Origin of the sequence: Phenylobacterium sp., from assembly GCF_031360265.1 — a bacterium.
Classification (GTDB): domain Bacteria; phylum Pseudomonadota; class Alphaproteobacteria; order Caulobacterales; family Caulobacteraceae; genus Phenylobacterium.
This window is the reverse complement of the sequence record NZ_JANMBF010000116.1, coordinates 1-55,983: the sequence shown is the minus strand read 5'-3', so window position 1 is coordinate 55,983 and position 55,983 is coordinate 1. Positions and strand designations below refer to the sequence as shown.

At 69.7% G+C, this 55,983-nt stretch carries 52 protein-coding genes and 1 pseudogene (1 of these 53 only partly in view); 31 read left to right on the top strand and 22 right to left on the bottom strand.

Annotated elements, in window-relative coordinates:
* The 11 genes from RMN86_RS10730 to RMN86_RS10680 all read left to right on the top strand — a co-directional run.
* Window positions 1-579 carry the 3' portion of a response regulator transcription factor gene (locus tag RMN86_RS10730; RefSeq protein ID WP_309605839.1) on the top strand. The gene continues 114 nt to the left of window position 1, outside the view, so the window shows 579 of its 693 coding nt (coding positions 115-693); its start codon lies beyond the left edge, outside the window; the stop codon is at window positions 577-579.
* Window positions 580-607: 28 nt separating this feature from the next.
* Window positions 608-1,999, top strand: a complete 1,392-nt coding sequence (locus tag RMN86_RS10725; RefSeq protein ID WP_309605838.1) for an ATP-binding protein — start codon at window positions 608-610, stop codon at window positions 1,997-1,999.
* Between the two features lie 90 nt (window positions 2,000-2,089).
* Window positions 2,090-3,469, top strand: coding sequence for a hypothetical protein (locus RMN86_RS10720; RefSeq protein ID WP_309605837.1), 1,380 nt, complete (start codon window positions 2,090-2,092; stop codon window positions 3,467-3,469).
* 72 nt (window positions 3,470-3,541) lie between these two features.
* On the top strand, window positions 3,542-4,624 hold the full coding sequence (gene ccmI, locus RMN86_RS10715; RefSeq protein WP_309605836.1) for a c-type cytochrome biogenesis protein CcmI: 1,083 nt from the start codon (window positions 3,542-3,544) through the stop codon (window positions 4,622-4,624).
* Complete coding sequence (gene ccmE, locus RMN86_RS10710; protein WP_309605835.1) at window positions 4,621-5,133, top strand: cytochrome c maturation protein CcmE; 513 nt, start codon at window positions 4,621-4,623, stop codon at window positions 5,131-5,133. The genes ccmI and ccmE overlap by 4 nt, the downstream gene beginning before the upstream one ends.
* The gene (locus RMN86_RS10705; RefSeq protein WP_309605856.1) at window positions 5,133-7,124 is read left to right on the top strand and encodes a heme lyase CcmF/NrfE family subunit; all 1,992 of its coding nucleotides are present in this window, start codon (window positions 5,133-5,135) and stop codon (window positions 7,122-7,124) included. The genes ccmE and RMN86_RS10705 overlap by 1 nt, the downstream gene beginning before the upstream one ends.
* Complete coding sequence (locus RMN86_RS10700; RefSeq protein WP_309605834.1) at window positions 7,121-7,573, top strand: cytochrome c-type biogenesis protein; 453 nt, start codon at window positions 7,121-7,123, stop codon at window positions 7,571-7,573. The genes RMN86_RS10705 and RMN86_RS10700 overlap by 4 nt, the downstream gene beginning before the upstream one ends.
* A gap of 141 nt (window positions 7,574-7,714) precedes the next feature.
* Window positions 7,715-9,277, top strand: coding sequence for a Do family serine endopeptidase (locus RMN86_RS10695; protein ID WP_309605833.1), 1,563 nt, complete (start codon window positions 7,715-7,717; stop codon window positions 9,275-9,277).
* 28 nt (window positions 9,278-9,305) lie between these two features.
* Entirely contained in the window at window positions 9,306-9,977 is a 672-nt protein-coding gene (locus RMN86_RS10690) for a response regulator transcription factor (protein WP_309605832.1), read from the top strand.
* Between the two features lie 151 nt (window positions 9,978-10,128).
* On the top strand, window positions 10,129-11,532 hold the full coding sequence (locus RMN86_RS10685) for a HAMP domain-containing sensor histidine kinase (RefSeq protein WP_309605831.1): 1,404 nt from the start codon (window positions 10,129-10,131) through the stop codon (window positions 11,530-11,532).
* Window positions 11,533-11,579: 47 nt separating this feature from the next.
* On the top strand, window positions 11,580-14,480 hold the full coding sequence (locus tag RMN86_RS10680; protein WP_309605830.1) for a bifunctional [glutamine synthetase] adenylyltransferase/[glutamine synthetase]-adenylyl-L-tyrosine phosphorylase: 2,901 nt from the start codon (window positions 11,580-11,582) through the stop codon (window positions 14,478-14,480).
* A gap of 15 nt (window positions 14,481-14,495) precedes the next feature.
* On the opposite strand, the pseudogene RMN86_RS18160 reads toward RMN86_RS10680, so the two are convergent.
* The 3 genes and pseudogenes from RMN86_RS18160 to pepN all read right to left on the bottom strand — a co-directional run.
* Window positions 14,496-14,687, bottom strand: a pseudogene (locus RMN86_RS18160) (GrpB family protein); the annotation flags it as partial.
* Window positions 14,688-14,751: 64 nt separating this feature from the next.
* On the bottom strand, window positions 14,752-16,611 hold the full coding sequence (locus tag RMN86_RS10675; protein WP_309605829.1) for an ATP-binding protein: 1,860 nt from the start codon (window positions 16,609-16,611) through the stop codon (window positions 14,752-14,754).
* A gap of 110 nt (window positions 16,612-16,721) precedes the next feature.
* Window positions 16,722-19,352, bottom strand: coding sequence for an aminopeptidase N (gene pepN / locus RMN86_RS10670; protein WP_309605828.1), 2,631 nt, complete (start codon window positions 19,350-19,352; stop codon window positions 16,722-16,724).
* A 178-nt stretch (window positions 19,353-19,530) separates the two neighbouring features.
* Here pepN and RMN86_RS10665 point away from each other — a divergent pair, with 178 nt between their 5' ends.
* Both RMN86_RS10665 and RMN86_RS10660 read left to right on the top strand, forming a co-directional pair.
* Window positions 19,531-20,646, top strand: coding sequence for an acyl-CoA dehydrogenase family protein (locus tag RMN86_RS10665; RefSeq protein WP_309605827.1), 1,116 nt, complete (start codon window positions 19,531-19,533; stop codon window positions 20,644-20,646).
* A gap of 196 nt (window positions 20,647-20,842) precedes the next feature.
* Window positions 20,843-22,081 (top strand): acyl-CoA dehydrogenase family protein, encoded by a 1,239-nt coding sequence (locus tag RMN86_RS10660; protein WP_309605826.1) that lies wholly within the window; start codon window positions 20,843-20,845, stop codon window positions 22,079-22,081.
* Here RMN86_RS10660 and RMN86_RS10655 read toward each other — a convergent pair.
* The 5 genes from RMN86_RS10655 to RMN86_RS10635 form a co-directional block, all read right to left on the bottom strand.
* Window positions 22,056-24,101 (bottom strand): protein kinase domain-containing protein, encoded by a 2,046-nt coding sequence (locus RMN86_RS10655; protein WP_309605825.1) that lies wholly within the window; start codon window positions 24,099-24,101, stop codon window positions 22,056-22,058. The genes RMN86_RS10660 and RMN86_RS10655 overlap by 26 nt on opposite strands.
* The gene (locus RMN86_RS10650; protein WP_309605824.1) at window positions 24,101-24,844 is read right to left on the bottom strand and encodes a hypothetical protein; all 744 of its coding nucleotides are present in this window, start codon (window positions 24,842-24,844) and stop codon (window positions 24,101-24,103) included. Before RMN86_RS10650 ends, RMN86_RS10655 begins: the two co-directional genes overlap by 1 nt.
* A 32-nt stretch (window positions 24,845-24,876) precedes the next feature.
* On the bottom strand, window positions 24,877-25,284 hold the full coding sequence (locus RMN86_RS10645; RefSeq protein WP_309605823.1) for a hypothetical protein: 408 nt from the start codon (window positions 25,282-25,284) through the stop codon (window positions 24,877-24,879).
* A gap of 387 nt (window positions 25,285-25,671) precedes the next feature.
* A complete protein-coding gene (locus RMN86_RS10640) occupies window positions 25,672-26,880 on the bottom strand; it encodes a glycosyltransferase (RefSeq protein WP_309605822.1) in 1,209 nt (402 codons plus the stop codon).
* Between the two features lie 215 nt (window positions 26,881-27,095).
* Window positions 27,096-28,718 carry an amidase gene (locus tag RMN86_RS10635; RefSeq protein ID WP_309605821.1) on the bottom strand — a complete coding sequence of 541 codons (1,623 nt, stop codon included), beginning with the start codon at window positions 28,716-28,718 and terminating at the stop codon, window positions 27,096-27,098.
* Window positions 28,719-28,862: 144 nt separating this feature from the next.
* Here RMN86_RS10635 and RMN86_RS10630 point away from each other — a divergent pair, with 144 nt between their 5' ends.
* The gene (locus RMN86_RS10630) at window positions 28,863-29,612 is read left to right on the top strand and encodes a VOC family protein (RefSeq protein WP_309605819.1); all 750 of its coding nucleotides are present in this window, start codon (window positions 28,863-28,865) and stop codon (window positions 29,610-29,612) included.
* A 10-nt stretch (window positions 29,613-29,622) separates the two neighbouring features.
* Here the strand turns inward: RMN86_RS10630 and RMN86_RS10625 are convergent, their stop codons facing one another.
* The 3 genes from RMN86_RS10625 to RMN86_RS10615 all read right to left on the bottom strand — a co-directional run bounded on the left by RMN86_RS10625 (window position 29,623) and on the right by RMN86_RS10615 (window position 33,139).
* A complete protein-coding gene (locus RMN86_RS10625; protein ID WP_309605818.1) occupies window positions 29,623-29,778 on the bottom strand; it encodes a hypothetical protein in 156 nt (51 codons plus the stop codon).
* 52 nt (window positions 29,779-29,830) lie between these two features.
* Window positions 29,831-31,615: a TIR domain-containing protein gene (locus tag RMN86_RS10620; RefSeq protein WP_309605854.1), complete on the bottom strand. Its 1,785-nt coding sequence runs from the start codon at window positions 31,613-31,615 to the stop codon at window positions 29,831-29,833.
* A 105-nt stretch (window positions 31,616-31,720) separates the two neighbouring features.
* Complete coding sequence (locus RMN86_RS10615) at window positions 31,721-33,139, bottom strand: M20/M25/M40 family metallo-hydrolase (RefSeq protein ID WP_309605817.1); 1,419 nt, start codon at window positions 33,137-33,139, stop codon at window positions 31,721-31,723.
* Between the two features lie 133 nt (window positions 33,140-33,272).
* On the opposite strand from RMN86_RS10615, the gene RMN86_RS10610 reads away from it, so the two are divergent.
* From RMN86_RS10610 to RMN86_RS10590, 5 genes are all read left to right on the top strand, one after another.
* Window positions 33,273-34,343, top strand: coding sequence for an MBL fold metallo-hydrolase (locus tag RMN86_RS10610; RefSeq protein ID WP_309605816.1), 1,071 nt, complete (start codon window positions 33,273-33,275; stop codon window positions 34,341-34,343).
* A 36-nt stretch (window positions 34,344-34,379) separates the two neighbouring features.
* Window positions 34,380-35,342 (top strand): oxidoreductase, encoded by a 963-nt coding sequence (locus RMN86_RS10605; protein WP_309605815.1) that lies wholly within the window; start codon window positions 34,380-34,382, stop codon window positions 35,340-35,342.
* Entirely contained in the window at window positions 35,339-36,214 is an 876-nt protein-coding gene (locus RMN86_RS10600) for an NAD(P)-dependent oxidoreductase (RefSeq protein WP_309605814.1), read from the top strand. Before RMN86_RS10605 ends, RMN86_RS10600 begins: the two co-directional genes overlap by 4 nt.
* Window positions 36,211-36,690 (top strand): GNAT family N-acetyltransferase, encoded by a 480-nt coding sequence (locus RMN86_RS10595; protein WP_309605813.1) that lies wholly within the window; start codon window positions 36,211-36,213, stop codon window positions 36,688-36,690. The genes RMN86_RS10600 and RMN86_RS10595 overlap by 4 nt, the downstream gene beginning before the upstream one ends.
* Before the next feature lie 92 nt (window positions 36,691-36,782).
* A complete protein-coding gene (locus RMN86_RS10590; protein ID WP_309605812.1) occupies window positions 36,783-37,655 on the top strand; it encodes an SDR family NAD(P)-dependent oxidoreductase in 873 nt (290 codons plus the stop codon).
* An 11-nt stretch (window positions 37,656-37,666) separates the two neighbouring features.
* Here the strand turns inward: RMN86_RS10590 and RMN86_RS10585 are convergent, their stop codons facing one another.
* The 3 genes from RMN86_RS10585 to RMN86_RS10575 all read right to left on the bottom strand — a co-directional run bounded on the left by RMN86_RS10585 (window position 37,667) and on the right by RMN86_RS10575 (window position 40,812).
* Window positions 37,667-38,362 carry a PEPxxWA-CTERM sorting domain-containing protein gene (locus RMN86_RS10585; protein ID WP_309605811.1) on the bottom strand — a complete coding sequence of 232 codons (696 nt, stop codon included), beginning with the start codon at window positions 38,360-38,362 and terminating at the stop codon, window positions 37,667-37,669.
* 236 nt (window positions 38,363-38,598) lie between these two features.
* Window positions 38,599-39,525, bottom strand: a complete 927-nt coding sequence (locus tag RMN86_RS10580) for an SDR family NAD(P)-dependent oxidoreductase (RefSeq protein WP_309605810.1) — start codon at window positions 39,523-39,525, stop codon at window positions 38,599-38,601.
* 33 nt (window positions 39,526-39,558) lie between these two features.
* Window positions 39,559-40,812 (bottom strand): MFS transporter, encoded by a 1,254-nt coding sequence (locus RMN86_RS10575; RefSeq protein ID WP_309605809.1) that lies wholly within the window; start codon window positions 40,810-40,812, stop codon window positions 39,559-39,561.
* A 214-nt stretch (window positions 40,813-41,026) separates the two neighbouring features.
* Between RMN86_RS10575 and RMN86_RS10570 the strand changes: the two genes are divergently transcribed.
* From RMN86_RS10570 to RMN86_RS10535, 8 genes are all read left to right on the top strand, one after another.
* Window positions 41,027-41,539, top strand: a complete 513-nt coding sequence (locus RMN86_RS10570) for an N-acetyltransferase (RefSeq protein ID WP_309605808.1) — start codon at window positions 41,027-41,029, stop codon at window positions 41,537-41,539.
* A gap of 32 nt (window positions 41,540-41,571) precedes the next feature.
* Window positions 41,572-42,162 (top strand): DUF1285 domain-containing protein, encoded by a 591-nt coding sequence (locus RMN86_RS10565; RefSeq protein WP_309605807.1) that lies wholly within the window; start codon window positions 41,572-41,574, stop codon window positions 42,160-42,162.
* A gap of 81 nt (window positions 42,163-42,243) precedes the next feature.
* Complete coding sequence (locus RMN86_RS10560) at window positions 42,244-42,852, top strand: CoA pyrophosphatase (RefSeq protein ID WP_309605853.1); 609 nt, start codon at window positions 42,244-42,246, stop codon at window positions 42,850-42,852.
* Window positions 42,845-43,117 carry a hypothetical protein gene (locus RMN86_RS10555; RefSeq protein WP_309605806.1) on the top strand — a complete coding sequence of 91 codons (273 nt, stop codon included), beginning with the start codon at window positions 42,845-42,847 and terminating at the stop codon, window positions 43,115-43,117. The genes RMN86_RS10560 and RMN86_RS10555 overlap by 8 nt, the downstream gene beginning before the upstream one ends.
* A complete protein-coding gene (locus tag RMN86_RS10550) occupies window positions 43,114-44,364 on the top strand; it encodes a CCA tRNA nucleotidyltransferase (RefSeq protein WP_309605805.1) in 1,251 nt (416 codons plus the stop codon). The genes RMN86_RS10555 and RMN86_RS10550 overlap by 4 nt, the downstream gene beginning before the upstream one ends.
* A 5-nt stretch (window positions 44,365-44,369) precedes the next feature.
* Window positions 44,370-44,816, top strand: a complete 447-nt coding sequence (locus RMN86_RS10545; protein ID WP_309605804.1) for a hypothetical protein — start codon at window positions 44,370-44,372, stop codon at window positions 44,814-44,816.
* Window positions 44,813-45,514 (top strand): glutamine amidotransferase-related protein, encoded by a 702-nt coding sequence (locus RMN86_RS10540; protein WP_309605803.1) that lies wholly within the window; start codon window positions 44,813-44,815, stop codon window positions 45,512-45,514. The genes RMN86_RS10545 and RMN86_RS10540 overlap by 4 nt, the downstream gene beginning before the upstream one ends.
* 70 nt (window positions 45,515-45,584) lie before the next feature.
* Window positions 45,585-45,929 (top strand): hypothetical protein, encoded by a 345-nt coding sequence (locus RMN86_RS10535; protein WP_309605802.1) that lies wholly within the window; start codon window positions 45,585-45,587, stop codon window positions 45,927-45,929.
* Here RMN86_RS10535 and RMN86_RS10530 read toward each other — a convergent pair.
* From RMN86_RS10530 to RMN86_RS10515, 4 genes are read right to left on the bottom strand one after another with little or no spacing between them, the layout of a single operon-like run.
* Entirely contained in the window at window positions 45,926-46,330 is a 405-nt protein-coding gene (locus tag RMN86_RS10530; RefSeq protein WP_309605801.1) for a PIN domain-containing protein, read from the bottom strand. The two genes, RMN86_RS10535 and RMN86_RS10530, sit on opposite strands and share 4 nt — an antisense overlap.
* Complete coding sequence (locus tag RMN86_RS10525) at window positions 46,320-46,556, bottom strand: AbrB/MazE/SpoVT family DNA-binding domain-containing protein (protein WP_309605800.1); 237 nt, start codon at window positions 46,554-46,556, stop codon at window positions 46,320-46,322. Before RMN86_RS10525 ends, RMN86_RS10530 begins: the two co-directional genes overlap by 11 nt.
* A gap of 43 nt (window positions 46,557-46,599) precedes the next feature.
* Window positions 46,600-47,478: an oxygen-dependent coproporphyrinogen oxidase gene (gene hemF, locus RMN86_RS10520; RefSeq protein ID WP_309605799.1), complete on the bottom strand. Its 879-nt coding sequence runs from the start codon at window positions 47,476-47,478 to the stop codon at window positions 46,600-46,602.
* A 9-nt stretch (window positions 47,479-47,487) separates the two neighbouring features.
* Window positions 47,488-47,961: a tRNA (cytidine(34)-2'-O)-methyltransferase gene (locus tag RMN86_RS10515; RefSeq protein ID WP_309605798.1), complete on the bottom strand. Its 474-nt coding sequence runs from the start codon at window positions 47,959-47,961 to the stop codon at window positions 47,488-47,490.
* Window positions 47,962-48,164: 203 nt separating this feature from the next.
* Here RMN86_RS10515 and petA point away from each other — a divergent pair, with 203 nt between their 5' ends.
* From petA to RMN86_RS10500, 3 genes are read left to right on the top strand one after another with little or no spacing between them, the layout of a single operon-like run.
* Window positions 48,165-48,719, top strand: coding sequence for a ubiquinol-cytochrome c reductase iron-sulfur subunit (gene petA / locus RMN86_RS10510; protein WP_309605797.1), 555 nt, complete (start codon window positions 48,165-48,167; stop codon window positions 48,717-48,719).
* Window positions 48,720-48,723: 4 nt separating this feature from the next.
* Window positions 48,724-50,043 carry a cytochrome b N-terminal domain-containing protein gene (locus RMN86_RS10505; protein WP_309605796.1) on the top strand — a complete coding sequence of 440 codons (1,320 nt, stop codon included), beginning with the start codon at window positions 48,724-48,726 and terminating at the stop codon, window positions 50,041-50,043.
* 5 nt (window positions 50,044-50,048) lie between these two features.
* The gene (locus RMN86_RS10500) at window positions 50,049-50,909 is read left to right on the top strand and encodes a cytochrome c1 (RefSeq protein WP_309605795.1); all 861 of its coding nucleotides are present in this window, start codon (window positions 50,049-50,051) and stop codon (window positions 50,907-50,909) included.
* 23 nt (window positions 50,910-50,932) lie between these two features.
* On the opposite strand, the gene RMN86_RS10495 is transcribed toward RMN86_RS10500, so the two are convergent.
* From RMN86_RS10495 to ychF, 4 genes are all read right to left on the bottom strand, one after another.
* On the bottom strand, window positions 50,933-51,763 hold the full coding sequence (locus tag RMN86_RS10495; protein ID WP_309605794.1) for a hypothetical protein: 831 nt from the start codon (window positions 51,761-51,763) through the stop codon (window positions 50,933-50,935).
* 217 nt (window positions 51,764-51,980) lie between these two features.
* Window positions 51,981-52,661 carry a dienelactone hydrolase family protein gene (locus tag RMN86_RS10490; protein WP_309605793.1) on the bottom strand — a complete coding sequence of 227 codons (681 nt, stop codon included), beginning with the start codon at window positions 52,659-52,661 and terminating at the stop codon, window positions 51,981-51,983.
* A gap of 5 nt (window positions 52,662-52,666) precedes the next feature.
* Window positions 52,667-53,338 (bottom strand): dienelactone hydrolase family protein, encoded by a 672-nt coding sequence (locus RMN86_RS10485; protein ID WP_309605792.1) that lies wholly within the window; start codon window positions 53,336-53,338, stop codon window positions 52,667-52,669.
* A 185-nt stretch (window positions 53,339-53,523) separates the two neighbouring features.
* Entirely contained in the window at window positions 53,524-54,621 is a 1,098-nt protein-coding gene (gene ychF, locus RMN86_RS10480) for a redox-regulated ATPase YchF (protein ID WP_309605791.1), read from the bottom strand.
* 158 nt (window positions 54,622-54,779) lie between these two features.
* Between ychF and RMN86_RS10475 the strand changes: the two genes are divergently transcribed.
* A partial coding sequence (locus RMN86_RS10475) for an alpha/beta hydrolase domain-containing protein (RefSeq protein WP_309605790.1) occupies window positions 54,780-55,983 on the top strand: 1,204 nt, incomplete at its 3' end.

Genomic DNA, 55,983 nt, shown 5'->3' with positions numbered 1-55,983 from the left:
CTCGGCGAGACCGAACCCTATGACGCCGTCGTCCTCGATCTCGGACTGCCCAAGGTGGACGGGATCTCGGTGCTGGAACGCTGGCGGCGCGAGAACATGGCCACCCCCGTGCTGATCCTCACCGCCCGCGGCGCCTGGAGCGAGAAGGTCGCGGGCTTCGACGCCGGCGCGGACGATTACCTGACCAAGCCCTTCCATACCGAGGAGCTGCTGGCGCGCCTGCGGGCGCTGCTGCGGCGCACCGCTGGCCACGCAAGCCCCAATCTGGAATGCGGCGGCCTGCGCCTTGATCCCCGCGCCGCCCGCGCCAGCGTCAACGGCGAGCCCTTGCGGCTGACCTCACTGGAGTACCGCCTCCTGCACTATCTGATGATGCACCAGGGTCGGGTGATCAGCCGAACGGAACTGGTCGAGCACCTTTACGACCAGGATTTCGACCGCGATTCCAATACCATCGAAGTATTCATCGGCCGGGTGCGCAAGAAGATGGGCGCCGACCGCATCGAGACCGTGCGCGGGCTCGGCTATCGCCTGACGGCGCCCGACGCCGAGCTCGACGGTGCGGCGAGCGCGTCGTGATGGGTCGCGTACCGGGCCCCGTGACGGGGTGACGATCCTCGCGGCGGGGCTGCGCCGCCCCTCGCTGGCGCGTCGGCTGGTGCTGCTGGCGCTGGGCTGGAGTCTCGCGGCCCTGATCGTCTCGGCCGCGGTCCTGGCGCTGTTGTTCCAGCAGGCCGCGATCCGGCGCGTCGATCAGACGCTCAGCGATCTCACCGTCAACCTGGTCACCTATTCGACGGTCGAGGCCGGACAGGTGTTCGCCCCGCCGTTCACCGACGAACGCGCGCTGCGGGTCTTTTCCGGCCGCTACTGGGAGATCGCCGAGCCTACGGCGGACGGTCGGCTGCGGCCCCTGGCGCGGTCCCACTCTCTGTTCGATGCGGTGCTCGACGCTCCAGCGGATCTGGTGGCGCGGCTCAAATCCCGGCCGGGCCACCCCATCGCCTATGACGCTCGCGGTCCGCTCAGCGAGCCGCTGCGGGTGCGCGCGCAGCAGAACTGGCTGCCCGGCCGCAAGGCCCCGGTGATCTTCCTGGCCGCCGAGGATCGCAGCTCGATCGACCGCGACGTCCAGGGATTCGTCGCCGCCACAGCGGCGGCCTTCGTGCTGCTGGGGGCGGGCCTGATCGTGGCCATTGTCATCCAGGTCCGGGTCGGCCTGCGACCGCTGTTCGACCTCAGCCGCGAGGTCGCCGACGTGCGCCGGGGCAAGTCCGTGCGGTTGGCCGAAACCTATCCCAGCGAACTGAAGCCGCTGGCCCAGGAACTCAACGCCCTGGTAGCGCACAACCAGGAGGTGGTTGAGCGTCAGCGCACCCACGTGGGCAACCTGGCGCATGCGCTGAAGACTCCGATCTCCGTAATGATCGCCGAGGCCACCCAGCGACCCGGCCCGCTGGCGGACGTGGTGACCCGGCAGGCGGACGCCATGCGCCAACAGGTCGACCATCACCTGCGGCGCGCCCGGGCCGCGGCCCGCAGCCAGGGGCAGGGCGAGCGAACCGCCGTGGCCGCGGTGCTCGACGAGCTGTCGCGTACCCTGGAGCGCATTTTCCGCGACAAGGGGGTCAGCATCGACTGGGACGCGCCCGACGACCTCTATTTCCTCGGCGAGCGGCAGGACCTGCTCGAGATCGCCGGCAACGCCGTGGAGAATGCCTGCAAGTGGTGCAAGGGCCGCGTCCGGGTCCGCGCCGCCGCGCTCGGTGCGGAGCGGTTCGCTCTGGTGGTGGAAGACGACGGCCCCGGCCTGCCGCCCGACCGCCGCGACGAGGTGCTGCGCCGGGGCGCGCGGCTGGACGAGACCGCGCCGGGCTCGGGTCTTGGCCTGTCGATCGTCGATGAACTGGCCCGCGCCTACGGCGGCGGCGTGACCCTGGGAGATTCGACCCTCGGCGGACTCCGCCTGGACGCGGATCTGCCGCAGGCCGGGGCCTGACGCGGAGCGCGATCCACGCCTTCGCAGACCCTTAACTCGGGGCAGGCACTATACGCCGCGCGGAACCCTGTCCCGCATATGGAGCGTGCCATGGGCGCCCTCTCCGAGCGAAAGATCGAGATCGTCAGGACCCTGGTGGAAACCGCCCCGGACCGGATCGTCGGCAACCTGCAACTGGCGCTGGCGCAATCCGGCGACGACACTGTTCTGGCCGACGTCCGCCTGCTGGTCGAGGCCGAGGCGCGCGACCGGGCGTTGCGCAACGCCGTCTTCGCGCCGCTGGCGCCGCTCTGTGTCGGTGATGGGTCGGACGGCCACAGTCTGGTGTTCCCCGCCCGCGCCCTGGCGTTGGTCTGGCGCGGCCTGAAGCGCGAGGCGGCCGCCGAGGTCGCGGCCGCAGCGGTGATCGCCGAGTCCGTGGCCGCCGCGGTCGCTGACGAACGCCAACCCCCGGATCCGAGCCTTGCCTTCGACGCCCTGGTGCGGGCGGCGGCCGACGTTCTGCGCGCCGGCCAGGCGCGGGACTTCCGGACCGCGGCTGAGATCTGTGAGGCCGCCCGGGCCGGCGGTGCGGCCGCCCTCGCCAGCTGCCTGGCCATATCGCCCGTAGTGCGCTGCGCGATCGGCCGTCTGCCGGACTGGATCGGGCGCGTCGACGACGAGACGGCCGCCGCCGCCCGGCTGGCCTACAAGGACGCGGTCGCCATCGCCGAGGACGCCGGGCCGCGTTTCTTCGAGATGCTGGCCGCCCAGCTCACACCGCGGTGGATGGTGCTGCGGATCATCTCGGCGATCATGGACCGGCCCACCGAGCGCTATCTTGCGGAGTCGGAGCTGGGCGCCTTCCCGGAGCGGGTGATGAGCGACATTGACGCCGCCCTGACGGCGATCGCCACCCTCGATCCCGATGCCGGTCCGTCGGTCGCGACTCAAGTCGCCGCCCGCATAGGTGTTGTCACGGCCCAGACCTACGAACTCGAGGGCGCCATCGAACTGACCCGCGACCAGGGTTGGGGACGGCGTATCGTCGATCAGAAGCAGGCGCTGGCCAAGGTTGTGGAGGCCCGGCTGAGGGAGGCCGAGGCCTTTGCGACCGCCGCGCTTCCCAGTGAGGTGGCGGGCCTTGCGCGCCTGCGCAAGAAGGGACCCAAGCTTGACACCGCCCCTGACCCGAGGGCTGTCGCCCGGGCGATGACCCTGCTCGCCTTCAGCGAAACGGCGCGCCCCTTCGCCAACTATGGCGGCTTTTCCGCGGCTCACACCCGGCTGGTGGACAGGCTGGGGGGGATGATCGACCACTATGTTGAGGACGTGCTCGACCTGGCCCGGACCGGCGACCTGCCCGATCGGGGCATTGCCCATGCCTATCTGTCGGTCGCCGCCGATTTCGCGGGTCTGGTCCGCGACGAAAAATTCGCGGAGCTGATTCGTCGTCGCGCCGCGGTCTGCCACGGTGGTGACCCGACCTGACGCTCTGCACCTGGAGCTACAGTCGGCAAGCCACCGCTCGCCCTGGCGCGGGGTTTCGGCTACACGCCGCGCATGATCGCCTTCTGGGCCGCGGCCGCAGTCCTCTCGGCCGCCTCGGCCATCCTTATTCTGCTGCGCGCCGCCCGAGCCGCGACACGGGTGGAACCCGCCGATCCCACGACCGTGCTCTATCGCCGCCAGCTTGCCGAGATCGGCGAACTGGCCGATCGCGGCCTGATCGGCGCCGCGGAGCGCAAGAGCGCCGAGGCCGAGGCCGGGCGCCGCCTTCTTGACGCCGCCGACGAGCCGGTGAGGATCTGGTCGGCGAGCCCCCTCCGGGCGCCGGTCCTGATCACCGCGGCCGCGGCGCCGGCGCTGGCCCTGGGGCTCTATTTCGTCGTGGGGTCGCCGGGCAGGGTCGACCAACCGTTCGCCGCACGTCTGGCCGGGTGGACCCGCGCCGACCCGCGAACCCTGGCGCCGCCGGAAATGGCCGCCGTGCTGAACAAGCTTACCCGCGAGCGGCCCAGCGACCCGGATGGCTTTCGCTATCTGGCGCTGGCCGAAGGCGCATCAAACAATCCAGCCGGCGCGGTCCGCGCGCTGAAACGCGCCGTGAAGCTGGCGCCGCAGCGCGCCGACCTCTGGGAAATGCTCGGCGAAGCCATGGTCTATGCCGCCGGCGGCGCGGTGACGCCCGATGCCCGCCAGGTCTTTGCCGAGACCCTGAAGCTTGACCCGGCAAGCGTCCCCGCGCGGTTCCACCTGGCCCGCGCCCGCGTGGCGGCGGGCGACAAGGCGGGCGGCCTTGCCGACTGGCGCGCCCTGCTGGCCGACCTGCCGGCTGACGATCCGCGCCGGTCCACGCTGGCGGCCGCCATCGCCGAGGCGCAGGGCGGATCGGCTCCGGCGCCGCAGGGCCTTTCCCGCGACCAGCTGACCGCCGTGCGCGGCATGGTGGCGAACCTGGCCGCACGGTTGGCCGCCAGCCCCGACGATCGCAAGGGATGGGTCCAGCTGGTGCGGGCCTACGCGGTGCTTGGCGAGCGCGACAAACGAGACGCCGCGCTGAAGGCAGCGCGCGCGCGCTATGCCGCAGACCCCGGCGTCCTGGCCGACCTCGCCAAGGCCGCCGCGACGGAGCCGATGCGATGAGCTGGTTGCCGAAGTCTCCCAAGGCGCGCCGGCGCCTGACCCTGGTGGCCGCCATCGCCCCGATCCTGGTGATGGCCGTGGGCCTGACGCTGTGGGGGCTGAAGGATTCGATCTCGTTCTTCTACACGCCCTCGCAGGCCGCCAAGGCCAGTCCGTCACCGGGTCGCGCCGTGCAGCTTGGCGGGATGGTTCGGATCGGTTCGGTGGCTAAGCATCCGGATGGCCGGGTGGAGTTCACGGTCGCCGATCGCACCGCCGCCGATCGGGTGGTGTTCCAGGGCGACCTTCCGGACCTGTTCCGCGAGGGCCAGGGCGTGGTGGCCGTCGGATCGTTCCGCAGGGACGGCGTGTTCGAGGCCAAGCAGGTGCTGGCCAAGCACGACGAACGCTACATGCCGCGAGAGCTCACCAAGGCGCTGAAGGCGCAGGGGGAATGGCGCGGCGACGGTTCCACGCCCGACTACGCCAAAGCTCCCTCGGTCGGGGAAGCGGGCAGGGTGACGCCATGATGACCGCCGAGTTCGGATCCTTCGCGCTGACCCTGGCGCTGGCCTGCGCCATCGCCCAGCTGATGCTGTCGACCGCCGCGCGGATCCGCCGTTCGACGGTCCTGGCAGCGGCCGGCGAAGGTGCGGCCCTGGCCGCGTTCGCTGGCGTGGCGATCGCCTTCGCCAGCCTCATCTATGCCTTCGTGACGTCGGATTTCTCCGTCGCCAATGTGGCGGCCAATTCGCACACCGAAAAGCCGCTGCTCTATAAGGTGGCCGGAGCCTGGGGCAGTCACGAGGGCTCGATGCTGCTCTGGTGCCTGATCCTCACCGGCTATGGCGCGGCATCGGCGACGCTCGGCGGCGGCCTGCCGCGCGGCCTCAAGGCGCTGATGGTGGCGACGCAAGGCGCGCTGGGCAGCGTGTTCCTGGCCTACACGGTGTTCGCCTCCAACCCCTTGATGCGCATCGCCACGCCGCCGGTTGAGGGCCGCTCGCTCAACCCCTTGCTGCAGGACCCCGCCCTGGCGATCCATCCGCCGTTCCTCTACGCGGGCTATGTGGGGATGTCGGTGGTGTTCTCGCTGGCCGTCGCCGCTTTGATCGAGGGACGGGTGGACGCCGCGTGGGCCCGCTGGGTGCGACCCTGGGCGCTGGCGGCGTGGAGTTTCCTGACGGTGGGCATCACGCTCGGCGCCTTCTGGGCCTACTATGAGCTGGGCTGGGGCGGCTGGTGGTTCTGGGATCCTGTCGAGAACGCCTCGTTCATGCCGTGGCTGGTGGCCACCGCCCTGTTGCACTCAGCCATTGTCACGGAAAAACGCGGCGCCCTGGCCGGCTGGAGCCTGTTCCTGGCCCTGGGCGCCTTCACCTTCTCGATGCTGGGCGCCTTCCTGGTGCGTTCGGGCGTGCTGACGTCGGTGCATGCCTTCGCCGTGGATCCCACGCGCGGCGTGCTGCTGCTGATCATTCTGGGGCTGACCTCCGGCTCCGCCTTCACCCTGTTCGCCTGGCGCGCGCCGCAGCTCAGTCCGGGCGGGCTTTTCGCACCGATCAGCCGCGAAAGCGCCCTGGTGCTCAACAACATCCTGCTGGCCGCGGCGACGGCGACGGTGCTCCTGGGGACGCTCTATCCGCTGATCCGCGAAGCCCTGACCGGGGAATCCATCTCGGTGGGACCCCCCTATTTCAACGCCACCTTCACGCCCCTGATGGCGGCGCTGGCGATCCTGCTGCCGGCCGGGCCACTGCTGGCCTGGAAGCGCGGCGATCTGCGAGGAGTCGGTCAGCGCCTTTGGATCGCCGCGGTGATCGCGGTCGGCTGCGGCCTGCTGGCCTATGCACTGGTCAGTCCGAAGAAGGCGCTGGGGTGCCTGGGCTTGGCCTTGGGCGTCTGGCTGATCGGTGGGGCGATTTCCGAACTTGTCGAGCGCACGCGGGCCTTGCGGGTTCCCGCCGCTGACAGCTGGCGGCGGCTGGTTGGCCTGCCACGCGGCGCCTGGGGGATGACGCTGGCCCACCTGGGCCTCGGCGTGTTCGTGCTGGGCGCCTGTTTCGAGATCGGCTGGAAGGGGGAGGCCGCCGAGGCGCTCAGTCTTGGCGGGTCGCTCGATGTTGGCGGGTATCACCTGGTCCTGGAAAGTGTCGGGCCCGTCGATGGTCCCAACTTCGAGGCCGAGCGCGGCCTGATCCGCGCCACCCGGGACGGCAAGCCAGTCTGCACGGGCGAGCCGGAGCGGCGGTTCTATCCGGCCGGCGGTCAGACCACCTCGGAGGTGGCGATCTGCTATCGCGGCGCGTCGCATCTCTACATGGTGCTGGGCGAGCGGCGGGAGACCATGGCCGGCACGCCGGTCTGGCTGGTCAGGGCCTATTGGAACCCCTGGGCGACGCTGATTTTCCTTGGGCCGGTGATCATGGCCATCGGCGGCCTGATCTCGCTGTCTGACCGGCGTCTCAGGCTGGGCGTCGCGCGGCGCGCCAAAGCTGTCGCCGGGGAGCAGCCGGCATGACCGCGCGTTCGCTCCTCGCCGCGCTGGCCGGGGTGATCTGCATCGCCGCCGCCGCCGACCCGGCCGAACGCCTCGCCGATCCGCATCAGGAAGCCCGCGCCCGGGCGATCTTCGCCGACGTCCGCTGCCTCGTCTGCCAGAACGAATCGATCGACGATTCCGAAGCTGAGCTCGCGGGCGATCTGCGCCGTGCGGTGCGCGAACAGGTCCGAGCGGGTCGCAGCGACGCCCAGATCAAGCGTTTCCTGACCGACCGCTATGGCGAATTTGTCCTGCTGACCCCGGCCTTCTCCTGGGTCAATCTGGCGCTCTGGGGTGGGCCGTTCCTGGTGGTTCTGGCGGGTGGCGGCCTGCTGGCGTCAAGGCTGCGGAACCGCGCGGCGGAGGCGGAACTCTCTCCGGAAGAGGCCAACCGCGTGAGACGGCTCGCGGAAAGCGATTCCGCCTGACATGATTGCGCCTAACATCGGTCGGAATACCGATCCGACGGTGATCTAAACGTAACTTGAGGGCGGCGAAGCTCTCGTGCATCGAACCTCGGCTTGAAAAGCGCGTCCGAAGCTGCGGGGCGCACAGGGAACAGAAGTCATATGACCTCCAAGAAGACGGGTTATCTCCTGGGCGCCGTAGCTGGCGCCGGCGTCATGGCCGCCGCGGTGGCCGGCGCCGGCATGCGGCTGCCGTCCGCCCACGCCGACCAGGCGCATCTGATCAGGGCCTCGACGGCGCCGATCTTCGCCCCGCCGCCGGGCGCGCCAATGTCGTTCGCCGACATCTTCGACCGGGTCTCGCCCGCCGTGGTGTCGATCAATGTCACCAGCCGGGTTGAGACCAGTGCGCTGCGCAAGGTCCCGGGCTTCGAGAATTTTCCCTTCGACCTCACGCCCAAGGGCAAGGGCGAGGGGGACGACGAGGCCGCGCCGCCGCAGGGTGGGCGAGGCCAGCCACGGCTGCCAACCCAGCAGTCCGCCGGGTCCGGATTCTTCATCTCGGCTGACGGCTACATCGTCACCAACAATCACGTGGTCGAGAACGCCGAGACCATCAAGGTGGTGCTGAAGGACGAGACCGAACTCGAAGCTGTGGTGGTCGGCCGTGACGAAGGCACCGACCTGGCGGTGATCAAGGTCAAGGGCGGGCGCACCAACTTCCCGTTCGTGAATTTCGAGAACGCCGGCAAGCCGCGCGTCGGCGACTGGGTCATCGCGGTCGGAAACCCCTTCGGTCTGGGGGGCACGGCGACGGCGGGCATCATCTCGGCCTATGGGCGGGACATCGGCGAGACCTTCGTCGACTACATCCAGATCGACGCGCCGATCAACCGGGGCAACTCGGGCGGGCCGACCTTTGACATCTATGGCCGGGTGATCGGCGTCAACACGGCGATCTTCTCACCGTCTGGCGGGTCTGTGGGCATCGGCTTCGCGATTCCCGCCGAGATCGCCGACAAGGTCACCAAGCAGCTGATTTCCGGCGGCAAGATTCAGCGCGGCTATATCGGCGCGACGATCCAGAACTTCACGCCTGACATGGCCGAAGCCCAGGGGCTGGGCTCCCAGAAGGGGGCGATCGTCTCCGACCTGGTGCCGGGCGGCCCCTCGCAGCGCGCCGGGTTGCTGCCGGGCGACGTGGTCGTGGCGATCAACGGGGCGTCGGTGAAGAGCTCCTCGGAGCTGACCCGCGAGGTCGCCAAGGGCAAGGCCGGCGACGCCCTGCGCCTGGAGGTGATCCGCGAAGGCAAGCATCGCACCGTCGAGGTTCGCTCCGGCATCCGGCCGTCGGAACGGGATCTGGCCTCCAACGACAACACGCCCGGCGGCGCCCAGCGCGCGCCGGGGGACCCCGCGACGCCGCACACCTCCGTGCTCGGCATGGCGCTGGGTCCGATTGACGAGGCGACCCGGCGGCGGCTCAACGCGCCTGAGACTCTGCGCGGCGTGTTGGTCGAAAGCGTCGATCAGGCGTCCGACGCCGGTCAGAAGGGCCTGCGCCGAGGCGACGTGATCGTCCAGGCCGGGGGCAAGCCGGTGACCAGCGCCGCTGACGTCGCCGCCGCCGTCGACAGCGCCAAGAAGGCTGGCCGCACGGGCGTCCTGATGGGTATCTTTCGGCAGGGCCGCACCACGTTCCTGCCGCTCAAGGTGACGGGCTAGGGCGCGCTCAGCGCGGGGCGAGACCAGCATGCGGATCCTGATCGTCGAAGACGACCTCGAGGCGGCCGACGCCATGGAGCGGGGGCTGGCCGACGCGGGCCACGTCTGCAGCCGGGCGGCGGACGGGCAGGCGGGTCTCGGCGCCGCGCGCGACGGCCAGTTCGACGTGATGATCGTCGATCGCATGATGCCGAAGATGGATGGCGTGCAGCTGATCGAGACCATCCGGCGTGAGGGCGACCAGACGCCGGTGCTGTTCCTCTCGGCCCTGGGCGAGGTCGGCGATCGGGTGGCCGGCCTGCAGGCCGGCGGCGACGACTATCTGGTCAAGCCCTATGCCTTCGCCGAACTGATCGCCCGGGTGGAAGCCCTGGCGCGCCGGCGCGAGACCGGTTCGGTGCAGACCTTGCTTCGCGTGGGCGATCTGGAGATGGACCTGATCGGGCGGGCGGTGCATCGGCAAGGCAAGGAGATCGACCTGCAACCGCGCGAGTTCCAGCTGCTGGAGTTCATGATGCGCCACGCCGGCCAGTCGGTGACCCGCACCATGCTGCTGGAGAAGGTCTGGGAGTACCACTTCGATCCGCAGACCAACGTCATTGACGTGCACATCTCGCGCCTGCGGTCGAAGATCGACAAGGGCTTCGACCGGGCGATGCTGCAGACCGTCCGCGGGGCGGGCTACCGCCTGGATGCGTAGCCTACCTCCCCCATTCATGGGGGAGGGGGACCATCGGCCGAAGAGCCGATGGTGGAGGGGACGAGCCCCATGCGCCGCGTCTGAGGCTTGCGCCCTCCACCATTCCCTATTCGGGGAACGGTCCCCCTCCCCCGCTTCGCAGGGGAGATAGATGCGCCTGCCGCGCATATTCCGCACCACGCCGTTCCGGCTGACGCTGCTGTTCCTGGCGCTGTTCGCCAGCGCCGCCAGCGCCTTCCTGGCCTACATCTATGTGGCGACCGCCGGCGAGGCGACGCGACGGACGGACCAGGAGATCACGCGGGAGATGCGCTCGCTGGTCGGGGCCTACGACCGCGCCGGGCTGGACGCCGTCAACCAGTCGCTGATCGAACGGGCGGCCAGCGAGCGGCCGTTTCTCTATCTGCTGATGAACAAGGACCAGAAGCGGATCTCCGGCTCCATTGCGGAAAGCCCGGTGGAGACGTTCTCCGGCCCGAGCACCTGGACCAGCTTTTCGGTCACCGACCTCGACGCCAACGGCCACACGGTCAAGCACCCGGCGCGCGGTCTGCAGGAGGCGCTGCGCGGCGGCCAGATCCTCTTCGTCGGTGCGGACGTCGGCGACGACGAGGCCTATGTGGTCAAGATAGTCCGCGCGCTCTGGGGAGCCGGCGCCCTGGTCATCGTGCTGGGCCTCGCCGGCGGGGTGCTGGTCAGCCGCAACGTCACCCGCAGCATGGTCGGCTTGAGCGAGGTGGTCGAGGCGGTGCGCAATGGCGATCTTGGCGCCCGCGCCCAGGTGCGCGGCGCCCGTGACGAGTTCGATGAGCTGGCGGCGGGGGTCAACGAGATGCTGGACCGCCTGGAACGCTCGATGGCCGGCCACCGCCACGCCGGCGACGCCATCGCCCACGACCTGCGCTCGCCGCTGACCCGGCTTCGGGCGCGGCTGGAAGCCGCCTACCTCGATGTGGAGGCCGGCAAGGGCGACCCGACCCAGGCGCTGGCTCAGGCGTTGGACGATACCGACGGGGTGCTGAAGACCTTCGGCGCGGTGCTGTCGATCGCCCGGCTGCAGGCCGCCGGCGCGGCCCCTGACCCGGTGCTGTTCGACCCCGCGGATCTGGCGGCCGACATCGCCGAACTCTACGCGCCGCTCTGCGAGGATAAGGGCATCGATTTCGCCGCCGAGTTCGCCAAGCCGTTGCAGCTGCGCGGCAATCGCGAATTCCTCGCCCAGGCCCTGGCCAACATCCTCGACAACGCGGTCAAATACACCCCGGCCGGGGGCGCGATCATGCTGCGCGTGCGCCGCCGCTCCTCGGGCGAGGTAGAGTTCTCGGTGACCGACACCGGACCCGGCGTGCCGGACGCCGACCGCGAACGGGTGGTCGAACGGTTCGTCCGCCTGGAGAACAGTCGCAATGAGCCGGGGGCTGGGCTCGGCCTGTCGCTGGTGGCCGCTGTCGCCGAGGCGCACGGCGGACGGCTCGAACTTGACGAGGGGCCCGGCCAGGTGGGCGACACAGGTCCGGGCCTGCGCGTGGCCCTGGTGCTGCCCCGACCTGCTTGACGGACCCGCTTGACCGGCTCGCAGGAACGGTGGGACTTCCTCAAGGCATGGCGCTCGCCCGACAACTGAAGCCCTGTGGTCCGGTGGTCGATGACCGGGCTGCCGGGCGCATACGCGCCGTCATCGCCGGCGCGGTGGCGGCGGAGCGCCTGGACCAGGCATGGCCCTTGCTGGCCCCGGCCTTTGCCGCCTCGCCCTACCTCGCCGGCCTGGCGCGGCGTGACCCCGCGCGGCTCGACGCGCTGCTGGCCGACGATCCTGACCGGCGGCTGGTCGATATTCTCTCACGCACGGCCGCCGCGGCGAGCCTGGATTTCGCCGCGGCCCAGGTGCGGCTGCGCGAGCTGAAGGCCGAGCTGCATCTGCTGACCGCTCTCGCCGACCTGGGCGGCGTCTGGGACCTCGACCAGGTGACCGGCGCGCTGACCCGCTTTGCCGACGCCGCGGTCGCCTCGGCGCTGGTGGTCGCGGCGACGGGCGAACTGGAGGCCGGGCGGCTGACGCGGGTGGGTCAGGGCGACGAGGGGCCGGTCCCCGGCTGGTTCTGCATCGCCATGGGCAAGCAAGGAGCCTTCGAGCTCAACTACTCCAGCGACATCGATGTCTCGGTGTTCTTCGATCCCGACGCCATGCCGCTCGCCGACGGGATCGAGGCCGGGGCGTTCGCGGTGCGCCTCACGCAGCGACTGTCAGACCTGATTCAGGCGCGGACCGCCGACGGCTATGTCTTCCGCATGGACCTGCGACTGAGGCCCGATCCGTCCTCGACCCCGCCGGCGGTGCCGATCGCCGCGGCGCTGGAATACTACGAGAGCGCCGGCCAGAACTGGGAACGGGCGGCGTTCATCAAGGCGCGACCCTGCGCCGGCGATATCCCGGCGGCGAACGCCTTTCTGGGCGAGCTACAGGCCTTCGTGTGGCGCAAGAACCTCGATTTCGCCGCCATCGCCGACATCCACTCGATCAAGCGCCAGATCCACGCTCACAAGGTGGACGAGCGGGTCAGCGCCGCCGGCGTCGACCTGAAACTGGGCCGCGGCGGCATTCGCGAGATCGAATTCTACGCCCAGACCCAGCAGTTGATCCTGGGCGGCCGCAACCCGGCGCTGCGCGGTCGTCGCACGCTGGACGCTTTGGCGGCGCTCGCCGAGGCCGGCCACGTGGCGCCGCGCACCGCGGCTGAACTGACCGGCGCCTATATCCGCCTGCGCGGGATCGAGCACCGGATCCAGATGCTGGCCGATGAGCAGACCCACCGGCTGCCGGACTCCGATGCGGAGCGCCGGCGCGTGGCGGCGCTCTGCGGCTTCGCGCCGCTGCGCAGCTTCGACGCGGCGATCACCCGGACGCTGAAGGGCGTCAACGCGCGCTATAGCGAACTCTTCCCGTCGGAGGAGCCGCTGTCCTCACGTTTCGGCAGCCTGGTCTTCACCGGCGTCGATGACGATCCGGCGACCCTGGCGACGCTGAAGCGGATGGGGTTTTCGACGCCGGCCAATGTCGCGGCCACCATCCGCGCCTGGCATCGCGGCCGCATCCCGGCGACCGCCACCGAGCGCGGCCGCGAACTGTTCACCCGCCTGGCCCCACGCCTTCTGGACGCGGCCCAGGCGACAGGTGCGCCGGACACCGCCTTCCTTCGGTTCGCCGATTTCTTCGGCAGGCTTTCGTCGGGGGTGCAGCTTCAGTCGTTGTTCCTGGCGCAACCGAAGCTCTTCGAGCTGATCGTCCAGGTGATGGCGTTCGCGCCGCGGCTTGCGGCGACTCTTGCCAGACGCCCGGCCGCCATCGACTCCATGCTGGACGGGGCGTTCTTCGAGGCGATCGACATCGCCGAGGATCGCGCCGCCATGCAGGCCGCCGTCGAACGCGCTGTCCGCGACATGGACGCCGGGGGTTTCGAGGCGGCGATGGAGGCCGTGCGCATTGTCCACCGCGAGCAGGCCTTCCGGGTGGGCGTTCAGGTGATGAGCGGGACCGCCAGCGCGGTAGTCGCGGGCAAGGCCTTCGCCGACCTGGCCGACGTCTGCATCGGAACCCTGGCGGCCGCGGCCCTGGCGGAGACCGTGCGGATCGGCGGTGGCTTCGCCGGCGACGTGGCGGTGGTGGCGCTGGGCAAATGCGGCTCCCGCGAGATGAGCGCCGGATCCGACCTTGACCTGATGACCCTCTATCGGGTGTCGGACCCGGCGGGCGGGTCGGTGATCAAGGGGTGGGACGGGGTCACCTTCTACGGCCGGTTCACCCAGCGGCTGATCGCGGCGCTGTCGGCGCAGACCGCCGAGGGCGGGCTCTACGAGGTGGATATGCAGTTGCGCCCCTCCGGGACCAAGGGGCCAGTGGCGGTGAGCTTCGCGGCCTTCGAGGACTATTACGCGGCTGAAGCCGAGACCTGGGAGCTGTTGGCCCTGACCCGCGCGCGGGTGGTCTGGTCGAGCGGGCCGGCGTTCGCCCAGGCGGCGGAGGCGGCGATCACGACAGCCTTGCGGCGGAACCGGGACCGGACCGCGACGGCCGCCGATGTGCGCGAGATGCGCGCCCTTATGGCGCGCGAGCGGCCGGCGAAGGGCGCGTGGGACCTGAAGCTCTCCGACGGCGGCCTGGTGGACATCGAGTTCGCCGTCCAGTTCCTGCAGCTGGCGCACGCCGCCGAAGGTGGGCCGCTGAAGCCCAACACCGCCCAGGCCCTGGCGGCGTTGCGCGAGGCCACGCTGGCGCCGGCGGCGGCGCTGGCGGACCTGGAGCGCGGCTGGCGGCTGCAACAGGACCTGACCCAGCTATTGAAGGTGGCGCTGGACGACGGCGCCGATCCGGAGGCCGAGCCGGCAGCGTTCCGTGCGTTGTTGGCCCGGGCGGGCGGTGCACGGGATTTCCGCCAGCTGCGGGCCCGCCTGGCCGCCGCCCGCCTGGCGGCGCGGAAGGCCTACGATCTTATCGTGCAGCTCTAGGCGACGCGACCTACTCGTCCCAGCAAGTCTCCGGCGCGAGGCCGCGGTCTCGGCCTCCTCCAACCGGGCGACCGAGGCCATCAGGTCGATGTTCGGCTTGGCGCGGAGCATCGGTTCGGCAGTGCTGCCAAAATGCTCAAGCTCTATGAACGGGGCGTCCGTCAACGATCGTATCAGGTCGTGTTCGGCTCTGAAGCGTCCGGCCAGCCTGGGCTAAAATCGACGATCTCGACTCGCCCGAGAGAGGATCTGGCTGGGTCGGTCACGCCAGCTAACTCGCCTTCGCCAGAGGCGGCGCCAGGCCCGGCTGGCGGACCGGCAGGGAGAAGGTGGCGCGGGTGCCCTGACCCGGCGCGCTTCGCAGGTCCAGCAGGCCGCCGTGCAGTTCGACCAGCGACTTGGTCAGCGCCAGGCCCAGACCCGTGCCCTGCTGGGTCTTGGCGTGCTGGCTCTCGATCTGCTCGAAGGGCCGGGCGAGCCGGGCCAGATCGTCGGCGGGGATGCCGATGCCGGTGTCCTGCACACTGATCCTCACGCGCTCGCCCAGCGGATCGTCGCGGCGCTCCGCGCGCACGGTGATCAGGCCGCCGCGGGGGGTGAACTTGATAGCGTTGGACAACAGGTTCAGCAGCACCTGCTTGATGGCCCGGTAGTCCGCGTCGACCTCGGGCAGGTCCGAGAAATCCAGGCGCAGCGCCAGGCCGGCGGCCTCGGCGCGATTGCGCACCAGCCGCAGGGCGTCCTCGGCGACGTCCTCCAGCGAGACCGGCTCGAAGCGCAGATTCATCTTGCCCGCCTCGATCTTCGACATGTCGAGGATGTCATTGATCAGCGCCAGCAGGTGCTGACCGGAGACCAGGATGTCGCGGGAATAGTCCTTGTAGCGCGGGTCGCCGAGCGGGCCGTACATCTCGGCGATCATGATCTCGGAGAAGCCGTTGATGGCGTTGAGCGGCGTGCGCAGCTCGTGGCTCATGTTGGCCAGGAACTCGCTCTTGGCCTGGTTGGCGCCCTCGGCGCGGACCTTCTCGGTCTCGTACTTGCGGGCCAGTTCGGACAGCTGTTCCTGGCTGTGCTCCAGGTTGACCACGGCCTTGCGCAAGGCGTCCTCGTTGACGCGGCGGGCCTCTTCCTGGGCCTTCAGCGCGGTGATGTCGGCGGCGGTGACCACCAGGCCGCCCTCGGCCGTGGGGCGCTCGGAGATCTGCACCCAGCGGCCGTCGATCAGCTCGGCCTCGCGCACGCCCTTGCGACCGCCCAGGGCCTGGAACTCCTGGCGGACAGCGAGCTGGGCCTGAGCCTCCAGCTCCTCGCGCGCGACACCGGGCTTCAGCACCTGCGGCTCCAGGCGGAAAAAGCTGCGGTAGTTGCGGTTGCACATCAGCAGGCGCCCGTGGCGGTCCCACAGGACGAAGGCTTCGGAGACGCTTTCGATGGCGTCGCGCAGGCGGGTTTCGGCGGCCTGGGCCCGGGCCTGGGCCAGGCGCTCCTCGGTCACGTCGAGGGCCACGCCGATGATCCGCGCATAGCCGCCTTCGGCCGCCTTGCCAAAGCCCTGGCCGCGCGCGTCGATCCACACCGGCCGACCGGCCGACAGGCTGGGCACCCGGAACGAGACATCGAAACCGCCGTAGACCGCGGCCGTGCTGAGAGCTTCGCGCAGGCCATCGCGGTGGCCTTCGGAGACGCGGTCCAGCACCTGCTGGCCGTCCATCACCCCGCCGCGCCAGCCGAACAGGGCCGCGGTGACCTCGGACATGAAGATCCTGTCGGCTTCGAGATCCCATTCCCAGATGCCGCAGCGGGCCGCCTCGACGGCCAGACGGAAGCGCTGCTCGCTGTCGGAATAGGCCGCGTGAAGGCGTTCGACGCGGCGGGATTCCCCCAGCAGCACGACGCCCAGCGTGAAGGCCGCGGCCAGTGGGACGATCAGCCAGAAGAGCTGCTCCGTCGGGCTCTGCGGGCCGTGCGTCAGGCGGTAGGCGGCGATGCCCGTGTAGAGCATCAGGATCAGCAGCGCCGCCAGGATCGCGATGCGGGCGAAGCGCAGGGTCGGCGCGCGCGCTAGGGCAAGATCGCCCGATCGGCCCTCCGGCCGCCCCTGCGCACTGTCCCCGCCGCTTGAGGCCAAGGCCCGCTGCTCCCCCCGTTCGAAGGGCAAATCACCCCTGAAGACGCGGAGTCTACTCGCGAAGCGTAAACGACGTCACGTCATTCGGCGGCGAACAGGCTGGCGTGGCGTCAGGTTGCCGCGTCGTCGGCCAGGGCGCGGCTGACCAGTTCGAAGACGTTTTTGGAGAGGCCGGGCGCGGCCAGGATCCGCTCGAGCTGACCCTTCATCAGGCCGCCCAGGTCCGGTCGGTAGCGACGCCAGCCGCCAAGCGGCTCGACCAGCCGCGCCGCGGTCATCGGATTGCCGGCGTCGACCGCCAGGATCTGGTCGGCGAGGAAACGGTAGCCGACCCCGCTGGGATCATGGAAGCGGACCGGGTTGAAGCTGGCGAAGGTCGAGACCAGCGCCCGCAGCCGGTTGGGATTTCGCGCCTCGAAGGCCGGATGAGCGGTCAGACCCAGAATTCGGCCAAGGGCGCCTTCGTCAGGGTCGCGGGCCTGCGCGGCGAACCATTTGTCGATCACCTGGGGCTCGGCTTTCCAGCGTTCGTAGAAGTCGGCCAGGGCTTTCTCGTAGAGATCGCCGCCGATCAGGGTCAGGGCGGAGAGCCCGCCCATGGCGTCGGTCATGTTGGCGGCGGCCTGATAGTGGCCCCAGGCCAGTTCGCCGACTTCCGATCGCGGATTGGCGGCCATCAGGTCGAGGGCGGCGTTGCGCAGCGCGCGCCGCCCCGCGCCGGCGGCGTCGGGCGAGAACTCGCCGGCCTCCTGCAGGCCGGCGTGCAGGCGCTTCAGGTCATCGGCCAGGTGCACGGCCAGACGCGTCCGCAGCGCTTCGCGGCCCGCGTGCAGGGCGGCGGGATCGGCCGGGCTCATGGCCAGCGCCAGGTCGGATTCGGACGGCAGGTTGAGCAGCAGGGCCTTGAACGCGGGGTCGGCGGCCTGGTCGGCGAGCGCGCGGCCCACCGCCTCGGCGTAGCGTTCCTCGCCGACCTCGTCGGGCTGGCCTCCGGCCCGGCCGAGGATCAGGGCGCGGGCCAGCTCCTGCCCGGACTCCCAGCGGTTGAACAGGTCCGGGTCGCCGGCCAGCAGCACATAGCGGTCGCGCGCCTCGGCGTTGCTGGTCAGCTTCACCGGCGCTGAGAAGCCGCGCAGCGCGGAGACCACCGGGCGTTCGTCGATGCCGGTGAGCGTGAGCGTGGTCCGCTCGCCGCTCAGCACCACGACCGTCTCGTCAAGGGCCACGCCATCGCGAAGGAAGGCCTGGCTGCGGCCGTCGGCGTCCAGCAGGCCGACGATCACCGGGATCGGCAGCGGCCGTTTGGAGGGCTGGCCCGGGGTCGCGGCCGTCGCCTGCACAAGCTCGAGCTCGAGTTCGCGGCGCTCGGCGTCATAGCGGCTGGTCAGGCTGACTTGCGGCGTGCCGGCCTGCTCGTACCAGGCGAAGAAGGCGGTCAGGTCCTGGTCGCTAACCTCGGCGAAGCAGCGGATGAATTCCTCCACCGTGGTGGCGTGGCCATCCCAGCGCTCGAAATAGAGATCCATGCCGGCGCGGAACGCTTCGGGTCCGATCAGGGTCTTCAGCATGCGGATCACCTCCGCACCCTTGTCGTAGATGGTCGCGGTGTAGAAGTTGTCGATCTTCAGATAGCTCGAGGGCCGCACGGGATGGGCCAGCGGCCCCTGGTCCTCGGCGAACTGGCGCGCGCGCAGCGCCTTGACGTCCTTGATCCGCTGGACGGCGTGGCCGCGCTGGTCGGCCGAGAAGCTCTGGTCGCGAAAGACCGTCAGGCCCTCCTTGAGGCACAGCTGGAACCAGTCGCGGCAGGTGATCCGGTCGCCGGTCCAGTTGTGGAAATACTCGTGGGCCACGACGCTCTCGATGCGCTCGAAATCCAGGTCGGTGGCGGTGGCCGGGTCGGCCAGCAACAGGGATGAATTGAAGATGTTCAGCCCCTTGTTCTCCATCGCCCCGAAGTTGAAGTCGCGCACGGCGACGATCATGAACAGGTCCAGGTCGTACTCGCGGCCGAAGGTCGCCTCATCCCATTTCATCGAGCGCTTCAGGGCGTCCATGGCGTAGGCGGCGCGCGGCGCCATGCCGGGATCGACGTAGATCCGCAGGTCGACGGTGCGGCCGGTCATCGTCACCAGCGTGTCTTCCAGCACGTCCAGCTCGCCGGCCACCAGGGCGAACAGGTAGCAGGGTTTAGGGAAGGGGTCGTTCCAGACGGCGAAATGGCGGCCGCCCGGCAGGGGCCCGCTCTGCATCAGGTTGCCGTTGGAGAGCAGGCGGTGGAGGCCCGCGTCCGCCTCGATCCGCACCGTGAAGCGCGACAGCACGTCGGGGCGGTCGGGCCAGAAGGTGATTTTGCGGAAGCCCTCGGCTTCGCACTGGGTGCAGAACCGGCCGCCCGACATGTAGAGCCCGTCCAGCGCCGTGTTGGCCTGCGGGTCGATCTCGACCTCGGTTTCCAGCACGAAGGCGTCGGGGACGCCGGCGATGACCAGGGTTTCCCCGTCGATCACGCGCTCGCCCGGCGCCAGCACGCGCCCGTCGATGGACACGGAGATCGGCGTCAGCCGCTCGCCGTTGAAGCTCAGCGGCTCGGTGTGCTCGCCATTGCGGCGGACCGTCATCCGGGCCTTCACCCGCGTGGCTGTGGGCCGCAGGTCGAAGGTCAGCTGGACCTCGTCAATCAGGAAGCCCGGTGGTTGATAGTCGACGAGCCGGATCGGCTGGGGGGTGTCGGTGCGCATGGGCGCCATCTAGTCATTCGGCCGCGCTCGCGCAAAGCCCGGGGATCGGTTCATGGACCGGCTTTTGAGGACGGCCGCACGTTTGACGCGAGGTCACACTTTCCACCTCCGCGTGTGCGCGTATGGTATCCCAGGGGAAACCTCGCAAAGCCGCGACAGTCGGCGGGATGGGTGGCGCATGAATTTCGACTTTTCCGACGACCAGAAGTCGCTCAAGTCCGAGGCCCGCAGGTTTCTTGACGCCAACTGTCCGACGGTCCGGGTGCGCTGCGTGCTCGATGACCCAGCGACCGCCTATGACGCGGCCTTGTGGAAGGCGGTGGCGGGCCAGGGCTGGCTGGGCGCGGCGATCCCGGAGGAGCACGGCGGCCTGGGGCTGGGCCACCTGGAACTCTGTGTGATCGCCGAGGAGCTGGGCCGCGCCGTCGCGCCGATCCCGTTCGCCTCGACGGTCTATGTCCTGGCCGAGGCGGTGATGCTGGCCGGTAGCGCGGCGCAGAAGGCCGAGATCCTGCCGAAGATCGCCACAGGCGAACTGATCGGCGCGCTGGCCACCTCCGAGGGGCCCGGCGTGCTGACGCCCGGCGCCTTGCTGGCCAGCGTCAGCGGCGGCAGGCTGACCGGGGTGAAGCTGCCGGTGACCGACGGCGACATCGCCGACCTGTGCCTCGTGCTGGCCAAGGAAAACGGCCAGGCGGGCCTGTTCCTGGTCGATCTGAACGGCGCCGGCGTCACCCGCGAGCCACTGAAGACGCTTGATCCGACCCGCGACGCCGCCCGGCTGACCTTCAAGGAGGCCCCGGCCAGGCGGCTGGGACCCGCCGGCGAGGGCTTCGCCCTGCTGGAACAGATTCTCGACCGCGCCGCGGTGCTGCTGGCCTTCGAACAGTGCGGCGGCGCCGACAAGTGCCTGGAGATGGCCAAGGCCTATGCCCTGGAACGCTTCGCCTTCGGCCGCGTCATCGCCTCGTACCAGGCGATCAAGCACAAGCTGGCCGACATCTATGTGAAGAACGAGCTGGCGCGGTCCAACGCCTACTATGGCGCCTGGGCTCTCAACACCGCCGCGCCCGAACTGCCGGTGGCGGCCAGCGCGGCGCGGATCGCCGCGTCCGAAGCGTTCTGGTTCGCCTCGAAGGAAAGCATCCAGACCCACGGCGGCATCGGCTTCACCTGGGAGGTGGACTGTCACCTCTACTACCGGCGCTCGCGCCAGCTCAGCCTGGTGGCCGGCGCGCCCCGGGTCTGGAAGGAACGGCTGGTCAGCCAGCTCGAACGGCGCAACGCGGCCTGAAGGACGATGGCTCGAACAACCCCTCTTGTCGTCATCCCCCGGCTTGTCCGGGGGACCCATGATCTCCGCGATACAGGATGGAATACAGCACCGCCGAGCCTCGCCGTCGGCAGGGAGATCATGGGTGGCCCGGACAAGCCGGGCCATGACGTTCCATAATAATTTCAATGGGAACTTTCAGCCCAGGAGCTGAGTGATGGACTTCAACGACAGCCCCGAGGAAGCCGCCTACCGCGCCCAGGTGCGGACCTGGCTGGAGGCCAATGCGCCCCGGCGCCCGCCCGTCGCCGACGGCGATGGGGACGGCGAAGGCGCAGGCTCCATGGCTGCGTCCAAGGCCTGGCAGGCGAGCAAGGCCGCGGCCGGCTACGCCTGCATCACCTGGCCCAAGGAATGGGGCGGGCAGGGCGGCAATCCGATCCAGAGCGTGATCTTCGCCGCCGAGGAGGCGAAATATCCGATTCCGCCGAACCCGTTCCAGATCGGCCTGGGCATGTGCGTGCCGACCGTGGCGACCTTCGCCGACCAGGGCACCAAAGATCGCTTCGTGGGCCCGGCCCTGCGCGGCGAGGAGATCTGGTGCCAGCTGTTCTCCGAGCCTTCCGGCGGCTCGGACGTGGCCGCGGCGCGCACCAAGGCGGTGCGCGCGCCCGATGGCTCCGGCGACTGGCTGATCTCGGGCCAAAAGGTGTGGACCACGGGGGCTCAGTTCTCCGACTACGGCATCGTCATCTGCCGGACCAACCCCGACGCGCCCAAGCACAAGGGCCTGACGATGTTCTGGATCGACATGCACGATCCCGGCGTCGAGGTGAAGCCGATCCACCAGATGTCGGGCGGTTCGGGCTTCAACGAGGTGTTCTTCGAGGGCGTGCGGGTCAAGGACAGCCAGCGGTTGGGCGCGGTGGACGACGGCTGGAAGGTCAGCCTGGTCACCCTGATGAACGAGCGGCTGGCGGTGGGCGGGGCGACCGGCGCGGGCTGGGCGGAGTTCATGGAGGCCGCGCGCAATGTCGCCGGCTTTGACGGCGCCCCGGCGATCAAGGACCAGGCCCTGCGCGAGAAGCTGGCCGACTGGTATGTCCGGGCCGAGGGGCTGAAGCACACCCGCAACCGCACCATGACCGCGCTCTCGCGCGGCCAGACGCCGGGGCCGGAAAGCTCGATCGGCAAGATCGTCTCGGCGGTGCAGATGCAGGAGCTGGGCAACGAGGCGCTGGAGATGCTGGATCAGTTCGGCATCCTCGACGACCCTGACCTGGCGCCGCTGAAGGGGGCGTTCCAGAGCTCGGTGATGTTCGCGCCGGGCCTGCGGATCGCCGGCGGCACCGACGAGATCCTCAAGAACATCATCGCCGAGCGCGTCCTGGGCCTGCCGGGCGACATCCGCGTCGACAAGGACGTGGCCTTCAAGGACATGCCGGCGGGGCGGTAGGCGGGACGAGGGGCCTCCCGATCCAGAGTTCGAACGGCGGCCTGATGACCCGCTGTGGGGCTACCAGCTCCAGCAGCAGCAAAGCCGTTTCCAGGATCCCCGGATCATCCGCCGCTGGCGCTCGCCGGGCGGCGGCATAGGCGCCGCGCCGCGCGGCGGCGTAACTGCGCCGGTCGCCGGTCAGCTGGTAGGCCCGCAATCGCGCCAGCCCGTCGCGCGTCCGACGCGCCGCCTCGAGCGCGCGCTCGGCATAGCGCGGCTCGGCGAAGGCGCCGTGGGCGAGCCCCCACAGCCAGACGTCTCCGGCCGCCCGCGGCAAGGCGTCCAATTGCGCGCACAGTCCGTCTGGCAAGGGTGCGACGCCGGCCTGACTGAGCGCCAGCGTCGCCTGGGCCAGGGTCGCCGGCGCGGGATCGGCCGCCCGCAGCCGGTCAAGCCGCCGGACGGCCCAGCCCGCCAGCGGTGCGGCGTCTGCCTCCCGATAGGCGCCGCCGTCCAACAGCCGTGCCGCCGCCAGCAGGGGGGCGGGTCCGTCCGCCCGATCCGCCGCGGCCATGAAGGCGGTGATCGCCTCGGTCTCGGCGGCGCTGTCGCAGCGGGCGCGGGCGACCTCGGCGCGGACGGCGGCCGCGGTCCAGCCCGGGCCGGCGCGGCTCGCCCACAGGTCGGCGGCGGCCAGCAGGTCACCGTCGCCGCGGCCAAGCGCCGCGCGCAGGGCAAGCCAGGCCAACGGCAAGGCATCAACGGACGTCTCGACCTGCCACCCGCGCAGCACACGCTCGAGCGCCGCTTCCAGCAGGTTTGCCGCGGCCAGGGGCGCGCGCGGCCAAGGTCGGGCGGGCGGCGCCGCGGCGAAGGCGGCGGCGAACGCGCCAACGTCGGGGAAACGCTCCGCCGGGTCTTTCGACAGCGCTGTCGCCAGCACCCGCTCCACCCCCGGCCAGGCGGCCACGCCGCGCGCTGTGAACGGCAGTGGCGGCCGCGTGACGATCCTTGCCAGCAGCTCCCGATGTTCCGCCGAGGGATCGACGGGATGCAGGCCGGTCAGCAGGAAATAGCCGAGCGAGGCCAGGGCATATTGCTCGGATCGGGCGGTCGACGCCGGCGGCGTCTGCCCGACCAACAAGGCCCGCGCCATCTCCGGCTCATAGAAGTGGGCGATCCCCGCCCGCGCGGGATCGGCGCCTTCCGCCGCGTCGAGCCGGGCCCGGCCGAAATCGAGCAGGGTCACCCGTCCCGCCTCGTCGATCAGGATGTTGCCCGGGTGAATGTCGCCGTGGATGACGCCCTTGGCATGCAACCGACCGTAGGCGGCGAGGAGGGCGGCCACCATCCGCCGCGCGCGCGGCCTGTCTCCAGAGGCCCGCATCCGCTGGGCCGCGAACGCCACCGACACGCCCGGCCGCCACGCCATCGCCAGGAACGGCCGCCCGCCGGCCTCACCCGCCTCGATCAGCCGCGGCGTGTCGCCGCCGCCCAGATGCGCGAGCACCCGGGCTTCATGCGCCAGCGCCGAACGCGCGCCGGCGCGCGCGACCTTCAGCGCCACCGGCTGACCCCGCGCCGACAGGGCGCGATAGACTTCGCTGTCCTCCAGCGCCTGCACCAGGGCCTCCACCTCATAGCCGGCAAGCGCCTGGCCTGCCGCCAGGCTGGGCGGCAGACCCTGGGCCTCCGGCGAATCCGCCGGGACCAGAACCCGCCCGTCGATCAGGGTCGCCAGGGCCCCGAAGGCGTCGTCGAGCGTGGCGAACGGATCGCGCGCCTCATCCCGGCTGAACCGCAGCACCGCGTCCACAAGACGCCGGGGCGCGCGAAACTCGGCCATCAGGCGCGCGAGTTCGGGAGTCACCAGCCGGGTGGTCACGCGAAAGCCCGGCCGGCTGACCACCACCTGCCCAGGATCGACGGGTCCGATCCGGGCCTGCAGGCGCGGCGAGAGCTCGCGAACCGGCACCAGACGAGCATCGGCGGGAAGCGTGAAGAGGATGTCGCCGAGGCCGGGGGCGGGCGCGCTCATCAGGGCCCCGGCCTGCTTGCCGCCGGCCGCCAGTCCACCACGCCGTCGGCCGTCATCCGGGCAAGCACCGGCCCCGCGGGGTCGAGGTCCGGCCGGCGGACGGCCAGGATCGCGTCGGCCAGCTTGCCGGTGATCCAGGATCGCCAGCTCTGCGCTGGTCCTTCGGCCGGCGGCGGGGGGTCGATCCCCCAGGACAGCAGTCCGTCGGCGCCGAGCGCGGCGGTGAAGGGCACGCCCTGCGCCGGGCAGCCGGCAAGCTTGCGGGCGAGCGCGGCGGCCACGACCCGCAGATGTTCCCGGCTGTCAAAATAGGCGACGATCTTGTCACAGCGAAGCAGACCGGCTGGACCGCGTCCCACCTTGAAGGCGCGGACCTCGAGATCGGCGAAGACCTGCGCCAGGATCGGGAAGGCCGTCGCCAGGGCTTCAGGACGTGGGCTCGCGTAGAGCTTGAAGGCCGACGAGGCGCTGTCGTTTTGACCCAGCCGCCCGAACCCCACCCAGCCGGGATAGGTCGTTGCGTCATAGTCCCGCGCCAGCCGCGCACGGACGCCGCCGCCGGAGGTCAGGCCGAGCACAGCCAGCGCATCGTCGCCCGGCCCGAAGTCCAGATCGAACGTCGGGCCGCGCGGGACCGCGCCATAGGCGTAGAGCCGCCGCGAAAGGGTTCTGGCGTCCGAGCACGGCAGGGCCGCGGTGGTCCGGATCGCCCGAAGCGACAGCGCGTCGAGCCGTCCGCCCATGGCGCAGCCTCTTGGCGCGGATCCTGGGGCCGTCAGCCGAGGCTCTTCAACGCGCCTTCAAGCTGCGTGCGCACCACCCCGATCTCGGCGTCGCGCGGCGCCTGGGCGGCTGTGAACCGGTCGAGCGCTTCCACCGCGACAGCCAGCTGTTTCCGCAGGCCGGGAAGCTCGGACACCTGATGTACCTCGCGGCCCACGAGAACGATCGGCGTGATCGGCGTGGGGATGGTCTCAAGCGAGGAGCCGCCACAATCGGGGTTGGGCAGGCCGACAGACCCGCCGCCCAGGGCGGAGTAGGCGGCGCTGGCGACGACCGCGGCGCCAATGTCGTGGATCGCCGAGCTGATCGCCGGATTGCCGCTGAGGTCGCCGGCGAACGCCCGACCGATCGAGGTCAGCTCCCCCGTGTCCTTGAGAGATTGCCGGACAGTCTCTCGCACAACTTCTAATATGTCTCCCTTCACCAGAACACTAGCGATGGGGGAAATCCACCAGGGCGGCAGCGTGCCGTCGTCAGCCGGAAGGAAGGTTCCGCCGTGGCTTCCCGCCGCTGAAGGAACGCTGATGACCAGATCTTTGACTATGAAATCATGACGATTACGTACCTTGGTTGACATGATATTCTCCCATGACTGATCAAACAGAGAATCTTCTGATACGACTCAGACAGTCGGAGGATTTTGTTTAATCGGCCGGCCGTCACAGCTATTCGAGAACTGGAAGCAAACTCCCGGGAAATATGCTCTTGGGAGATTGACTGTCAATCGAGTTCGCCCGTGCAGGTTGAATTTCGCATTGGGTGCGAAACCGCGTGCGCGCCGTTGATGTCAGGCGCTGAGCTTGAGCGGCGGCCGCCGTGTCTGGCGGGCCATCAGCTGGGCGTAGAGGCGGGTCAGCCCCTCGAACGTGTGGTCCCAGCTGTGACGGGTCTCGGCGCGGCGGCGCGCGGCCAGCTTCAGGGCGCCCAGGTCGCGGGCGAACAGCGCCTCGACGGCCTCGGCGAGGCTGGCCGGATCGACGCCGGCGGCGAGCTGGCCAACGCCGTCGTCGATGAGTTCGCCGACGCCGCCCTTGTTGGGCCCGACCACCGGCAGGCCGGCGGCCATGGCTTCCAGAACCACCAGGCCGAAGATCTCGTTCTCGTTGGCGTGGAGGAAGGCGTCGCAGCTGGCGATGACGCCGGCCAGGGTTTCCGGCTGGCGTTCGAAGTCGAGGCACGCGACGCGGGCGCTCTCTTGGGAATCCCGGCCGGCGCCGATCAGCACCAGGCGATAGGGGTCCCCCAGCCGTTCGACGCAGGCCACCATGGCGTCGATGTTCTTTTCCCGAGCCGGGCGGCCGGCGAACACCAGCAGGCGGGAATCGGCGGGGAATTCGAGGCGGCGCAGCAGGGCGGCGCGGTCGCCGCGGCTGGGATGGAACAGCTCGGTATCGACCCCCAGCGGCAGCACGGTCACCCGCTCGACGCCGGCCTCGGCCAGCCGCGAGGCCGTGTGACGGCTGGGCGCCACCACCTGGTCGAACCGTCGGTAGGCCTGGGCCCACAGGTTGAGCGTCGGCTGTTCGGCCCAGTCGCCCAGGTGCAGGGCCGCCAGGGTGGGCGCGTCGGTGTGGCAGACGCCGACCACCGGCACGCCCAGGGCCTGGCCGGCGTCCATCGCCGCGTGACCGGGCACGAACACGTCGCCGGCCTCGATGATGTCGGGCTCCAGACCGCGCAGCACCGCCTCCCATTTGGCGGGACTGGCGGGCATGCGGTAGCCGTCGCCGAACGGCAGGCGCACCGCGGCGATGGTGACCAGCCCCGCGGCCTCGGCGCGGGTCGCCGCGCCGGGCACCACCAGGGTGTGGCGGATGTCGGGCCTGCGGGTCTCCAGCCAATGGCGCTTGGCGCTGAGGTAGCGCTTCACGCCGCCGGAGCGGGGCGCATACATCATGGTGGTGTCGATCAGGTGGAAGCCGGGCGCCGGTCCGGCCGAGGCCGCCGGTCCTGCGCCAGGGGCCGGGGCGGCGCTGCGTGCTGTGGCGTCGAACATCGTCTCAAGCCCCCGGTCAGCAGGTTCGCCGCAAGACGCAACGAACAGCTCGACTGTTCGATCCCGTCGCCGCCGCGGATCGCCCCGCGAAGCGAGGGTCCGGCCGGGCGATCTGTTCCACAGTCTGGCCAAACGGACCCGCCCCCTCAACCGGTTAGTCGTCAAAGCTCAGCTTGGGCCTCAAATTGGGGTGAAACGGCGGCTGGGCAAGGGTCTCATCGCGGATCGAAGACCCTGGCGTATTCCGGGCGCGCCCAGATATTGGGCAGGAACCGCGGATCGATGCGGGCGTGGGTGGCCTGTTCGAAGGCGAAGCCCAGCGCCAGCAGCCGGGCTTCCGACCAGGCCGGGCCGATGAAGGAAATGTTCACCGGCAGGCCCTGGACGTTCCCCATGGGCACCGTCAGGTGCGGATAGCCCGACACCGCCGGCAGGGTCGAATAGGATCCCAGGCTGCGGCTGCCGTCGATCGGATCGACGATGGCGGCCGGGCCGGTGGACGGACCGACCAGCACCTCGACGTTGTCGTCGGCCAGCATCCTGTCCAGGGCGTCGCGGGCCAGTTTGCGGGCCTTGGCGCGGCCGGCCAGATAGGTCGGGTCGGTGATCGGCGGAACCTTGGCGGACTGCTCGAAGATCTCCTGGCCGAACAGCAGCGTCTCGCGCGGCTCATGGGCGTTGAAGGCGATCAGGTCGTCGAGGGAGCGGGTTTTCACCTTGGCCGGCGTGGCCGCCAGATAGGCGTTGAGCGAGGCCTTGAACTCGACCCGCAGGGCCTCGCCCTCGGCGCCGCCGATCTGGCCGAGCGCCGCCTCGTCCGGCCCCTTGACCTCGACCAGCACGGCGCCGGCCTTGCGCAGGGCGGCAAGCGCGGTCTCGAACACCGCGTCGGTCTGCGGCGAGCGGCCGAGCGTCATCCGCAGCACGCCGACGCGGACGCCGCGCAGGGCGTCGGTCCGCAGGCCGGCCAGGTAGTCGGCCTTGTGGGCGTTGGCCTGGGCGGTGGCGGGGTCCAGCGGATCGGAGCCGGCGATGGCGGTGAGCATGGCCGCGGCGTCGGCGACGGTGCGGGTCATCGGGCCGGGCGTGTCCTGCTCCGGCGAGATCGGCACCACATAGGTGCGCGAGACCAGGCCCACGGTGGGTTTCAGGCCGACCACCCCGTTGGCGGCGGCCGGGCAGGTAATCGAGCCGTCGGTCTCGGTGCCGATGGCCAGAGTCGCCAGGCCCGCGGCGATGGCCGCGCCGGAGCCGGCGCTGGAGCCGCAGGCGGTGCGATCCAGCGAATAGGGGTTGCGCACCAGGCCCGCCACGCCGGTCCAGCCGCTGATGGAGCGGGTCGAGCGGAAGTTGGCCCATTCCGACAGGTTGGCCTTGCCTAGGATCACCGCCCCGGCGTCGGTCAGCCGGCGCACCAGCGGCGCGTCGCGGCCGGTGACATTGTCGACCATCGCCAGCGAGCCTGCCGTGGTCGCCGTGCCGTCGTCGGACTCGATGTTGTCCTTCAGCAGCACCGGCAGGCCGTGCAACGGCCCGCGCAGGTGGCCCGCGCGGCGCTCGGCGTCGAGCTTGCGGGCGTCGGCGAGCGCGTGCGGATTGAGCGCCAGCACGCTGTTCAGCTTCGGCCCGGCCCGGTCGATCGCCGCGATCCGCGCCAGATAGGCCCTGACCAGGTCTTCGGACGTCGTGGCGCCGGCCGCCATGGCCGCCTGCTGCTCGGCACCCGAGGCAAACGGGCTCAGCGGCCTGGTCTGGGCCGGGGCCTGGGCGCTGGGGGCACCCGGTGCGGCGACGGCCAAAGCGGCGAGCGCGGCGGCGAAGGCAAGAGGTCTGAGCATGGCGATTCCCGAGTCGGATGGGCCATAGGAACCGCGCCCGCCGAAAAACGCCAGCCGCGCCAGCGCTTGACCGCCACCGGCGCCGGCTCTCTAGTTCCGTCCGTCCCCGGACCGGGGCGAGCCTTTGGCCTGGAATGGATCGCGATGCGGCTTCGACAGATCGCCCTGGTGGGCTCGGACCTGGCCGCGGCGAGCGAGGACATTGTCGATGTGCTGGGCCTGGGCGGCGCCTATGCCGACCCCGGGGTCGGGAAATATGGCCTGGCCAACGCCGTCTGGCCGGTGGGCGAGACCTTCCTGGAGGCGCTGTCGCCCAAGGCGCCGGGCACCACCGCGGGGCGGCTGTTGCAGAAGCGCGGCGGCGACGGCGGCTACATGGTGATCCTGCAGGCCGACGAGATCGGCCCGGCGCGGGCGCGGATCAAGGCCCAGGGCGTGCGTGTCGTCGATCAGCTGGACGGCGACGGGTTCTGGATGACCCACCTGCACCCGCGCGACATGGGTGGCGCGATCGTGTCGGTGGACGCCATGATTCCGCCCGACCGCTGGCAGTGGGGCGGCTCGCGCTGGCGCGAGCAGGTGCGAACCGACACCTCCGTGGCGATCGTCGGCGCCGAGCTTCAGGGCGAGGACCCACGCGCCATGGCCGCCCGCTGGGCCGCCGTGCTGGGGCTCGAGGCGGCCGAGACCGCCGAAGGCTGGCGCCTGCCCCTCGACGGCGGGGAATTGCGGTTTGTAGGCGTGACCGATGGCCGGGGCGAGGGGCTGGGCGCCTTTGACGTCGCCGTTCGCGATGTGGCGCAGGTCCGCGCGCGGGCCGAGCGGCGCAGCCTGATCGGGGCGCAGGGCGAGGTGCGGCTGTGCGGAACGCGGGTTCGACTGGTGGCGGCCTGACCGACGGGGCTCAGGCGCGAACGGCGGGCTGCCCCAGGGGCGAGCCGAGGCGCGCGTGGCTCGACCCGCCCCAATCCTTCTGGTCGGCGTTGGCGGCGGCCAGCAGGTTCGGCGCCACGGGCACGCCGGGCCACATCTGGGCGGTCAGCGCCTCGATCGGACCCATGACCTGCGAGGTCAGCGGGGGCCCGGCGTCGGAGCAACGCGCGGCCTGAGACTCATGCTGAGGCATTCATCGGCGGTGCGTCGGCCGCCGGGTCCGCATCGCTGTCGGCGAACCGGGCCTTGCCGCGCTCCACGATGGCGATGAAGCGGGGATCGTCGCGGATCAGATCGAGGCTGTTGTCTGTCTCGATCCACAAGAGCCAGCTGGCGGACACCTTGTCGATGATGTCGTCCAGGAGATCGCAGGCCGCTTCGGCGTCGCCGAGGCCGGCCAGGCCGCAGGCCAGGTTGTAGTGCAGGCGCATGTTGTCGGGGTCGAACAGCATCGCGCGGCGCACCCAGTCGCGGGCCCGATCCACATCTCCGAGTTCGACCAGAGCGGTCACCAGAAAGCCCAGGGCGCTGCCGTGGTCTGGTTCTGTCGCGAGGATCCTTTCGCAGCGCGTGAGGCACCGGCGCGCCGCCGCGATGACACTCTGCTGGTCGCCGAGGGCTTTGTAGACCTGGATGACCATGCCCGCCGGCCGAAAGGCGACAGGATCGAGCGCGATGGCGGCCTCAAAATGGCGCACCGAATCGTCCCAGCGCTTCAGGCCGAGGGTCTGATACCCGGCGCACAGGTGGGCGTCGTAGCAGTCTGGGTCGAGGCGGAGCGCCGTCGCGACATAGGATTCGCCGCCGGCGAAGTCCATCAAAGGACCGCGCAGCAGGACTTCGGCCATCGCCGCGTGGGCTTCGGCCAGGTCCGGTGACACGGCCGCCGCGCGTTCCGCGGCGTGGAGCGCGTGTTCGTAGCTCATGCCCTCGACGTTGCGCTGGTACGCCTCGGCCTCGGCGTTGGCGATCTGCGCCCAGGCCTGGCCAAAGTCGGGGTCCAGCGCCACCGCGCGCTGGCAGATGCGCACGATCAGCGGCTTCAGGCGCTCGCTGCCGGTGCGGCTGAACTGGCGGGCCAGCAGGTAGAGTTCATAGGCTTCGGCGCTGGCGGTCTGCCGTTGCTCGATCGCCTGCCGTTCCGCCGGCGCCAGCTTCAGCTTCAGTGCGCCGACGATGGCCTGGGAGATCTCTTCCTGAATGGCGAAGATGTCGTCCAGGGTGCGGTCGAAGCGCTCGGCCCACAACTGGGTGTCGCGCACGGCGTCAAACAACTGAGCGGTGATGCGGATTCGCGCGCCGGACTTGCGCACGCTGCCCTCCAGGATGTGGGTGATCCCCAGCGCGGTCGCCAACTGTCCCGGCGCAATGGTCTTGCCCTTGTAGGAAAAGGCGGTGGTGCGCGAGACCACCGACAGCGCCGAAACGCGCCCCAGATCGGTGATGATGTCCTCGCTGACCCCGTCGCTGAAATACTCCTGTTCGGGATCTCCGCTCATGTTGATCAGCGGCAGCACGAGGATCGAGGGCCGGGCGTCCGGCGCCCTGTGCGGCGGGGCAGCCGGGACGGCTGGCCGCGGTGCGTCGCGGACGCCGACGAACCGCCGCATCTCGTCCAGCAGGGACAACCAGGCCGGATCGTCGGACGCGCCCTTCCAGTGACTGAGGTCCGCGGTCTGGGTCAATTCGAACATGATCGGCCGTTCGCACGGCTCGATGATCACCGGCGCCAGGGTCTTGTTGCGGTCGGCGAGCGTGGCCTCCGCGCGCACCCAGCGCGATGTGACAGAGCGAGGCGACCACAGGACCACCACAGCCTTGGCTGCTCGCAGGGCCGTCTCGATCGCCTCGTCGAAGGCCTCGCCGGAACGCAGCGCCGCATCCCACCAGACGCTGAAGCCGTGGGCCTCAAGCGCGTCGGCGTAGAGGCGCGCCACGGCCTGATCCTCGCGGCTGTAGGATATGAAGATATCCGAGATGCGTGCCTCCCGATCCGTTTGCCGGCCACGGTATCGCGCGCGTCCCGATCGGTCGAGGCGAGCTTCAGACGGGGGACAGCCGCGCTGCGTCTAGGGCTGGTCGGCGTAGATCTTCACCAGCTTGTAGAGGAAGTCGCGACCCTCGTAGAGGGAGGTCACGCCGATGCGCTCGTTGAGGCCGTGGATGTGGCCCAGGTCGGGCTCGTAGAAGATCCCAGAGACGCCATAGGTCGGGATGCCGCCCGCCATCAGCGCCTTGCCGTCGGTGCCTGCCGCCAGCAGGTTCGGCACCACGGGGACGCCGGGCCACATCTGAGCGGTCAGCGCCTCGATCGGGGCCATGACCTGCGGGGTAAGCGGCGGCCCGGCGTCGGAGCCCGCGCGTCCGCTCGGCTGCGAGACCGAGACCGCGGGGTCGGCGATCACCTTGATCAGCGTCTCGCGCACCGCTTGGCGTGAAACGCCGGGAAAGATGCGGCAGTTGATCGTCGCGTTGGCGCGCTGGGGCAGGGCGTTCTGGGCGTGGCCGGCGCTGAGCAGGGTGGCCACGCAGGTGGTCCGCAGGATCGCGTGCAGGCTGGGATCGGCGCTGAGCAGCGCATCGGCCCGGGCGTCGGCCGGGTTGGCCACCAGAGCTGCCATCGCCGCCCCCTGTTCGCCGCCGGCGATCTTCGACATCTGGGTCAGATAGCGGCTCGTGACATCGTTCATCTGCACCGGAAACTCGTACCGGCCGATCCGCGCGACGGCGTCGGCCAGGTGATAGATGGCGTTGTCCGGCACTGGCCGCGAGGAGTGACCGCCCGGGTTGGTGACCTCCAGGACATAGCTCTGCGATGATTTCTCGCCCGCTTCGATCCCGTTGGCGACGCGCCGGCCCTGGGCGTCCAGCGACCCGCCGCCGCCCTCGTTCAGCGCGAAGGCCGCGTCGATCAGCTCGCGCCGGTTGGCCATCAGCCAGGCGGCGCCGTTGAATGGTGATCCCCCCTCCTCGCCACAGGTCAGCGCCATCTTGATCGTGCGGCGCGGCCTGAAGCCCTCGGCCCGGTAGCGGATCAGGCTGTCGACCCAGATGGCGGCCTGGGCCTTGTCGTCCGACGCGCCTCGCGCATAGAAATAGCCACCCTCCTCGACCAGGGTGAAGGGGTCGCGCACCCAGTCCTCACGTCTGGCCTCGACCACGTCGATGTGCGCCAGCAGCAGGATGGCCTTGGCCTTGGGATCCCGGCCCGGATAGACCGCCACGAGGCCGCCGTTTCTGGGAAATTCCGGCGCCGCGAAACGGATCAGGTCGTTGTCGGGGAACCCCGCCGCCTTCAGCCGTGCCGCCATCCGCGCGGCGGCCAAGGTGCAGCTGCCGTTGGAGGCCTGGGTGTTGGTCTCCACAAGCTCCTTGTAGAGCGCCCGGAAGGCGGTCTGGTCGGGGCGGGACGGGTCTGAGCGGGTCTGGGCGTGGGCCACGCTGGCGAGCAGAATCGCGGCGGCGAGCGTGCTGGCGAACTTCAACATGAGTGACCCCCGATAGCGTGGCGCGGACTATTTCAGCCCCACCGCCTCCCGGCAAGCGAGCGTCCTCACGCCGATGGGGTTTGCCCTGACGGCCCGGGCGGCCGAAGATGGGGCTCAACCTTGGGAGCGGATTTTGCGGGACGGCATTGAACAGACCTTCGCGGAGCATCCGCGGCCGAAGCTCACCTATCCCTTCGAGCAGGCGCCGAAGATCGGCGGCGCGGCGCTGGATGTGGCGCCGGGGGTTAAGTGGCTGCGCATGCCGCTGGGCGGTGCGCTGGGGTTCATCAACGTCTGGGCGATCGAGGAGGCGGACGGCTGGGCCATCGTCGACACCGGCATGGGCGGGACGGCGACGCGCGACGCCTGGCGCGCCGCGTTCCAGGGACCGCTGGCCGGCAAGCCCGTCAGCCGGGTGTTCGTCACCCACATGCACCCCGACCACATCGGCATGTCCGGCTATCTGACCCGCAAGTTCGACGCCAAGCTGTGGATCACCCGGCTGGAATATCTGACCTGCCGCTCGCTGTCGGCCGACACCGGGCGCGAGGCGCCGGAGGACGCCGTGCGGTTCTTCCGCGCCGCCGGCTGGGATGACGATGCGGTCGAGCACTACAAGGCCCGCTTCGGCGGGTTTGGGCGGGGCTTGCACGCCCTGCCCGACAGCTACCACCGGCTGAACGACGGCGACGAGATCGTCATAGGCGGAAAGCTGTGGCGCATCGTGGTGGGCTCCGGCCACAGCCCCGAGCACGCCTGCCTGCACTGCCCCGAGCTGCAGCTGATGATCAGCGGCGATCAGGTGCTGCCGAAAATATCCTCCAATGTCTCGGTGTTCCCCACCGAGCCCGACGGCGATCCGCTGACCGACTGGCTGACCTCGCTGGCGCGGATCCGCACCAAGATCCCCGATGACGTGCTGGTGCTGCCGGCGCACAACGATCCGTTCCACGGCCTGCACGCGCGCATCGACCACCTGATCGGCGGGCACGAACGCGGGCTTGCGCGCCTGCAGGCCCTGATCGCCGAGCCCAGGCGCGTGGTGGACGTCTTCCACGTGCTATTCCGACGCACAATCGATCAGAACCTGCTGGGCCTGGCCACCGGCGAAAGCCTAGCCCACCTCAACTGCCTCCTGGCGCGCGGCCGGGCGGTGCGAACCCGCGATGAAAACGGCATCGACTGGTACCGGGCGGCGGCCTAGAGACTTACGCTGTAAGAATCCGCAAGGCGAACCCGCATGACCCGCATCACCTCGGGGCTCGACCCCTATACCGACGCCGCCGTGGTGCTGGACGGCAAGGATCTCTCCGGCCGGACCGCCATCGTCACCGGCGGGGCGACCGGCATCGGCATCGAGACCGTCCGCGCCCTGGCCGGCGCCGGCGCCGATGTGGTGGTCGCCGTGCGCAACAAGCCCGCCGGCGAGGCCGCCGCCGCTCTGATCAATGGCGAACTGGGAACGCCACGCGTCAGTGTCGGTGTGCTGGACCTGTCGGACCTGGCGACCGTGGCCGCCTTCGCCACCGGCTGGGGCGACCGTCCCCTGCACATGCTGATCAACAACGCCGGCGTCATGGCCTGCCCGCTGACCTACACCGCCGATGATCTGGAGATGCAGCTCGGAACCAACCACTTCGGTCACTTCGCCCTGGGCATGGGCCTGGCCCGGGCGTTGATGAACGGCGCCGAGGAAGGTCGCGGCGCGCGGCTGGTCTCGCTGTCGTCGATCGCCCACCTGCGCAGCGCCATGGACTTCGATGATCCGCACTATCGCACGCGCCCATACGAGAAGTGGCAGGCCTATGGGCAGTCAAAGACCGCCAATGCCCTGTTCGCCGTGGGCTTCCAACAGCGGTTCGCCGACCTGGGCGTCACCGCCAACGCCGTCATGCCGGGCGGGATCATGACGCCCTTGCAGCGGCACCTCCCCCGGGAAGAGATGATCGCCATGGGCTGGATGGACGAGGCGGGCGTCATCGCCACCGGCTTCAAGACGCCGGCGCAGGGCGCCTCGACCAGCGTCTGGGCTGCCACTGGAGATGAACTCGAAGGCGTCGGCGGACTCTATCTGGAGAACCTGGCGCAGGCGGAGACCTTCAAGCCGGGCGACCGCTTCGGCGTCGCGCCGCACGCGCTCGACCCGGACGCCGCCGACCGGCTCTGGGCGCTGTCGGAAGAGACCACGGGAGCCAAGCTATGAGCCTGTCAGGCAAGACCCTTTTCGTCACCGGCGCTAGTCGCGGCATCGGCCTGGCCATCGCTCTGCGGGCCGCCCGCGACGGGGCCAATATCGTGGTCGCCGCCAAGACCGCCGAGGCCCACAAACACCTGCCCGGCACCATCTATTCCGCCGCCGAGGAGATCGAGAAGGCTGGCGGCAAAGCCCTGCCGCTGATCGTCGATGTGCGCGAGGAAGCCTCGGTGATGGCGGCGGTCGAACAGGCGGTGCAACGCTTCGGCGGCATCGACATCTGCGTCAACAACGCCTCGGCGATCCAGCTGACCGGCACGCTGGCCACCGACATGAAGCGCTACGACCTGATGAACCAGGTGAACGCGCGCGGGACCTATCTCACCTCGAAGGCCTGCATCCCGCACCTCAAGCGCAGCGCCAACCCGCACGTGCTGATGCTGTCGCCGCCGCTCGATATGGACGCCAGGTGGTTCGCCGGCCACACTGCCTACAGCATGGCCAAGTTCGGCATGAGCCTGTGCGTGCTGGGCATGGCTGCGGAGTTCAAGGCCGACGGCATCGCCTTCAACGCGCTGTGGCCGCGCACCGGCATCGCCACCGCGGCGATCAAGTTCGCGCTGGCCGGCGACGAGGGCATGGCGCGCTGCCGCACGGTGGAGATCATGGCCGATGCGGCGCACGCGATCTTCGAGAAGCCGGCGCGCGCGTTCACCGGCAATTTCCTGATCGACGACACGTTCCTCTATGCGGAGGGGACGCGGGATTTCGACAGGTACCGCGTCGATCCCACCCAGCCGCTGATGCCCGACTTCTTCGTCCCCGACAGCATTCCGCCGCCGCCCGGGGTGGTCATCGCAGGCGGATCCGCGCCCGCATGAAGGTGACAGTCCGGGTCGCCTCGCCGACCGACGTCTCGCTGATCCTGGGGTTCATCCGCGATCTGGCGACCTACGAGAAGCTGCTGCACGAGGTGGAGGCCACCGAGGCCGACATCCGCCGCGACCTGTTCGGTGAGAACCCGCGCTGCTTCTGCGACATCGCCGAGGCGGGCGGCCGGCCCGTGGGCTTCGCGCTCTGGTACTACAGCTATTCGACCTTCCAGGGCCGCGCGGGGATCTTCCTGGAGGACCTGTTCGTCGAGCCGGACGCCCGCGGCCTCGGGGCCGGCAAGGCGCTGCTGGCGCGGCTCGCCCAGCGCTGCGTCGAGGCCGACCTTGGCCGGCTGGAGTGGTCGGTGCTCGACTGGAACACGCCGTCGATCGAGTTCTACGACAGCCTGGGCGCCGCGGCGAAGACCGGCTGGACGGTGCGGCGGCTCGACGGGCAGGCATTGGAGCGGCTGGCTGCGGGCTGAGCGTCGCCCGCGGCGGCGGATCCCTTCAGCGCCTGGATTTGACTCGCCGCGGCCGCGTGTGCCTATCGGCGGCAGGCATCGGGGAGGCTGGCATGGCGAAAACACTCATCACGGGCGCGAGCAAGGGGATCGGCCGGGAAACCGCCCTGGTGCTGGCGCGGGCCGGGCACGCCGTGGTCGCGGCGATGCGAACGCCTAAGGACTGCGACCTTGCCGAGATCGCGGCGCGCGAGGGCCTGCCGATCACGGTCGCCGAGCTGGATGTCGACGACGATGCGTCTGTCGCCAGGCTGTTCGCGACGGGGCCGGGCGCGGCGGACAGTATCGACGTGCTGATCAACAACGCCGGCATCTACAGCATCGACGCGGTCGAGGATGAGACCCTGGCCCGGTTCCAAGAGGTCATGAACACCAACTATTTCGGCGCGCTGCGCTGCATCAAGGCGGTCGCGCCCGCGATGCGCGCCCGCCGCGCCGGCCTGATCATCAACGTCTCATCGATCGCCGGACGCATCGCGGCCGCCGGCTCAGGCGCCTATGCCGCGTCGAAATTCGCGGTCGAAGGGATGAGCGAATCCCTGGCCGCGGAAATGTCCGCCTTCGGCGTCCGCGTTGTCCTGGTCGAGCCGGGAATCATCGCCACGCCGATGACCCTGGCCAATCTGCCGAAACCGAAGGCCGGCAGTCCCTATCCGCATGGCGGCAGGATGCGCGCCTTCTACACCGCCACGCCGGACTCCGGACCGCCGCCCACGGTCGTCGCCGAGACCATGCTGGAGATCGTCGAAGGCCGGACCACCCGGTTTCGCACCCCCTCCGGCCCCGATGCGGAGCCGTTCCTCGGCCTGCGCGCCAGCATGACCGACGAGGCGTGGATCGGCATGAACGACACCCTGGACGACACCGTCTATTTTGATCGGTTCCTCGCTTTGTCCGGCCTGGACCTGCGGCCGACGACGACCTGATCCTGAATGGTTTAGGCCGCGACCATCGCCCGGCGACGGCGCAGGGTCGCGCCCAGAGCGCCGAAGCCAATGAGCATCAGGGCCCAGGACCCGGGTTCCGGCACACCGCCCGAGGCGGCGAAGATCGACAGCTTGTCGAGACCGGTGTCCCCAGACCCGCGGGTGGCCGCCGTCTGCTGGAAATCGATCGTCGCGCTGGCCGCGTTGGCGAGGAAGCTGTAGTTGAACACCCCCCAATGATCCCAAAGCGGCCCCGAGCCATAGGGCGTCGTGTTGGAGCTCACCGGCGCGCTGTAGAGTTGTGATGCTGACGTCGAACCGGCGGACATCCAGACGTTGACCTGCTCGATCGTGCCGGGAATGACAAAGTCCTCACTGGCCAGCGAAAACTGCACGGTGTAGCGGCTGCCCGACGTCAGGCCGGTGATCGTCTGCGACAGGTGATAGCCCCCGGTGTCGATCCCGTTGCCCAGGAGCGCGAAGATCCGGCCCTCCGGAGGCGTCGCGCTGTAGTAGCCCGCCGAAATCAGGTAGCCTGGCGAGTTCCAGCCGGTGATCGCCCCGAAATAGACGCCGCTCGCGGGCACGCTGGCGGCGTCCGCCTCAAAGCCCCCGTTGACGATGCCAACGGCCCCGGCGCCGGTCGCGGAAAGCGCGATGGACGCGGTAAGGGCGCAGAGCGCCACGGAAAGGGTTCTCGAATTCATTGGCGGGCTCCGAATTCTAGGGTCGTGGAGACGGATATTCCAATTTCAGACAATGCGGGTCGCCAAGTTCAGGCCACCCCGAAGAACTACGTTATGCATTAACCTTGTCCATCATTGCCGCGGCAAGCGGGTTCACCTGAGAGGCGAATTCGCGGACCTGACAGCAGACCCTCCAGGCCATCGCCACGCCCCGAGACCGGTGGGCCTGCGCCTCACGCCATGACCGGCGTGAACCCCTAGGCCGGCGCCTTGGCCGGTTGCGCGCCGGCCATGGGCGCGCGGTTGAGGTCGAAGAATTTCGGGGCCATCTTCGGCACGGCTTCGGAGAGGATGGTGGCGACCGTCCAGCCCTCTTCCTTGGTCACCGTCTCGATGGGGCGGGGCTGGGAATAGAGGATGATGTTCTCGCCCGACGAGCCGAAGATCTGGCCCGAGACGTTCGCCGCGGCCGGCGTCACCATGGCGACGGAGAAGCGGGCCGGCTGGTCGGCGCGGATCTTCTCGGCCATCACCGCGCGGCGGGCGGCGGCGGCTTCGTCCTTGATCGGCACCGACTGGGTCATCCGCGTCCAGGCGACCGGCGCCAGGCAGTTGGCGCGCACGTTGTTGCGCGCGCCTTCCATGGCGATGATGCGGCTGAGGCCGGCGATCCCCATCTTGGCGGCGCCATAGTTGGCCTGGCCGATGTTGCCGAACAGGCCGCTGGTCGAGGTGAAGAACATATAGGCGCCGTCGTTCTGCTCGCGGAACAGCTCGATGGTGGCGCGGGCGACATTGAACGAACCACGCATGTGGACCTCGATCACCTGGTCCCAGTCGCGCTCGGTCATCTTGTGGAACATCACGTCGCGCAGGATCCCGGCCGGATTGATGACGGCGTGCAGGCCGCCGAAGGCCTTCTTGGCCTGCTCGACCATGCCGTAGACCGCGTCGAGGTTGGTCACACTGTCGGAGTTGGAGACCGCCTCGCCGCCGGCGGCGCGGATTTCCTGAGCGACCTTTTCGGCCGGCCCGGCGGAGCCCTCGTCATCGCCCTTGAGGCCGGCGCCCAGGTCGTTGACCACGACCTTCGCGCCCTCTTGCGCGGCGATCAGCGCACAGTCGCGCCCGATGCCGTTGCCGCCGCCCGTGACCAGGACAACCTTACCGTCCAATGCGCCCATCGAATTATCTCCCTCAACCTTATAGGGCGACAGTTATTCGAGGCGGTCGGCCTTGCGCAAGGCGGGAAACAGGCCGGCCCAGGCGCCGGTGACGATCAGGGCGCCGATCCCGCCGAACAGCGCCGCGCCCACGGGACCCAGGAACCGGGCGACCACCCCGCTTTCGAACTCGCCCAGTTCGTTGGAGGCGCCGATGAACACCGACGACACCGCCGCCACCCGCCCGCGCATGGCGTCAGGCGTGACCAGCTGGACCAGGGTCTGGCGGACATAGACGCTGAGCATATCGGCGCCGCCCAGCACGGCCAGCGCCGCCACCGACAGCCAGAGGGATCGCGACAGGGCGAAGGCGCAGGTCGCCAGTCCGAACACCGCGACGCCCCAGAACATCACGACGCCGGCCCTGCGGTGGATCGGCCGCGCCGCCAGCGACAGGGCGACGACCGTGGCGCCGATCGCCGGGCCGGCGCGCAGGATGCCAAACCCCTGCGGACCCACCTGCAGCACGTCGCGGGCGAACACCGGCAAGAGCGCGGTCGCGCCGCCCAGCAGCACGGCGAAGAGGTCCAGCGAGATCGCGCCGAAGACGATCTTCTGGGCCCAGACATAGGCCAGGCCCTCCTTCATCAGCGCCCAGCGCGATCCCGGATTGACCACCGGCTGTGCGTTCTTGCGGATCAGGGCGAGCGACAGGGCGGAGACCAGGTAGAGGCCGAGGGTGGCGAAATAGGCGTGCGCCGGCGACAACAGCAACAACACGCCGCCCATCGCCGGGCCGGCGATGGAGGCGGTCTGCCAGGCCAGGGAATTCCAGGCGATGGCGCGCGGCAACAGCGACCTTGGCACCAGCATCGGCCCCAGCGCCGTCGAGGCCGGCGCGAAGAACGCCCGCGCGGCGCCGAACAGGAACCCTACCGCCAGCAGGAGCGGGACCGAGGCCCAGCCCCGCCAGCTGGCGATAGCCAGGGTCAGCACCGTGGCCATCTCGCCCGCCAGGCAGACCAGCAGCACGGTCTTGCGATTGTGCCGGTCGGCGGTCTCGCCCGCCGGCAGGGTCAGCAGGAAGACGGGAATGAAGGCCGCCAGCCCGATCATCCCGACCAGGAAGGCGCTTTCGTCAACCGAGCGGGTGGCGCGCGCGATGGCGTACATCTGCCAGCCCAGCGCCACGCTCTGGATCTGAGCGGCGAAGCTGCCGGTCCAGCGCGACGCCCAGAACAGCAGGTAGTCGCGTTCCTTCAGCAGTGCGCGGGCGGGGGGCGGCAAGTCGGCGACAGGTTCGGCCATGGCCGGCGAACCTGCCCTGCGTTGACACCCCTCGCAACGGCGGCGTTGACGCGGGGCCGTCAGAGCCCTACCTGCGCGCTCTTGACGTTGGCGGCCGAGCACCCTGACATGCCCTCGCGACGACACCCGCGCGCAAGCGCCTGACCCGCACCGCCCACCGGCTCGCGCCTCGCTGTGTCGCGCCGGTCCTGTCGCATCGCACCGCGAAGACCCCATGACAGTCCAGCCCGCCGCGCCGCTCCCGGCGCTCATCCTGCAATCCGAATGCGCCGAAGACGCGCCTCTGGTGGACGCCCTGATCGACCGCGCGTTCGGGCCGGGCCGCTTCACCAAGGTCTCCGAGCGGGTGCGCGAGTTCGCCACCTTCGCGCCGGAGCTGTCGATCTGCGCCTGGCAGGCGGGCCGCCTGCTGGGATGTGCGCGGCAATGGCATGTGCGCGTCGGCGATCGGCCGGCGATGTTCCTGGGCCCTTTCGCCGTGGAACAGGGCGAGCGCAGCGCCGGCTTCGGGGCGCGTTTGATCGCGCGCGCCTGCCAGGCCGCGCGGGCCGCCGGCGAGACCCATGTGCTGCTGGTCGGCGACGCTGCCTATTTCGCCCGCGTGGGGTTTGTCCGGGTGATGGCTGGCCAGGTGGTGCTGCCCGGGCCGGTGGACCCACGCCGGGTCCTGGTCCGTACGCTGGCCCCCGACGCGGAGGATCTGGCCGGACCCGTGCAGGCCGCTTGAGGCGAACCGCGGGCGCGCCTACCTTGGCAGGCATGGCTGACGCAGCGGGCAGATCGGGGCTGGAGGGGATCGCGGCGGCGGCCCAATCCCTGGCGGCGAAGGGGCAGGCGCCGGGCCGGGGCCTGCCGCCGGTCCACCTGTGGAACCCGGCCCACTGCGGCGAGATCGACATCGTCATTCGCAAGGACGGCCTCTGGTTCCACGAGGGGACGCCGATTGGCCGCGAGGCCCTGGTGCGGCTGTTCTCCACGGTGCTGCGGAGGGATCCCGACGGCTTCCATCTGGTCACCCCCGTCGAGAAGATGAAAATCAGCGTGGAGGACGCTCCGTTCATCGCCACGCGGGTCGACCGGGTGGGCGCGGCCCTGCGCTTCCTGACCAATGTCGGCGACGAGGTGGAGGCGGGACCGGAGAACTATATCCGCGTCGAGGTTGGCCAGGACGGCGCCCCGCGCCCCTATGTCCACGTCCGCCGCGGGCTCGAGGCCCTGATCGCCCGGCCGGTGTTCTATGAGCTCGTCGAGATGGCGGCGGAACGCCAGACGCCCGACGGCCCGACGCTGGGCGTGGCGTCCAATGGCGCCTGGTATCCCGTGGGACCGGCCCATGTTCACCAGATATAGGGCGCGGATCCGGTGACCGACCTCCCGGCCGCGAAACAGGGCGCCCCGCCACACGATCGGCCCCACGAGCTGCAGGGATGGATGGCCAGCCACCTCGATCCCCTGGAAGAGGGCGAGCCGGCGGAGGCTGGCCCGCACCGGTCCGACTTCGACCTCAATCCCGGGCAGGCCCCCGACACCCATCCGCTGAAGCCCGCCGCCGTGCTGGTCGGCTTGGTGCAGCGCCAGGCGGGGCTGTCGGTGATCCTGACCCGGCGTTCGGACACGCTGCGCAGCCACACCGGCCAGATCGCGCTTCCGGGCGGGCGGCGCGACCCGGGCGAGTCCGCCTGGCAGACGGCGCTGCGCGAGGCCGAGGAAGAGATCGGGCTGCACCCGAGCTTCGTTTCCCTGGCGGGGCTCTCGACTCCCTACCGCACCGGCACCGGCTTTCTGATCACCCCGGTGGTGGGCTTCGTGCGGGCCGGGTTCACCCTCACCGCCAATCCCGACGAGGTGGCCGACATCTTCGAGACGCCCTTCGGCTTCCTGATGGATCCGCGCAACCACGAGGAGCATGTGCGCGAGCTTCCGACGGGTGAGAAGCGCCGCTTCTACGCCATGACCCACGACGACCGGTTCATCTGGGGCGCCACGGCCGGGATGCTGCGCGCGCTCTACGACCGGCTCTATGGAGCCGCGGTTGCTTAGGCTCCTGCTCATCCGGGGCAGTCTGGTGCTCGTGCCGTTCGCGGTGTGGTTCCTCTGGCGCGCCTGGGCTCGCAGGTCGGGTCGCGAGATGGGCTCGACGCCCTATGCCTGGCTGGTGGCCGCCGGCGCGGTGCTCGTCGGCCTGTCGCTGGTCGGGACGGTGCTGTTGCGCCAGGACAATCGCGGAGAGCGCTACGTCCCGGGCGAAGTGACCGCCGACGGCGCGGTCAGCAAGGGCTATTTCGAGGCGCCGAAGGCGAAATGAGCGGGTCTCTAGGCCAGCGCCCGTGGATCACCGCGCCGGCGACGGCGGCGGTGCTGGACGCGCTGGAGGGCGCCGGCGGCCCCGACTGCGCCCGCTTCGTCGGCGGCTGCGTGCGCAACGCCCTGCTGGGCCGGCCGATCGACGACATCGACATCGCCACGACCCTGACGCCCGGCCAGGTGACTCAGGCGCTGAGCGCCGCGGGGCTCAAGGCCGTGCCCACGGGAATCGACCACGGCACGGTGACGGCGGTCAGCGGGTCCAGGCCCTATGAGATCACCACCCTGCGCCGCGATGTCGCCACCGATGGCCGGCGCGCCGTGGTGGCGTTCACCGACGATTGGACGCTGGACGCCCAGCGTCGCGACTTCACTCTGAACAGCCTCTATGCGCGGCGTGACGGGACCGTTCTCGATCCCACCGGCCAGGGTGTCGCCGACGCGCGGGCCGGCCGCATCGTCTTCGTCGGCGAGGCCGGGCGGCGCATCGCCGAGGACGCCTTGCGCATCCTGCGCTTCTTCCGTTTCCGCGCCTGGTACGGCGCGGGTCCGCCCGACGCCGCGGCGCTGTCGGCCTGCGCGGCCCTGAAGGGCGACCTCAAAGCCCTGTCGGCCGAGCGGGTGTCCAGGGAGCTGCTGAAGCTGTTCGCCGCGGCCGACCCGCGCGAGGCCGTCGGCCTGATGGCCGGCTGCGGCGTGCTGGGCGAGCTGCTGCCGCCGCCGCTCGACCTGGCCCGCTTCAACGGCATGGTGGCCATCGAGGAGGACCAGCTGTTCGAGACCGACACGGTGCTGCGGCTGGCGGCCTTGCTGCCTGACGATCAAGTGGCGGCCGGGCAACTGGCCGAGCGGCTGCGCCTGTCCAACGCCGCGCGCGACCGGGTCGTCGCCGCGCTCGCGCCGACGCCGGTGTTCAAGAGCTGGATGAGCCCGCGTGAGATCCGCCGCCACCTCTATCGCCTGGGCGCGCAGGCCTTCCGCGACCGCGCCAAGCTCGCCTGGGCGCGCGCCGGGCGCACCGCCACCACGCCGCAATGGCGCGGGATGATCGCACTGGGCGAGGGCTGGACCCCGCCTGCGTTCCCGCTCAGCGGCCGCGACGTCATCGCCTCGGGCGTGCCAAAGGGGCCGATGGTCGGCCACGTACTGGCCGAGGTCGAGGCCTGGTGGATCGACCACGACTTCCTCGACGACAAGCTGTCGATGATCGAGAAACTGAAGTCGGTGGCGCAGGGCATGGCGTTTTAGGCGCGATGCACAACCCAATTCATCGTTGCGGCCTCCGCATAAGGATCGCCTACGCCCTATGCCTGCTGGTCGCGACGTGTACGCATGTCATTCCATTGATCCAGAACGGCATTCTCTGGGACTACGGCGGCGTTGGCCCGGCCAGCGCGGCGTTCTGGACATCGCTTGCGGTCGCTGACCCGGCCGCCGCCGTTTGCCTGTTCGTGTGGCCACGGGTGGGGCTGGTCCTGACCTGTGGGATCATCGGGCTGGATGTCCTCCACAATGGGATCATCTTCCGCGACGTCTTGCTCCAGCCGCCCGCGCTCCACCTTTGGACCGACACGGCGTTTGGCCTTCAGGTGGCGTTCCTCCTATTCGTGACCGCAACCGTTCAGGTGGCGTGGTCGGCCTCCGCGCGCGGTTTCGTCGCCGTCGAGACGGCAAGGGGCGATGGGGAGACGGAGTCTTGAAGCTTGGCATCCTCAAGACCGGACGGCCGCCCCGGGCCTGCATCCCGCGGTTCGGGACCTATCCGGAGATGTTCCAGGCCTTGCTGGGCCCGCGTCACGAGTACCGGACCTATGCCGTCGACGAGGGCGAGCTGCCGGAGAGTCCGACCGCTTGCGACGCCTGGCTGATCACTGGCGGGGCGGCCGGCGCCTATGATCCCGACCCCTGGATCGGCGCGACGATGGATTTCCTGCGCGCTGCCAGGGGGCAGGCGGCGCTGGTGGGCGTGTGTCTCGGCCACCAGCTGATGGCCCAGGCGTTCGGTGGCCAGGTGATCAAGTCGCCCAAGGGCTGGGGTGTCGGCGAGAATGAGTACCAGGTGCTGCGCCGCGAGCCGTGGATGGACGCATGGGCGGCCACCCTCCGCCTGCCGGCCTCGCACCAGGACCAGGTGGTCGAGGCGCCGCCGGGGGCCGACCTGTTCGCCGCCAGCGCCTTCACGCCCTTCGCCGGCCTGATCTACCGCGACGACCGGGCGATCTCGATGCAGCCGCATCCGGAGTTCGATCCGGCCTACGCCATCGAGCTGATCGAGACCCGTCGCGACGGGCCGCTGACCCCGGACCAGGCCGACCGCGCCATCGCCAGCTACCAGGGTCCCGACGATCGCGCCCGGGTGGGCGGCTGGATCAACGCGTTCCTGACATCGGCAACGTGAGGCCCTCGGTCGGCCAGTGGGCCGCGCGGGGGGCGGCGATCTTCTGCGGCACCTTCGCGCTCTTCCAGTGATGCTGGCGCTGGGGGCGCCCTATGGCCAGATCGCCTGGGGCGGATCGAGCGCGGTGCTGCCGGCGTCGCTGCGGTGGACCAGCGCCGGGGCGGCCGTCTACCTGCTGGTGGCCGCGGCGATGATGGAGGTCCGCGCCGGCGACTGGGGGCGTGCGCTGCCGCGCCGGCCGTTCCTGATCTTCAACATCTTCCTGGCGGCGCAACTGGCGCTGAACACGCTCGCCAACCTCGCCGCCCAGACGGCGGGCGAACGCTACGGCATGGGCGCGGCCTCGGCGCTGGGGTGCGGGCTCAGCCTCTGGGCGCTCAAGCCCGCGCGGCGGCGGCCGGGGCCGGCGGGTTAGCTGTCCGCGAAGGGATTGAGGATGGTCAGTCCGCCGACCCGCTGGCCATGCTGCATGTCCTCGGAATAGACGATCCGGCAACCGGCCAGTTCGGCTGCCGCCAGGATGTTGGCGTCGTAGATCCCGAATCGGTGAGCTCGCGCAATGTCCACCGCTCGCGACTGTGTTGCGACCGTTAGCGGCTCCACCCGAAAGCTTTGGCGGAACCCCGAAAGGTAGAGTTCGATCTCGGGCCATTCCAGAGAATGCTTGCGTTGCGCGACGCGTGCGAACTCGTTCAGGACTTGGACGCTGATGACCCCGCCAGACGCTACGACGTCTCGCGAGACTCTGACCTTGGGCGACTCGGAGGCGAGCAGATAAATCAGAATGTTCGTGTCGAGGAACGCATCAGTCGCCACGGCTGTTGGCTTCGTCGCGGTCGAACTTGAAGTCGGCCGGCAGGCGGCCCTGATATTTTCGCATCTCTTCCAGCCACCGCACCCTCTCCGCCCGTGCGATAGCCTCGGCCTCGCGAGCGGTCGTCAAGGCCAGCTCGACTTCATCGCCCTCCCGAAGTTTATGAGCCTCCACCATCGATTTGGGGAGCCGCACCGCCAGGCTGTTGCCCCACTTCGCAACCTTCATTTCCACCTCTAATGATATACATTCCAGATGATGTATATCATGCCTAGGGCCAGCGCACCATCGGCGGCATGGAGCTGAGGATGGTCTCGATGTTGCCGCCGGCTTTCAGGCCGAACATCGTGCCGCGGTCGTACAGCAGGTTGAATTCCACGTAGCGGCCGCGACGCATCAGCTGTTCGGCGCGGTCGGCCTCAGTCCACGGCTCGCTCATCCGGTGGCGGACGATCTTCGGATAGACCTCCAGGAACGCCTCGCCGACCGCGCGGGTGAAGGCGAAGTCGCGCTCGAAATCGCCGGAGTTGTGGCGGTCATAGAAGATGCCGCCGACGCCGCGCGGCTCGTTGCGGTGGGGCAGGAAGAAATACTCGTCGCACCAGGCCTTGTACTTGCCATGCCAGTCGGGATCGAAGGCGTCGCAGGCGGCCTTCATCGCGGCGTGGAACAGGATGGCGTCGTCGGCTTCCTGGCTGCGCTGTTCGTCCAGCGTCGGGGTCAGGTCGGCGCCGCCGCCGAACCAGCTTTCCGCGGTCGAGAGGAAGCGGGTGTTCATGTGGACGGTGGGCACGCGCGGGCTGCGCGGATGGACGATCAGGCTGATGCTGGCCGAGACGTAGGACGGGTCCTGGTCGGCGCCGGGCATGGTGGCGGCCATTTCCGGGGAGAACCGGCTGGTCGCAGCCGAGGTGTGGACGCCGGCCTTTTCGAACAGCCGCCCCGACAGGTGCGCGCCGATCCCGCCGCCTGTGCCGGTTTCCCGCGTCCAGGGGCGCAGGTCGAATTGGCCGGGCGGGTCGGGGTAGAGCTCGACGGGCGCCTCGACCTCAAGCCGTTCCAGTTCGGCGACGATCCGCGTCTGCAGGGTCTCGAACCAGGCCTTCGTGCGGGCGCGGCGATCATGAACTTCGGGCGGGAGTGACGACATGGGTGATTGCTAACCGGTCGGGGCGCCTGTTGGGAAGCCATGGGTCTGGCGCAGGGCCTCGGAAAGCGCGATCGCCGCGCTGACCGTGAGGTTCAGCGACCGGGCGCCCGGCGCCAGCGGAATATACAGCCGCGCGTCGGCCGCGGCGTGCACCTCCCGTGGCGCGCCGGAGCTCTCGCGGCCGAACAGCAGGGTGTCGTCCGCGCGAAACTGGAAATCGTGGAGGGGCGCCGCGCCGCGGGTGGTCAACAGCAGCAATCGGCCGGTCCCGCGCTGGGGCGAGGCCAGGAATTCTGCCCAGCTGGCGTGCCGCGTCATGTCGGCCAGCGCGCCGTAATCCATCGCCGCGCGGCGCACGCCGGCGTCGGAAAACGGGAAGCCGCAGGGCTCGATCACGTCCACCGGGACGTCAAGACAGGCGCCCAGCCTAAGGGCGGCGCCGAGGTTTTGCGGAATGTCCGGTTGAAAAAGGGCCAAACGCATTCTAAGCGATCCGCGATGGGTTAAGCGGGGCTCTGCCAGACGAATCACCGATGCGCGCGCGCCAGGCTTGAGGGGTGCTCGCGCTCAGTGCGTCCCGCGTGTGCCCGCCGTGACTTAAAAGCCCTTACCAGAGCGTCTGGAAGGGTCCAAAGGCTGGGTGTCCCCGAGCGATTCCGGGGTCCCGAAACGAAGGGTAGCTTTAGGTGGCCGACACCGTCGTGGGCGCAACTGCCGATCTGCACGTCTCGGGGGACGACCCGAATCGTCGCGATTTCATCCACATCGCCGCCGGCGTCGCAGCCGTGGGCCTGGTCGGGGGTCTTGCCTGGCCGTTCATCGACCAGATGAACCCGGCGGGCGACACCCTGGCCATGGCCTCCATCGAGGTCAACCTCGACAAGGTCGTCGAAGGCCAGCAGGTGGTGGTGAAATGGCGCGGCAAGCCGCTGTTCATCCGCTATCGGACGCCCAAGGAGATCGCCGAGGCGATCAAGGACGACCATGCGGACCTGCGGGACCCCGCCACCGACGAGAGCCGCCACAAGCCCGGCAAGGCCCAGTATCTGGTCCTGATCGGCGTCTGCACCCACCTGGGCTGCGTGCCGACCTTCGGCGGCGGCGACTACGGCGGCTGGTTCTGCCCCTGCCACGGCTCGGTCTACGACACCTCCGGACGGATCCGCAAAGGCCCCGCGCCGCTGAACCTGGCGGTGCCGGAGTACAGTTTCCTCACGGACACCAAGGTCAAGGTTGGCTGATCAGATGAGCGGACATTCAACCTACGAGCCGAAGAGCGGCTTCGAGCGCTGGCTGGACTCGCGTCTGCCGATCCTGCGGTTCGCCAGCGACACCATCGTCACCTTCCCGACGCCCAAGAACCTCAACTTCTGGTGGACCTTCGGCGGAATCCTGGCGCTGATGCTGGGCATCCAGATCGTCACCGGCGTGATCCTGGCGATGCACTATGTGCCGCAGGTGGACATGGCCTTCGCCTCGGTCCAGCGGATCAAGCGCGACGTCAACTACGGGTGGCTGATCCAGGGCCTGCACGCCAATGGCGCCTCGATGTTTTTCCTGGCGGTCTACCTGCACATGTTCCGCGGCCTCTACTACGGGTCCTACAAGGCGCCGCGCGAGGTGCTGTGGATCCTGGGCTGCGTGATCTACCTCCTGATGATCGGCACGGCCTTCTTCGGCTACGTCCTGCCCTGGGGCCAGATGAGCTTCCACGGGGCGGTGGTGATCACCAATCTGATCGGCGCCATTCCGGTGGTCGGCCCCTCGATAACCACCTGGCTATGGGGCGGGTTCGCGGTCGATGATCCGACGCTCAACCGCTTCTTCTCGCTGCATTACCTGCTGCCGTTCATGATCGCCGGCGTTGTCGGTCTGCACGTCTGGGCGCTGCATGTGCCGGGCAACAGCAACCCGACCGGCGTGAACGTCAGTTCGGCCCAGGACACCGTGCCCTTCCATCCGTACTACACGGTGAAGGACGGCTTCGCGATTTCGGTGTTCCTGATCCTCTACGCGAGCTTCGTCTTCTACATGCCCGACGCGCTCGGCGACGCGGCCAACTATATCCAGGCCAACCCGCTGGTGACGCCGGCCCATATCGTGCCGGAGTGGTATCTGCTGCCATTCTACGCGATCCTGCGGGCGGTCCCCAACAAGCTGATGGGCGTGATCCTGATGTTCGGGGCGATCGCCACCCTGTTTGTCCTGCCCTGGCTCGACACCTCGAAGGTGCGCTCGATGCGCTACCGCCCGACCGCCCGGCTCTATTTCTTCATCTTCGTCCTGGCCTGCATCGTGCTGGGCTTCTGCGGGGCGCACGCGCCCGACGACCTGGTGATCCCGGGTGTCTCGGGGCTGCAGGTCGGTGACGCCAACCTCAACAGCTTCGTGTGGCTGTCACGGATCGGCGCGCTCTATTATTTCGCCTACTTCTGGGTGATCACACCGGCGCTCGGGCTGTTCGAGACCCCGCTGCCGGTGCCGGAGTCGATCTCCGAGCCCGTCCTGTCGCATCCCGCCATGACGCCCGCCGGCGCCGTGGCGTCGCCTGAAAAGAGAGGTTGAGCCTGATGCTGCGCAGAGGTTTCGCGTTCGCGGCGCTCGGGCTGGCTCTGTTGGCGGGGACCCTTGTGGCGGGTCCGGCGCTGTCGGCCACCACCCAGCAGGAGCCCCGGGACGTCCACTGGTCCTTCGAGGGGCCGTTCGGCAAGTTCGACAAGGCCCAGCTGCAACGGGGCTACAAGGTCTATCGGGAGGTCTGCGCCGCCTGCCACTCGATGAACCTGATGTACCTGCGCAACCTGGGCCAGAAGGGCGGGCCGTTCTACGATCCGAAGTACGCCAACCCGAACGAGAACCCCTATGTGAAGTCGCTGGCCAAGGACCTGCAGGTCAAGGACATCGATCAGGACACCGGCGACGTTATCAGCCGCCCGGCCGGTCCGGCCGACAGGTTCCCGGCGCCGTTCCCCAACGAGCCGGCGGCGCGCGCCTCCAATGGCGGCGCCCTGCCACCGGACCTCTCGGTGATGGCCAAGGCGCGCGAGGGCGGCCCCGCCTATGTCTATTCGCTGCTGACCGGGTTCCGCGACGCGCCCAAGGGCATGACCGTGCCGGCCGGAAAATACTACAACCCCTACATGCCCGGCGACATGAGCTCGTTCTGGTCGGGCCCAAAGGATAAGGTCCCGGAGGGCGGCTTCATCTCCATGCCGCCGCCGCTGGCGCCCGACAAGGTGACCTTCGACGACAAGTCACCGTCGACCGTCAGCCAGCAGGCCAAGGACGTCTCGGCCTTCCTCGCCTGGGCCGCCGAGCCGAAGATGGAAGAGCGCAAGGCGTTCGGCCTGGGCGCGATGATTTACCTGCTGATCTTCGCCGGCCTGCTCTACGCCAGCTACAAGAAGATCTGGAAGAACGTTGCCCACTAGACGGGCGCCGGCGACGACCGCAATCAGGGCTCCGGCGCAGGTCGGGGCCCTTTTTCGTCGGCGCTCGGGGCCGCTGGCGCCAGCAACAGCCGGCCGGCCGGGAAATCGAAGCGCAGGCGATAGCGGGTCAGCAGCGACGCGCCGATCTGGCCGGCGAGGGCGGGGTCCTCGGCCTTGAGCAGTCCGGAGGGCAGGTTTTCGCTCAGGGCGCCGGCGAAGGAGAAGGCCCGCAGCCGGGGACGATAGACGCCGTAGGGATAGAGCTCGCCAGGCTTGGCCGCGCCGGCGACGCTGGCGATGGCGTCGCTCAGCCGCAGGCCCACATCAGCCCCGGTCGCGGGCGCGAAAAGGCCGGAGACGGCGTGCGGACCGTCGGCGACGGCGGCGACGACCCCGGGCCGGCCCGCAACCCAGGCCAGGGGCAGGGACACCCGCGCGTGGAACCGGGGGGCGCCGCCCGCCGGCGACAGGACGATGCGGCAGGGGGCAAAACTCACGTCCAGCACATAGGCCCGCAGAACATCGGCCCCGATCACCCCGGCGATGGGGGTGGGCAGGGCGCCTGTGCGCAGGTCAAGATCGGCCACCGCAACCGCCCGGCCGCTGAGGCTTAGGCCCGCCAGCCGCACCCTGCCGACCAGCGACGCCTCGGCGTAGCCCGCGGCCTGGGCCTGGCTATCGGCGAGCTGAGTGTGCGGGGTGGCGGTGTCCAGGATGTAGTCGCCGGGTACGCCCATGACTTCGGCGGAGACGACGACCACGCCGCCCTCGAACCAGCAGGCCGCCTCGCCCGCGAGCGCCGGAGATCCGGCGGCCGTCAGGAGGGCGGCAAGGGCGAGGACGGTGCGAGTCACAAGCGGAGCATAGCCCTCTCCCCCTTGCGGGGAGAGGGTTGGGTGTGGGGGTGTCGGCTCAGCGTCTCAGGGGCCAGGGCGGCGGGCGCACGGCTTGCACCCCCACCCCTGACCCCTCCCCGCAAGGGGGAGGGGAACGAGACACCGCGGCAAACTGGCGGCGATGGATTTCAAGGCTCCGACTATAGCGCCCACACGTTCGATGTCGGGCCGTGCCTCAGCTCTCCCCGCGCACGCCGCTGTTCTTGCTGAAATGCGCCAGGGTCCGCAGTTGCGACAGGCGGGCGCTATCCTCGTGATAGCCGTTGGGCGCCACGAAGGCGTGGCCGGCTTCGTACATGAACACCGGCAGGTCGGGGTGCGCGGCGCGGATCGTCTCGACGTCGGCGGGCGGGATCAGGTCGTCGGCCTTGCCCAGGTGCAGGATGGTCGGGATCCGGGGCGTCTCGTCCACGTGGTCGATGATCTGGCCGCCATAGTAGCTGGCGACGGCCGATAGCCCCGTGCAGCGCGCGGCCGCCAGCCAGGCCGTCGTTCCGCCGAAGCAGAAGCCCAGCGCGAAGACCGGCGGCTTGAGCGCCTCGATCGCCGCCTGCACGGCGTCCAGCACGTCGGCGCCCCAGTGCGCCGCCTCGCCGAATCCCATCTGGCGGCCGGCCAGCTCAGGGTCGGTATCGCGCTCCGCGAAGCCCCTCTGGAAGCGGTCGAACAGGCTGGGGACCAGGGTCTCGTAGCCCAGCTCGGCATAGCCGTCGGCCAGGCCCCGCAGGTGCGGCGTCACCCCCCAGATGGCGTGCAGGATGACCAGACCCCCGCGCCGGGCGTCGCTGACGGCGGCGTGATAGGCGTCGAACGCGAAGCCGTCCGCGGCGCTCATCAGGCGAACCGTCTCGCCCATCCTCGCTACGCCTTGTCGAACAGCTCAAGCGTGCGGTGGCGGGCCAGGTCGGCGGCCTCGGCGTTGTAGCGTTCGGGGCTCTCGTTGTTGAACCCGTGGCCGGCGCCTTCGTAGATGTAGACCGGGACGTCGGGGTTGGCCTCGGCGACGGCGGCGGTCACCTCGTCGGCGTTGATACCGGGGTCGGTGCGGCCCAGGTGGACGATCACCGGGCAGGCCGGCGTCAGCGAGGCGTTGGCCTTGACCATGCTGCCGTAGTAGCTCGACGCGGCGGCGATGCCCGGGAGCCGCCCGGCCGCCAGCCAGGCCAGTGAGCCGCCGTAGCAATAGCCGACGACGCAGACCTTTCCGTCATGGGCCTTCAAGAAGTCGCGGCATGCGGCCAGGTCGCCCATGGCCTGGTCGATCGGCGTGCCCATGGCGTGCGCCACGCCGGCCTTCAGCCCGTCGGGGTCGTGCGCGGCGGTAAAGCCCGGTTCGCGGCGGTCGTACAGCGACGGCGCGATAGCCTCGTAACCCATCTTGGCCCAGCGCTCGACGTCGGCGCGGACGTGGACATCCAGGCCGAAGATCTCCTGGATGACGATCACCCCGCCCTTGCGCGGGGTCATGGCGGGTTCGTGCCAGGCGGCGAACTCGAAACCGTCGGCGCCGGCCAGCTTGATCATCTCGGCCATGATTTTTTCCTTCATTCACAATTTTCACCGTCATGGCCCGGCTTGTCCGGACCACCCATGATCTCCGCGTCGCCGGTTAGCTCGCGGCGTCGCCACGGTGGGCCAAGTCTGACGGTGGCGATCATGGGTCACCCGGACAAGCCGGGTGATGACGACCAGCAGGTATGAGGCGGCGCGCCGTCAATCTAGACGTTGAAGCGGAAGTTCATCACGTCGCCGTCCCTGACGACATAGTCCTTGCCTTCCTGGCGAAGCTTTCCGGCGTCCCGCGCGCCGGCCTCGCCCTTCAGGCGGACATAGTCGTCATAGGCGATGGTCTCGGCGCGGATGAAGCCCTTCTCGAAGTCGGTGTGGATGACGCCGGCCGCCTGCGGGGCGGTGTCGCCCTTGTGGATGGTCCAGGCCCGGGTTTCCTTCGGCCCCACCGTGAAATAGGTCTGCAGGCCCAGCAGGTGATAGGCCTCGCGGATCAGCTTGTTGAGGCCGGGCTCGGTCAGGCCCAGGGTCTCCAGATACTCGCCGCGTTCGCCGGGATCGAGCATGGCGATCTCGCTCTCGATCTGGGCGGAGATGGCCACGTGGTCGGCGCCGTCGCGAGTGGCGCGCTCGGCGACCAGCCTCGACATCGCGTTGCCGTCGGCGGCCGCGGCTTCATCGACGTTGGAGACGTAGAGCGCGGGCTTGGAGGTTAGCAGCTGGAGCATCTTCCAGGCCTTCTCGTCCTCGGCCGCCACCTTAGCCTTGCGGGCCGGGCGCCCGGCGTTGAGCTCGGCGAGCGCCAGCTGGACGAGGCTGAGCGTCTGGACCGAGTCCTTGTCGCCGGTCTTGGCGCGCTTCTCCAGGTTGGCGACGCGCTTTTCCAGGCTCTCCAGGTCGGCCAGCATCAGCTCGGTCTCGATGGTCTCCAGGTCCGACAGGGGATCGACCTTGCCCTCGACGTGAGTGATGTCGTCGTCGATGAAGCAGCGGGCGACGAAGGCCACGGCGTCGCAGTCACGGATATTGGCCAGGAACTGGTTGCCCAGCCCCTCGCCCTTCGAGGCGCCACGCACCAGGCCGGCGATATCCACGAAGTTGATCCGCGAGGGAATGATCTCCTTCGACGGGATGATCGCGGCCAGCGTCTCCAGACGCGGCTCCGGCACCGCCACGTCGCCGGTATTGGGCTCGATGGTGCAGAACGGATAGTTCGCGGCCTGGGCGGCGGCGGTCTGGGTGAGCGCATTGAACAGCGTCGATTTGCCGACATTGGGCAGGCCGACGATGGCGACTTTGAGGGCCATGTAGTCTTTCGGGTCTTGGAGAGCTGGCGGTCGGGGGACCTAGCACGAGCGCGCCGTTTGCGACAGAGCCACGTCCGCCGGCAAGAGCGACGTCGCACCATGTTCAGCGCCGCGGCACGGGTCTAGGCTGCGCGCGACAATTGGCGCGGGGGAACATCATGGGTCGGGGCGGGAGAATTCGGGCGGCGGTCATCGCGGTCGTGCTGGCGGGCCTTTGTCTGGGATTGCCCGACCCGGCGCGCGCGGCGGGCGCCCAGCCGGTCACGACGCCGATCACCGCGCCGGGATCGCCCTTCCTGGGACTTGGCGCCTTTGACCTGGGCGCGCTCGGCTATGTCGTCGAGGAATTCAAGGTCGCCGGGACCGCGACCGCCTACAGACTGACCGGCGCGGCGACCTCGGACGGCGCCTGGACCGCGCAACCCACCGATACCGCGCCCTACGCCACCCGCATCGTCGTGGTCCGGCCGAAGGATCCCAAGCGGTTCAACGGCACGGTGGCGGTGGAGTGGCTGAACGTCACCGGCGGGCTCGATGCCGGGCCCGACTGGACCTACAGCCACCGCGAAATGCTGCGCAGCGGCATGGCCTATGTGGGCGTCTCCGCTCAGAAGGTCGGCGTCGAGGGCGGCCAGAGCCTGGGCGGCGCCGGCATGCCGCTGAAGAAGGCCAATCCCGCGCGCTATGGGACGCTCGCCCATCCCGGCGACATCTACGCCTTCGACATCTTCTCTCAGGCCGGCCAGGCGGTGAAGACCGGCAAGGTGCTGGGCCCCTTGAAGGCGCGGCGGCTGCTGGCCACCGGCGAGTCACAGTCGGCGGTGTTCATGACCACCTACGTCGACGCCATCGACCCCTTGGCGCGGGTCTATGACGGCTTCTATATCCACTCGCGGTTCGGCGGGGCGCCGCCGCCGGAGGCCGCCTCGATGCGCGGCGGGCCGAACGGACGCCCGGGGCCAACCGGCGTGAAGATGCGCGCCGACCTGCGCGTCCCGGTGATGACCCTGATCTCGGAGACCGACCTGATCGGCAGCAATATCTCGGGCTTCTGGACCGCGCGGCAGCCCGACACCGACCGCCTGCGGATCTGGGAGATGCCGGGGACCGCGCATGTGGACAACTACATGTTCTTCATCGGCGCCTTCGACAGCGGCAGCGCGCCGATGGACAAGATCGCCTCGCTCTGGAAGCCGACCGACGCCTTGTTCGGCGCCAAGCTGGCCAAGCCGATCAATTCCGCCCCCCAGCATCACTATGTCGCCATGGCCGCGCTGGCGGGCCTCGACCGCTGGGTGCGCACCGGCAAGGCTCCAGCCAAGGCGCCGCGCCTGGAGATCGAACCCGCCGCCAAGCCGGGCG

Coding starts and splice junctions, on each gene's coding strand:
- RMN86_RS10625 (WP_309605818.1), bottom strand. CDS start 29,778: ATGGGTCCGATCGAGGCGCTGACCGCCCAGATGTGGCCCGGCGTGCCC.
- RMN86_RS10685 (WP_309605831.1), top strand. CDS start 10,129: ATGCGCCTGCCGCGCATATTCCGCACCACGCCGTTCCGGCTGACGCTG.
- RMN86_RS10665 (WP_309605827.1), top strand. CDS start 19,531: ATGAATTTCGACTTTTCCGACGACCAGAAGTCGCTCAAGTCCGAGGCC.
- RMN86_RS10505 (WP_309605796.1), top strand. CDS start 48,724: ATGAGCGGACATTCAACCTACGAGCCGAAGAGCGGCTTCGAGCGCTGG.
- ccmI (WP_309605836.1), top strand. CDS start 3,542: ATGATCGCCTTCTGGGCCGCGGCCGCAGTCCTCTCGGCCGCCTCGGCC.
- ccmE (WP_309605835.1), top strand. CDS start 4,621: ATGAGCTGGTTGCCGAAGTCTCCCAAGGCGCGCCGGCGCCTGACCCTG.
- RMN86_RS10525 (WP_309605800.1), bottom strand. CDS start 46,556: ATGAAGGTTGCGAAGTGGGGCAACAGCCTGGCGGTGCGGCTCCCCAAA.
- RMN86_RS10695 (WP_309605833.1), top strand. CDS start 7,715: ATGACCTCCAAGAAGACGGGTTATCTCCTGGGCGCCGTAGCTGGCGCC.
- RMN86_RS10585 (WP_309605811.1), bottom strand. CDS start 38,362: ATGAATTCGAGAACCCTTTCCGTGGCGCTCTGCGCCCTTACCGCGTCC.
- RMN86_RS10545 (WP_309605804.1), top strand. CDS start 44,370: ATGCACAACCCAATTCATCGTTGCGGCCTCCGCATAAGGATCGCCTAC.
- RMN86_RS10595 (WP_309605813.1), top strand. CDS start 36,211: ATGAAGGTGACAGTCCGGGTCGCCTCGCCGACCGACGTCTCGCTGATC.
- RMN86_RS10650 (WP_309605824.1), bottom strand. CDS start 24,844: ATGGGCGGACGGCTCGACGCGCTGTCGCTTCGGGCGATCCGGACCACC.
- RMN86_RS10660 (WP_309605826.1), top strand. CDS start 20,843: ATGGACTTCAACGACAGCCCCGAGGAAGCCGCCTACCGCGCCCAGGTG.
- RMN86_RS10500 (WP_309605795.1), top strand. CDS start 50,049: ATGCTGCGCAGAGGTTTCGCGTTCGCGGCGCTCGGGCTGGCTCTGTTG.
- RMN86_RS10705 (WP_309605856.1), top strand. CDS start 5,133: ATGACCGCCGAGTTCGGATCCTTCGCGCTGACCCTGGCGCTGGCCTGC.
- RMN86_RS10515 (WP_309605798.1), bottom strand. CDS start 47,961: ATGCGTTTGGCCCTTTTTCAACCGGACATTCCGCAAAACCTCGGCGCC.
- RMN86_RS10680 (WP_309605830.1), top strand. CDS start 11,580: ATGGCGCTCGCCCGACAACTGAAGCCCTGTGGTCCGGTGGTCGATGAC.
- RMN86_RS10560 (WP_309605853.1), top strand. CDS start 42,244: ATGGCCAGCCACCTCGATCCCCTGGAAGAGGGCGAGCCGGCGGAGGCT.
- RMN86_RS10590 (WP_309605812.1), top strand. CDS start 36,783: ATGGCGAAAACACTCATCACGGGCGCGAGCAAGGGGATCGGCCGGGAA.
- RMN86_RS10690 (WP_309605832.1), top strand. CDS start 9,306: ATGCGGATCCTGATCGTCGAAGACGACCTCGAGGCGGCCGACGCCATG.
- RMN86_RS10655 (WP_309605825.1), bottom strand. CDS start 24,101: ATGAGCGCGCCCGCCCCCGGCCTCGGCGACATCCTCTTCACGCTTCCC.
- RMN86_RS10535 (WP_309605802.1), top strand. CDS start 45,585: ATGCTGGCGCTGGGGGCGCCCTATGGCCAGATCGCCTGGGGCGGATCG.
- RMN86_RS10615 (WP_309605817.1), bottom strand. CDS start 33,139: ATGTTGAAGTTCGCCAGCACGCTCGCCGCCGCGATTCTGCTCGCCAGC.
- RMN86_RS10575 (WP_309605809.1), bottom strand. CDS start 40,812: ATGGCCGAACCTGTCGCCGACTTGCCGCCCCCCGCCCGCGCACTGCTG.
- RMN86_RS10605 (WP_309605815.1), top strand. CDS start 34,380: ATGACCCGCATCACCTCGGGGCTCGACCCCTATACCGACGCCGCCGTG.
- ychF (WP_309605791.1), bottom strand. CDS start 54,621: ATGGCCCTCAAAGTCGCCATCGTCGGCCTGCCCAATGTCGGCAAATCG.
- RMN86_RS10485 (WP_309605792.1), bottom strand. CDS start 53,338: ATGGCCGAGATGATCAAGCTGGCCGGCGCCGACGGTTTCGAGTTCGCC.
- RMN86_RS10630 (WP_309605819.1), top strand. CDS start 28,863: ATGCGGCTTCGACAGATCGCCCTGGTGGGCTCGGACCTGGCCGCGGCG.
- RMN86_RS10580 (WP_309605810.1), bottom strand. CDS start 39,525: ATGGGCGCATTGGACGGTAAGGTTGTCCTGGTCACGGGCGGCGGCAAC.
- RMN86_RS10700 (WP_309605834.1), top strand. CDS start 7,121: ATGACCGCGCGTTCGCTCCTCGCCGCGCTGGCCGGGGTGATCTGCATC.
- RMN86_RS10550 (WP_309605805.1), top strand. CDS start 43,114: ATGAGCGGGTCTCTAGGCCAGCGCCCGTGGATCACCGCGCCGGCGACG.
- RMN86_RS10565 (WP_309605807.1), top strand. CDS start 41,572: ATGGCTGACGCAGCGGGCAGATCGGGGCTGGAGGGGATCGCGGCGGCG.
- RMN86_RS10600 (WP_309605814.1), top strand. CDS start 35,339: ATGAGCCTGTCAGGCAAGACCCTTTTCGTCACCGGCGCTAGTCGCGGC.
- RMN86_RS10635 (WP_309605821.1), bottom strand. CDS start 28,718: ATGCTCAGACCTCTTGCCTTCGCCGCCGCGCTCGCCGCTTTGGCCGTC.
- RMN86_RS10490 (WP_309605793.1), bottom strand. CDS start 52,661: ATGGGCGAGACGGTTCGCCTGATGAGCGCCGCGGACGGCTTCGCGTTC.
- RMN86_RS10640 (WP_309605822.1), bottom strand. CDS start 26,880: ATGTTCGACGCCACAGCACGCAGCGCCGCCCCGGCCCCTGGCGCAGGA.
- pepN (WP_309605828.1), bottom strand. CDS start 19,352: ATGCGCACCGACACCCCCCAGCCGATCCGGCTCGTCGACTATCAACCA.
- RMN86_RS10570 (WP_309605808.1), top strand. CDS start 41,027: ATGACAGTCCAGCCCGCCGCGCCGCTCCCGGCGCTCATCCTGCAATCC.
- hemF (WP_309605799.1), bottom strand. CDS start 47,478: ATGTCGTCACTCCCGCCCGAAGTTCATGATCGCCGCGCCCGCACGAAG.
- RMN86_RS10720 (WP_309605837.1), top strand. CDS start 2,090: ATGGGCGCCCTCTCCGAGCGAAAGATCGAGATCGTCAGGACCCTGGTG.